At 47.4% G+C, this 57,671-nt stretch carries 48 protein-coding genes and 1 pseudogene (2 of these 49 cut by a window edge); 45 read left to right on the top strand and 4 right to left on the bottom strand.

What is annotated here, in order from left to right; all coding sequences use genetic code 11:
- The 22 genes and pseudogenes from MUG84_RS03700 to MUG84_RS03805 all read left to right on the top strand — a co-directional run.
- Positions 1-1,123 carry the 3' portion of a response regulator transcription factor gene (locus MUG84_RS03700; RefSeq protein WP_244720176.1) on the top strand. Its footprint begins 317 nt before the window's first position, so only the last 1,123 of its 1,440 coding nucleotides appear in the window; the start codon falls outside the window, past its left edge; it ends in the stop codon at positions 1,121-1,123.
- On the top strand, positions 1,120-2,760 hold the full coding sequence (locus MUG84_RS03705; RefSeq protein ID WP_244720179.1) for an extracellular solute-binding protein: 1,641 nt from the start codon (positions 1,120-1,122) through the stop codon (positions 2,758-2,760). Before MUG84_RS03700 ends, MUG84_RS03705 begins: the two co-directional genes overlap by 4 nt.
- Before the next feature lie 227 nt (positions 2,761-2,987).
- Positions 2,988-4,772: a glycoside hydrolase family 66 protein gene (locus MUG84_RS03710; RefSeq protein ID WP_244720940.1), complete on the top strand. Its 1,785-nt coding sequence runs from the start codon at positions 2,988-2,990 to the stop codon at positions 4,770-4,772.
- A gap of 186 nt (positions 4,773-4,958) precedes the next feature.
- Positions 4,959-6,542, top strand: coding sequence for an ABC transporter substrate-binding protein (locus MUG84_RS03715; protein WP_244720182.1), 1,584 nt, complete (start codon positions 4,959-4,961; stop codon positions 6,540-6,542).
- 42 nt (positions 6,543-6,584) lie between these two features.
- Entirely contained in the window at positions 6,585-9,584 is a 3,000-nt protein-coding gene (locus MUG84_RS03720; RefSeq protein WP_244720185.1) for an extracellular solute-binding protein, read from the top strand.
- Complete coding sequence (locus MUG84_RS03725) at positions 9,574-10,500, top strand: carbohydrate ABC transporter permease (RefSeq protein WP_244720189.1); 927 nt, start codon at positions 9,574-9,576, stop codon at positions 10,498-10,500. The genes MUG84_RS03720 and MUG84_RS03725 overlap by 11 nt, the downstream gene beginning before the upstream one ends.
- 23 nt (positions 10,501-10,523) lie before the next feature.
- Positions 10,524-11,393, top strand: a complete 870-nt coding sequence (locus MUG84_RS03730) for a carbohydrate ABC transporter permease (protein WP_244720942.1) — start codon at positions 10,524-10,526, stop codon at positions 11,391-11,393.
- Between the two features lies 1 nt (position 11,394).
- The gene (locus tag MUG84_RS03735) at positions 11,395-13,437 is read left to right on the top strand and encodes a YIP1 family protein (RefSeq protein ID WP_244720192.1); all 2,043 of its coding nucleotides are present in this window, start codon (positions 11,395-11,397) and stop codon (positions 13,435-13,437) included.
- A complete protein-coding gene (locus MUG84_RS03740) occupies positions 13,422-15,689 on the top strand; it encodes a DUF5696 domain-containing protein (protein ID WP_244720195.1) in 2,268 nt (755 codons plus the stop codon). Before MUG84_RS03735 ends, MUG84_RS03740 begins: the two co-directional genes overlap by 16 nt.
- A complete protein-coding gene (locus tag MUG84_RS03745) occupies positions 15,686-16,603 on the top strand; it encodes a carbohydrate ABC transporter permease (RefSeq protein WP_244720198.1) in 918 nt (305 codons plus the stop codon). Before MUG84_RS03740 ends, MUG84_RS03745 begins: the two co-directional genes overlap by 4 nt.
- Positions 16,604-16,608: 5 nt before the next feature.
- Positions 16,609-17,580, top strand: a complete 972-nt coding sequence (locus tag MUG84_RS03750; protein ID WP_244720201.1) for a carbohydrate ABC transporter permease — start codon at positions 16,609-16,611, stop codon at positions 17,578-17,580.
- A gap of 193 nt (positions 17,581-17,773) precedes the next feature.
- The gene (locus tag MUG84_RS03755; protein ID WP_244720204.1) at positions 17,774-18,895 is read left to right on the top strand and encodes a glycoside hydrolase family 88 protein; all 1,122 of its coding nucleotides are present in this window, start codon (positions 17,774-17,776) and stop codon (positions 18,893-18,895) included.
- Between the two features lie 282 nt (positions 18,896-19,177).
- Positions 19,178-19,573, top strand: a complete 396-nt coding sequence (locus MUG84_RS03760; RefSeq protein ID WP_244720222.1) for a VOC family protein — start codon at positions 19,178-19,180, stop codon at positions 19,571-19,573.
- Positions 19,574-19,601: 28 nt separating this feature from the next.
- The gene (locus tag MUG84_RS03765; protein ID WP_342346089.1) at positions 19,602-20,129 is read left to right on the top strand and encodes a GNAT family N-acetyltransferase; all 528 of its coding nucleotides are present in this window, start codon (positions 19,602-19,604) and stop codon (positions 20,127-20,129) included.
- A gap of 83 nt (positions 20,130-20,212) precedes the next feature.
- Positions 20,213-20,680 carry a DUF4830 domain-containing protein gene (locus tag MUG84_RS03770; protein ID WP_244720226.1) on the top strand — a complete coding sequence of 156 codons (468 nt, stop codon included), beginning with the start codon at positions 20,213-20,215 and terminating at the stop codon, positions 20,678-20,680.
- A gap of 75 nt (positions 20,681-20,755) precedes the next feature.
- A complete protein-coding gene (locus tag MUG84_RS03775) occupies positions 20,756-21,187 on the top strand; it encodes a GNAT family N-acetyltransferase (RefSeq protein WP_244720229.1) in 432 nt (143 codons plus the stop codon).
- 84 nt (positions 21,188-21,271) lie between these two features.
- Positions 21,272-21,892 carry a signal peptidase I gene (lepB, locus tag MUG84_RS03780; RefSeq protein WP_244720232.1) on the top strand — a complete coding sequence of 207 codons (621 nt, stop codon included), beginning with the start codon at positions 21,272-21,274 and terminating at the stop codon, positions 21,890-21,892.
- Between the two features lie 60 nt (positions 21,893-21,952).
- Positions 21,953-22,471 carry a DUF6886 family protein gene (locus MUG84_RS03785; RefSeq protein WP_244720237.1) on the top strand — a complete coding sequence of 173 codons (519 nt, stop codon included), beginning with the start codon at positions 21,953-21,955 and terminating at the stop codon, positions 22,469-22,471.
- A gap of 368 nt (positions 22,472-22,839) precedes the next feature.
- Positions 22,840-23,541, top strand: coding sequence for an ABC transporter ATP-binding protein (locus tag MUG84_RS03790; RefSeq protein ID WP_244720270.1), 702 nt, complete (start codon positions 22,840-22,842; stop codon positions 23,539-23,541).
- A gap of 14 nt (positions 23,542-23,555) precedes the next feature.
- Positions 23,556-25,073, top strand: coding sequence for an ABC transporter permease (locus MUG84_RS03795; RefSeq protein ID WP_244720273.1), 1,518 nt, complete (start codon positions 23,556-23,558; stop codon positions 25,071-25,073).
- The gene (locus MUG84_RS03800; protein ID WP_244720277.1) at positions 24,994-26,862 is read left to right on the top strand and encodes an ABC transporter permease; all 1,869 of its coding nucleotides are present in this window, start codon (positions 24,994-24,996) and stop codon (positions 26,860-26,862) included. The genes MUG84_RS03795 and MUG84_RS03800 overlap by 80 nt, the downstream gene beginning before the upstream one ends.
- A 108-nt stretch (positions 26,863-26,970) precedes the next feature.
- Positions 26,971-27,159: pseudogene (locus MUG84_RS03805) on the top strand (alanine:cation symporter family protein); the annotation flags it as partial.
- A 315-nt stretch (positions 27,160-27,474) separates the two neighbouring features.
- Here MUG84_RS03805 and MUG84_RS03810 read toward each other — a convergent pair.
- Positions 27,475-28,929, bottom strand: coding sequence for an ATP-binding protein (locus MUG84_RS03810; RefSeq protein ID WP_244720280.1), 1,455 nt, complete (start codon positions 28,927-28,929; stop codon positions 27,475-27,477).
- Between the two features lie 182 nt (positions 28,930-29,111).
- On the opposite strand from MUG84_RS03810, the gene MUG84_RS03815 reads away from it, so the two are divergent.
- The 12 genes from MUG84_RS03815 (at position 29,112) to MUG84_RS03870 (ending at position 43,338) form a co-directional block, all read left to right on the top strand.
- A complete protein-coding gene (locus MUG84_RS03815; protein ID WP_244720283.1) occupies positions 29,112-29,567 on the top strand; it encodes a RidA family protein in 456 nt (151 codons plus the stop codon).
- An 89-nt stretch (positions 29,568-29,656) separates the two neighbouring features.
- The gene (locus MUG84_RS03820; RefSeq protein ID WP_244720286.1) at positions 29,657-30,277 is read left to right on the top strand and encodes a histidine phosphatase family protein; all 621 of its coding nucleotides are present in this window, start codon (positions 29,657-29,659) and stop codon (positions 30,275-30,277) included.
- 173 nt (positions 30,278-30,450) lie between these two features.
- Entirely contained in the window at positions 30,451-32,769 is a 2,319-nt protein-coding gene (locus MUG84_RS03825) for an AraC family transcriptional regulator (RefSeq protein ID WP_244720289.1), read from the top strand.
- Positions 32,770-32,968: 199 nt separating this feature from the next.
- Entirely contained in the window at positions 32,969-33,841 is an 873-nt protein-coding gene (locus MUG84_RS03830) for an ABC transporter permease (RefSeq protein WP_342346091.1), read from the top strand.
- Positions 33,842-33,857: 16 nt separating this feature from the next.
- Entirely contained in the window at positions 33,858-34,754 is an 897-nt protein-coding gene (locus tag MUG84_RS03835) for a carbohydrate ABC transporter permease (RefSeq protein WP_244720296.1), read from the top strand.
- 51 nt (positions 34,755-34,805) lie between these two features.
- Positions 34,806-36,485: an ABC transporter substrate-binding protein gene (locus MUG84_RS03840; protein ID WP_244720299.1), complete on the top strand. Its 1,680-nt coding sequence runs from the start codon at positions 34,806-34,808 to the stop codon at positions 36,483-36,485.
- A 32-nt stretch (positions 36,486-36,517) separates the two neighbouring features.
- Complete coding sequence (locus MUG84_RS03845) at positions 36,518-37,798, top strand: alpha-L-fucosidase (protein ID WP_244720946.1); 1,281 nt, start codon at positions 36,518-36,520, stop codon at positions 37,796-37,798.
- Between the two features lie 191 nt (positions 37,799-37,989).
- Positions 37,990-39,789, top strand: a complete 1,800-nt coding sequence (locus tag MUG84_RS03850) for a pyruvate kinase (RefSeq protein ID WP_244720302.1) — start codon at positions 37,990-37,992, stop codon at positions 39,787-39,789.
- 214 nt (positions 39,790-40,003) lie between these two features.
- On the top strand, positions 40,004-40,636 hold the full coding sequence (locus MUG84_RS03855) for a sterol desaturase family protein (RefSeq protein ID WP_244720305.1): 633 nt from the start codon (positions 40,004-40,006) through the stop codon (positions 40,634-40,636).
- A 152-nt stretch (positions 40,637-40,788) separates the two neighbouring features.
- On the top strand, positions 40,789-41,520 hold the full coding sequence (locus MUG84_RS03860; protein ID WP_244720309.1) for a glycosyltransferase family 2 protein: 732 nt from the start codon (positions 40,789-40,791) through the stop codon (positions 41,518-41,520).
- A 3-nt stretch (positions 41,521-41,523) separates the two neighbouring features.
- Positions 41,524-42,252 (top strand): glycosyltransferase family 2 protein, encoded by a 729-nt coding sequence (locus tag MUG84_RS03865; RefSeq protein ID WP_280521128.1) that lies wholly within the window; start codon positions 41,524-41,526, stop codon positions 42,250-42,252.
- Between the two features lie 204 nt (positions 42,253-42,456).
- A complete protein-coding gene (locus tag MUG84_RS03870; RefSeq protein ID WP_244720331.1) occupies positions 42,457-43,338 on the top strand; it encodes a class I SAM-dependent methyltransferase in 882 nt (293 codons plus the stop codon).
- Between the two features lie 13 nt (positions 43,339-43,351).
- Here MUG84_RS03870 and MUG84_RS03875 read toward each other — a convergent pair whose 3' ends face one another.
- Positions 43,352-43,528 (bottom strand): hypothetical protein, encoded by a 177-nt coding sequence (locus MUG84_RS03875; RefSeq protein WP_244720334.1) that lies wholly within the window; start codon positions 43,526-43,528, stop codon positions 43,352-43,354.
- A gap of 223 nt (positions 43,529-43,751) precedes the next feature.
- Positions 43,752-43,988, bottom strand: a complete 237-nt coding sequence (locus MUG84_RS03880) for a hypothetical protein (protein WP_244720337.1) — start codon at positions 43,986-43,988, stop codon at positions 43,752-43,754.
- 64 nt (positions 43,989-44,052) lie between these two features.
- Here MUG84_RS03880 and MUG84_RS03885 point away from each other — a divergent pair, with 64 nt between their 5' ends.
- The 3 genes from MUG84_RS03885 to MUG84_RS03895 all read left to right on the top strand — a co-directional run bounded on the left by MUG84_RS03885 (position 44,053) and on the right by MUG84_RS03895 (position 47,111).
- On the top strand, positions 44,053-45,534 hold the full coding sequence (locus MUG84_RS03885) for an NAD(P)/FAD-dependent oxidoreductase (protein ID WP_244720340.1): 1,482 nt from the start codon (positions 44,053-44,055) through the stop codon (positions 45,532-45,534).
- 379 nt (positions 45,535-45,913) lie between these two features.
- Positions 45,914-46,246, top strand: coding sequence for a hypothetical protein (locus tag MUG84_RS03890; protein WP_244720343.1), 333 nt, complete (start codon positions 45,914-45,916; stop codon positions 46,244-46,246).
- 136 nt (positions 46,247-46,382) lie between these two features.
- Positions 46,383-47,111, top strand: coding sequence for a class I SAM-dependent methyltransferase (locus MUG84_RS03895; RefSeq protein ID WP_244720346.1), 729 nt, complete (start codon positions 46,383-46,385; stop codon positions 47,109-47,111).
- Positions 47,112-47,418: 307 nt separating this feature from the next.
- Here the strand turns inward: MUG84_RS03895 and MUG84_RS03900 are convergent, their stop codons facing one another.
- A complete protein-coding gene (locus MUG84_RS03900) occupies positions 47,419-48,690 on the bottom strand; it encodes an MFS transporter (RefSeq protein ID WP_244720350.1) in 1,272 nt (423 codons plus the stop codon).
- 276 nt (positions 48,691-48,966) lie between these two features.
- Here MUG84_RS03900 and MUG84_RS03905 point away from each other — a divergent pair, with 276 nt between their 5' ends.
- The 8 genes from MUG84_RS03905 to MUG84_RS03940 all read left to right on the top strand — a co-directional run.
- Positions 48,967-49,800: a VanW family protein gene (locus MUG84_RS03905; protein ID WP_244720355.1), complete on the top strand. Its 834-nt coding sequence runs from the start codon at positions 48,967-48,969 to the stop codon at positions 49,798-49,800.
- Between the two features lie 257 nt (positions 49,801-50,057).
- Entirely contained in the window at positions 50,058-51,098 is a 1,041-nt protein-coding gene (gene gap / locus MUG84_RS03910; protein ID WP_244720359.1) for a type I glyceraldehyde-3-phosphate dehydrogenase, read from the top strand.
- Between the two features lie 99 nt (positions 51,099-51,197).
- A complete protein-coding gene (ppdK, locus tag MUG84_RS03915; RefSeq protein WP_244720363.1) occupies positions 51,198-53,903 on the top strand; it encodes a pyruvate, phosphate dikinase in 2,706 nt (901 codons plus the stop codon).
- Between the two features lie 197 nt (positions 53,904-54,100).
- A complete protein-coding gene (locus MUG84_RS03920) occupies positions 54,101-54,718 on the top strand; it encodes a helix-turn-helix transcriptional regulator (RefSeq protein ID WP_244720366.1) in 618 nt (205 codons plus the stop codon).
- Positions 54,719-54,736: 18 nt separating this feature from the next.
- A complete protein-coding gene (locus MUG84_RS03925; protein ID WP_244720369.1) occupies positions 54,737-55,540 on the top strand; it encodes a pyruvate, water dikinase regulatory protein in 804 nt (267 codons plus the stop codon).
- Between the two features lie 67 nt (positions 55,541-55,607).
- Positions 55,608-56,582: a class II fructose-bisphosphatase gene (gene glpX / locus MUG84_RS03930; protein ID WP_244720393.1), complete on the top strand. Its 975-nt coding sequence runs from the start codon at positions 55,608-55,610 to the stop codon at positions 56,580-56,582.
- Between the two features lie 226 nt (positions 56,583-56,808).
- Positions 56,809-57,255: a GNAT family N-acetyltransferase gene (locus MUG84_RS03935; protein WP_244720948.1), complete on the top strand. Its 447-nt coding sequence runs from the start codon at positions 56,809-56,811 to the stop codon at positions 57,253-57,255.
- A gap of 10 nt (positions 57,256-57,265) precedes the next feature.
- Positions 57,266-57,671: the 5' portion of a putative glycolipid-binding domain-containing protein gene (locus MUG84_RS03940; RefSeq protein ID WP_244720396.1), read on the top strand. 140 nt of this gene lie beyond the right edge of the window; the window shows 406 of its 546 coding nt (coding positions 1-406); its start codon is at positions 57,266-57,268; the stop codon falls past the right edge of the window.

Genomic DNA, 57,671 nt, shown 5'->3' on the forward strand with positions numbered 1-57,671 from the left:
GGAGCTGGAGAAAGAACAGTTCGCGGAAGTGTTAGGCAGGATCGAAGGCCGGATTCAAGCGCAAGCGGTTCATGGAACGGCTAACCGGAGTCAAGATGATGTGCAAATCCATATCGGGGAAAAGGGCTATATTGTGGTTCGTTTTGATCATCATGCCGGCGGCGAATGGAACAAAGGATTGCATCTTTCTACAGATGTAAACGTGATTGAGGTGGACCGTAATTGCTGGCTGTTGATCTCGAGACATGACCGGGATGACGAGCTGTGCCATTCATTGTTAACCAACATGCGAAGTATGGAGAAGTGTATAGTGATTGAATTATCGGATTTGCACGGGTTCACGCTAAACGAGATACAGCGATGGGTCCGGGATTTTAAGGAACGGGAATTATTCTATAGTTATCAGCCGCATATCTCCGCGATCTCAGTATGTATCCATAAGGGGAGCGAACATCTGGCAGAGCCAGCCGAGGAAGATCTGGAGCGGCTAAAAGACCAGTGGCTATCCGCAGAGTGGTTATATCATGACGGCTTGTTCGAGAAGCTGGTCCTGGAAATAAAGCTGCTCAGAATGCCGCAGGCGAAGCTGATCGGATTGCTGTATGCTTTTGTGAATGAGTGGAACCGTTTATTCTCACAATCCACGCTTGGCAGAATCAAACTTGTCGAGCCTATTTACTCTTGGTATCAAGTGGAGCAGTGGCTAAAGAGCATTCGCGGTTTGACCCAGCATGCTGCCGACAAAACGAGTTATTCGCAGGAAATCATTCATTGCATCCTGAATGCCGAGCAGATGATGCGGTCCGAACTGGACCAGCCCTTAACAGCGGCAGACATGTCCAAAAGGATTAATATGAGTCGAAGCTATTTCAGCCAATGCTTTAAGGATATTATCGGGAATACATTTATCGAGCATATCCGGAGGCTTCGAATGGAAAAAGCCAAGCAGTACCTGCTTAGTACGAACAAAACAATCCAATGGATTGCTGAGCATACTGGCTATATGGATGAAAAATATTTTAGCCGCACTTTCCGTGACCAGACTGGAATGCTTCCAAGCGAGTACAGGTCCCGTAAACGCACGCATTCTGACAATGGCCGTGTGAAAGAGGAGAACCGATGAATAAGAAGACCGCTTTATTCATAGTTGCATTATTATGCATACTTACCGCCTGTAAGGGATCTGGTACGTTGGATACGGATTCGGCGAAGGCGTATCAAGAACTGCTGCCATTCGAGAGATATGAGCATCCGGTCATGTTAAGTGTAGGAGCGGGGGTTGACCCTAACTACAAGACATATACAGGGGAGACCCCTGCCAATAATCCTTGGATCAAGGCAATTCAAGAAACGCTAAATGTCCATGTCAACATTGCTTGGATCGTTACGAATCAAAATATGGAGCAAAAAGTGGATCTGACCATCGCCAGCAATACGCTGCCGGATGCCATGGTTGTCACGCCATCCCAACTAAGCCAAATGGTTAAGGCCGATGAGCTGGCCGATTTAACCACGGCTTATAACGACTATGCATCACCGGTCATGAAAAGCATCATGGACAGCACCAATGGGGCTGCGATGAGCCAGGTCACCTTCAATGGCCAAATCCTCGCTCTCCCATCCGTGGCTCCGGAAGACATTAGCATGCTGTGGATACGCAAGGACTGGCTGGATCAGCTCGGACTACAGCCGCCGGCCACGCTGGATGAGCTGGAAGCGACGGCGAGAGCTTTTGTAGAGAGAGATCCTGATGGCAACGGGAAGGCGGATACGATCGGAATCGCAGCAGGTGTCCCACTCTATGATGATTATCATGCCGGACCAGGCAGCTTTAATTTAAATCCCATTTTCTCAGCTTACAATGCTTACCCGGGATTTTGGCTGAAAGACGCTCAGGAAAAGCCCGTCTATGGATCGATTCAATCCGAGACGAAGGCGGCGCTTGAGAAGCTGCGCGACATGTATGCCAATGGATTGATTGATCGGGAGATGGGTATCCGTGATTCTGCTGCGGAGGTGGTGATTAACGGGAAAGCAGGGATGTTTTTCGCTCCTTTCTCCGGAGGGTATTGGCCGGTGCCGGAAGCATTGAAGAACAACCCCAGGGCTAACTGGCAGGCCTACGCCCTGCCGCTGGATGCGGACGGTAAATTTAATGCCAAGGTGTTTCAGCCGACGAAGTCATTCATTGTCGTTCGTAAAGGCTATAAACACCCCGAAGCGGTAGTAAAGGTGACCAATCTTATTTTGCGGGACGAGTACTTGTACGGGATAGACTTTCAGCCGCTAAGGAATACGCTGGCCCCGCACGATGAAATTCCGGCTACAGTTAGAGCGCTGCAAGCTGTATTGTCAGGGGAACGAAATCCCGAAGATTTCGATGACAAGGTTGAATATACGCTGCTCAATAACGACGTTTATACCATAAAGAACACGAAGCTGGCTCCTTACAGCAGCACGGATATTCAGTACTGGGATGCAAGAGATCCAAATTTCAAGCGAGCCTATTCGCTGCTTGTCGGCGGGAGAAATTTGCTGGACCCGAATCTGAACAAAGTACACAGCATCTACGAATCGCAAACTGGAACAATTGAAAACCAGTGGAGGCACTTGATCAATACGGAAATGGAGCTGTTTACCCAGATTATTATGGGAGCCGCTCCGCTTGAAGCATTTGACGAATGGGTCGAGGATTGGAAGAGACAAGGCGGCGACCTGATGACTACTAAAGTAGAATTAGAGTTAAACCGGCAAAAATAATCGATTCCTGTTAGAGGGGTCGGTTTTTTTTTATGGTAGACAAATGCCCGATGGAGAGGGTGAGAATTGACTTCGATGCCAGCGATCATTCGTCTACCGTAACATACTACTCCTGCCTATCTCGGCAGGACAATGACAGGCTGTAATATGAATGTGCAATGTAGACGTTTTAGAAGGATGAAGCTTTAACAACTACGGATAAGTTAGGGGGTTCTGACAGATTGAGAATGACATGGTCGAAATACGCTGCCATTCTTCTAACCTGCTGCATGACAGTTGTGGCATCTGGATGCAGCGAACAACCGGAGGTGAAGGCGGAACAGGTCGAACGCCAGGGGATGATGAAATGGATTACGACGGATAAGGCTGCATATCATCCAGGCGAGAAGGTGAAATTCACACTTCAGCTGAATCCATCGGAATCGGAAGCTAAGGTGTTCGTCCAGTACCGTCATCTCGGACAGAAAATAGGGCAGCAAACTGTGAAAATTAGCGGAACTGAAGCCGAATGGGAGTGGACCCCGCCGAAGGATGATTTCAGAGGCTATATGGCGGAGGTATTCGTTAAGACAAAGGACAAGGTAATGGATCACCTGAATATTGCTGTAGACGTTTCCTCGGATTGGGCCAAATTCCCGCGTTATGGGTACTTGGCTGATTTCCCGAAATTAAGCGAGTCACAGATGACCAGAGTGATTGACCGTCTCAACCGGTACCATATTAACGGCATCCAGTTCTATGATTGGCAATACAAGCACCATGATCCGATCAAGACGGCTCACGGAACGCCCGCGGCGGAATGGCCGGATATCGCGAATCGGCCTACATCCTATGATACGGTGAAGGGCTATATTGATTTGGCTCATCGTCATAACATGAAGGCGATGAATTATAATCTGATCTTCGGCGCTTACGAGGATGCGGAGAAAGACGGCGTAAAAAAGGAATGGGCATTGTATAAGGATCAAGCGCTCACCATTCAAGACAGTCATCCGCTCCCGGACAGCTGGGCCAGCGATATTATGCTGTATGATCCGAGCAATCCGGAGTGGCAGAATTACTTGATTGCCAAAGAAAAGGAAGTGTTCAAGCATCTGCCTTTTGACGGATGGCATGTCGATCAGCTGGGCGAACGGGGGACATTATGGAACGCGGCGGGAGAGAGTGTGGAGCTGCCACATGGATACTTATCATTCTTGAAGGCTGCCAAAAAACAGCTGGATGTCAGTTATGTCATGAATGCGGTTAACCAATATGGCCAAGTGTTTATGGCGTTAGCACCGCTTGATTTCTTCTACACGGAGGTATGGTCCGATTTTCCGGAATATGGCGACCTGAAGAGAGTGATCGATCAGAACAACGGCTTCAGCAGTAATAAGCGGAACACGGTACTAGCTGCCTATGTAAATTATGAGCTTTCCAATGCTCCGGGAATATTCAATGCTCCGGGCGTACTGCTGGCGAACGCGGTCATCTTCGCGTCAGGCGGCGCTCATTTGGAGCTAGGGGAGAACATGCTGTCCAAGGAGTACTTCCCGCACAAGAACCTCACTCTGACACCGAAACTGGAGGAGCAGCTTACGAATTATTACGATTTTCTCACGGCATATCAGAATATTTTGCGTGATGAACTGCAGCCGTCGGATCTAACAGTAGTAAGTACGGGCGGACCGGCTTTAACAGCAGACGCAGCCCAAGGGAAGATATGGTCTTTTGCTAAGAAGAAAGACAGCAGTGATATCGTGCATTTCATTAATTTTGCCGATGCAAACACGATGAACTGGAATGATACCGAGGGCAAGCAAGTCGAGCCGAAAGAGCTGCAGGAGCTAAGCATCTCGTTCAGCAGAGATCGGAAGGTTAGCAGCATCCTGTTTGCTTCTCCTGATTACTACAACGGATCGCCAGTTCAACTTGAATTTACACAACAGGACAATCAGGTGTCCTTGAAGCTGCCGAAGCTGAAGTATTGGGATCTCATCATGGTCAATTATGAGAATGCGTCGGGGTAGGTGATGGTGAATCAGACAGGGGGAGAAATGTCGTTAAGATCAAGATGCAAACGCTTCAATTCCTTGAACCTGCAATCATTTCTCTACGGAATGAAGCGACACGACTCTACCTTGCCGCCGGATTCTTACCCATATAATCAAGTAGTGATATGCGGTATGAACAATTACAAATCGATGGAGGGTCCAATGAAAAAGAAATTATCGATGTTTTTGATGATTACGCTGATTCTTTCTCTTGCGCTTACCGCCTGCTCGAGCGGATCGGATACGGAGGAAACCGAGAAACCCGATTCTCAGGGGACGGAGCAATCTCCACAAAATAATGAAAAGGCAGCAGGGGTCTGGGGAACGGATGAGGATGGAAACGGTGTGCCCGACTGGCAGGAGAAACCGATTGAACTCAAATTCGCGCTTCGCTTTTATGGCGAGAATGACGACACCAACCCGATCTACTTGAATATTAAGAAGTTCACACAAAAGTACCCCAATATTAAAGTTGTCCGCGATCGTCAATTTGCAATCGAGCAGCCGGATACGGATGAGCTTGAAATTCTGACCGCAAGAGCGATGGAAGGAACGATGCCGGATATCTTCTATTCACCGCTTTCGGCTGAAATGTATGATCGTGAGCTGACCTTGGACTTAACTGCGATGCTAGAATCTGATCCGGATTCGAAATGGATTTCTGAACATGCGAGAAGCTTTATGAAAACATACGACAGCAAAGAGATCTATGGTATTCCGTGGATGTCTGTAGCGCAATTTCCGGCCTTAAATCTGAAGCTGTTGAGAGAAAATGATATTAAGATTCCGCCGTATAACTGGACTTATGACGATTATGAGCATTTGCGCGCAGAAGTTGCCAAGCTCACGCCCAACAATCCGATTTTCCCGGGAATGATTGAATTCATCGATTTTGGACCTCATTACTTCGACAGTGTTCCTAATGGGTGGAAAGGATTCAATACGGAAACCCGCAAATTTGATTATGAAAGCAGCCCGAACTTTGGTAAATGGCTCAACCTTGTATCCAACGAAGGCAAAGAAGGACTGCATTTCTGGGATTTGCCTGAAGCGACGCGGAAGAAGAAAACGGGCAATTTGGGAGCGCCTTGGCAGGATGGATTGGAAGCGGTCGGCAATGTCTGGATGTATGCGCTTAGCTCGGATATGAATGAATTGATCAAAACCCGCAAGATGGATATCGACATCTACCCGATGCCAAAAGCTCCGGAAGGTGGAACGACCAGTCTGCATGGTTACTACGATACACTCAGTCTATCCAGCACATTGGCTGAGGATCAGGTCAAAGCAGAGGCGGCATTCCAGCTGGTGAAATGGTTGACTTATAGCGAAGAAGGATTGAAATCCCGCTGGGCGTTGATTGATGAGTATTCCGGACTTCCGAAGGATGCGCCGCTTCGAGCAGAGGATCGCCTAATGGACTTCATTCAAGGGTGGCCAATCACGACCAATCCAGAGGTATTGAAGCACCATCCGCTAGTCAAAGGGTTTCCGAAGGACAGTGAACTGGCCATCTTCAACTTCCCGGCTTTCCAGAACGTTGACTTCCAGCAGATGCTCTCGAATCCAGTGCCGTTCCCAAGAAACATTCCTGGTGTAGCTAAAGCTTACGAAAAGCTGAACCCATGGGAAATTAGAAACCAAATTCGGGATAAAGGCAAAAAATACAGCGATATTGCCCCTGAGTGGGATGCGATGATGAATAAGACGCTTGATGATTATTTGCGGGAATACAACAAAAAGTAACCGGATATCTGTGAAATATTGATGATGTTAGGTTGTGACCGAGTGAAAAGGAACAAGAAAATCTTACAAATTACTGCTGGTGTATGTCTCATAGCGATAGCCGTTGGTTTGTTTTTCGGCAGCAGTCAAAAGAATAAAGGTTCCGATCAACAGGTGTCCGATGCCGAGTTTGAACGTAGTAGAGCAGCCGTGGAAAAAGCTGTGAATCACGGGGAAGGGGACGGCAGCTACTATCGTGTCCTGAAGAAGTGGGAAGAAGAGAAGCTCCCTGTTCCCCGATTGTCATACACCATTCCGGCAGCCGGAACGACCGGAGGGAAGGTATACAGTAAATCACAGAGCGAAGGGTATGGGGATCATGTTGTCATTCTTGCGCCTAAGGATGAGCTGCGTTTTGATGTCGAAGTTGCCGAGCAGGGGCTGTATGAATTATGGATGGATTACCGGGTGTCCGATCAGAGCTTTTTAAATCCGGAACTTCGGATCAGCGTAAATGGTAAGAGTCAATACAACGAGATGAATGAGCTGAGGCTTCCCGTGGACTGGAAGACAGAGGTAGGTAGCCGGAAGGTTGACCGATACGGCGACGAGTTGATGCCCAAGCCGCAAATCGTGTCCGGATGGAAAAGCACAGGTCTGACGGATCCCAACTTCTTCTTTACCGAGCCGTTGAAATTCCATCTGCAGAAAGGGAAAAATTCGATCAGCATGCAGCTGGACGAAGGATACATTTTGCTTGGAAAGATAGAGCTTAAGAACTCGGATTCTTACGTTTTGCCCTATGAGAAGTACCTTACTGCCCAGAAGAACGTAGAAAACGGAATGGAATCGACGGTTACGATCGAAGCGGAGAATATGTCTCTGATGAGCAGAAAAAGTATCCGAGCCAAATATGTCAGAGACCCGCAGGTTACGCCGTATACGTACAAACATAAAGTGCTGAATGTTCTGGACGGATATTCGTTCGGGGACAGTGGTGATCGCGTTACCTATCAGTTCAGGATTGAGCATAGCGGACTGTATCAATTGACGTTGAAATATGCCCAGGACACGAATAACGGGATGCCAACCAACAGAAGAATCGAGATTGACGGGAAGGTTCCTTTCCAAGAGCTTGAGCATTACCAATTCCGTTACTCCAGCGGCTGGAAGAATGAGACGCTGCATAATGACAAGGGAGAGCCCTATTCGATTTACTTGCAGGAAGGCGAGCATACTCTTTCTTTATCTATCGATAATTCGGAAGTAAGAGAAATCTATCATGAGCTGCTTAAGATCTTGGAGGAGATTGACTTCACGGCCCGGGATGTCAACCGGTTGACAGGCGGACTAGTCGACAAGCAAAGAGATTGGCGGATTGAAAAGTATATCCCTGAGATCAGAACCTACTTGCAGGGGATTGCGGGCAACATCGAGCAGCAGAAACGAGCCTTGACTGCATATGCCCACGATGAGAATCTGTCTGTCATTGCAGAGCTTGAACATGCGGAGGATCTGATCCGCGACTTTGTGAAGGCTCCTGAAGATCTGCCCCATTATATGAGCAAGTTCAATAAAGGGGAATCTTCTGCTTACGGCAGGATCAAAACCATACTACCTATGCTGCTCTATAATCCGATGCATCTCGATAAAATGTATGTTCATAACGGGGGCGAGCTGCCGCCGCCTACGGCTGGATTTGCTACAAATGCGGTGGAAGGCGTCAAAGCGTTTCTCTATTCCTTTGCAGATTCGAGATACTCTAAGCCGAGGGCTGATGATGATGCGGTAGAGGTGTGGGTCAATCAGTCCAGACTGTATGTCGAAGTCATGCAGCGGATGATTGATGAGGAGTTTACACCGGCTACGGGAATCAAGATCAATCTGTCGATATTGCCGGATGAGAGCAAGATTGTATTATCGAATGCAGCGGGAAATACGCCGGATGCCGCTCTGGGCATCAGCTACGGAACGCCTTTCGAGCTCGCACTTCGGGGCATCATTGAAAATGTACGATCGATGGATGGATTCAATGAATTAGCGGTACAGTTCAACCCGAATGCGTTCGTGCCTTACATTTACGATCAGGGCGTTTATGCGATTCCGGAAACCCAAGACGTGAAGCTGCTGTTCTACCGTAAGGATATTTTGAGAACGATTGGTGAAAATCCGCCGCAGACATGGGACGATGTGGTCGGTCTGATTCCTCTGCTTCAGAAGTATGACATGAATTTCTATACGCCGCTCGGATCGGATAATGCGTACAAAGGGTTTGACGTGACCACACCGTTCATTTATCAATTTGGTGGGCGATTATACGATCCGACAGGAAGCAAAACGGTCATCAATCAGGACGGCGCATACCATGCATTCGAATTCATGACCAATCTATTTACGGTGTATAACATTCCGATTACGACTTCGCAGTTTTTCCAGAGCTTTAGAAACGGTAAAACACCTGTCGGTATCGGCGATGCGAATACGTACATCCAGTTGAAGTATGCGGCTCCTGAGCTTGGCGGACAATGGGGAGTTCTCCCTGTACCGGGCATTAAGAATAAGGCTGGCGTCATAGAGCGCTGGGAACCGACTTACGGAAGCTCAAGCATTATTTTCAAGCATAGCGACAAGAAAGAACAAGCTTGGAAATTTATCAAGTGGTGGGTTGACGCCGAGACGCAAAGCGCGTTTTCTTATCAAATCCAATCGACCCTGGGGGATAAATTTTTGTATATGACAGCTAACCTGAAAGGATTCGAGAAGAGCGCTTGGCCATCGGACTCCAAAGCCGTCATTATGGAGCAGTGGAAATGGATTCAATCAACCGGAAAAGTGCCGGGGGACTATGTGTTGGAACGCGAAATCAGCAATGCGTGGAACAAAGTCGTATTCGATAAGCAAAATCCACGAATTGCCATTGATAATGCGGTCAAAACCATCAATAGGGAACTGGAACGGAAATTGAAGGAGTTCGGATACTTTGAGAACGGGAAGATGGCGAAGCCTTACGTGGTTCCAACGATTGAAAATGTAGAGAGCTGGGTGAGCGCACATGGGAAATAACATGAGGGGGAAGCGTCAATTCAAGCGCAGTTTTTACAAGCTGGCGGATAGTCCATACATGTTTATTTTTCCTTATGCTGCATTGTTTTCGCTTCTCATCGTATTACCGGTAGCTGTCGCGATCGGGCTTTCATTTACTTACTTTAATACGGTGCAAGCCCCTAAATTCGTAGGATTTCAGAATTACATTGATTTGTTTACAGGAGATACCATTTTTCTGCAGCATGCGATATCCAATACGTTGTTTTACGCCGTCTTGGTAGGGCCTATCGGGTATATGCTCGCGTTCTTTCTCGCCTGGATGCTCTCGCAAGTTCCGCACAGGATCAGAACGATCTACACGGTCATTATTTACTCTCCTTCAGTGACGGGATCCATCATGGTAACGGTCGTATGGAAGGTGCTGTTCAGCGGAGACCGAACGGGATATCTGAACTATTGGCTGATGAAGATGGATATCATTCAGGAGCCGCTTCAATGGCTCAAGTCTCCTGAATTGCTTGTACCGATCATGATTTTTATTGCGCTGTGGGGAAGTATGGGCGTAGGGTTTCTTGCCATGCTGGCGGGACTACTGAATATTGACAAGACGATGTACGAAGCCGCCTATATTGACGGCATTCGAAATCGTTGGCAGGAAATCTTCTATATTACGATTCCATCGATGAAGCCGCAGATGTTGTTCGGGGCGGTGATGGCCATTATCGGCACATTCAACGCATCCGGCGTAGCGGCAACGCTTAGCGGAGGATCGCCTCCTCCGCAGTATGCCGGCTGGATGATCGTCGACCATGCCAACGATTTCGGATTTACGCGCTTTGAGATGGGATATGCATCTGCGGTAACGGTCGTGTTGTTGTATATCGTGATCCTGTTCAATAAGATCAGCTACAAATTATTTGGAGAGCACGAGTAGTCTCTATATCTTTCGTGAGTGTGGTGAGAAGCTTGATTAAGTTTAACCCTCAAAAGCTGCATAAGGATCAGTGGGGCTTTCATCTGGTGCTTTTGATTCTGTCTCTGTTTATGCTCCTGCCGATCGTATTTATAGTCAATCATGCATTTAAACCTTTTACGGAATTGTTTGCATATCCGCCGACGTTCTTCGTGAAAATGCCGACACTGGAAAATTTCCGTTTGTTGATTAATTTTTCGGCGGAATCCGGCATACCGGCCTCCAGATATGTATTCAACAGCCTATTCACGACAACCCTTGTCATTCTGCTCACTTTGCTGATAAGCTCTTTGGCGGCTTATGCGTTATCGAAGCTATCCTTCAGGGGGAAGCATGTTTTTAACAAGGTGAATACATTGGCGCTGATGTTCGTACCTATCGCGGTAGCTATTCCCCGGTTTCTCATTATAGAGAATCTGGGCATATTCAATACGTATCTGGCGCATATCGTCCCGATGCTGGCAATGCCGATCGGCATCTTTCTCTTAAAGCAGTTTATGGATCAAGTACCGGATGATCTGATCGAAGCCTCTAAAATGGACGGGGCGGGCAACTGGCGGGTCTATTGGAATGTGATGCTGCCGCTGGTCAAGCCTGCGCTTGTTACCGTGGCGATATTAACGTTTCAGGCAAGCTGGGGCAATTCCGAGAGTTCATCCATCTTTATGGATGACGAGTCGCTGCGGACCCTTCCTTTCTATATGAACACGCTAGTTGCACAGTCGGGCAATATTGTCGCTGGTGCGGGATTGGCGGCAGTAGCGGGACTCGTGATGTTTGTGCCCAATATCGTTTTATTTATTGTTTTACAAAATAAAGTCATGGATTCCATGGCTCATACGGGGATCAAGTAATATGCAGAAACGGACTATGATGCTCTCCCTTACGCTGTTTTCGTTCGTTGTGTTGTTGTATTGCTGTACGTCGCCTGTCTATGCAGCTGTAGATGCCCCCTACTTTACCTATACGAGCGACAGTAAAGGGTTCGTCATCATGACACAGGCTGCCTATACCCCGACCGTGCAGATCTCCACCATAAATGGTCAAAAATTGGAGACGCCGGAGCACGTCTTTGTCGATGATCAGGACAATGTGTATATTACGGACAGCACACTGAGCAAAGTATTTATTCTGGATCCTCAATATCGCTTCGTGAAGGAACTGACGAACGACAAATTCAAAGCGATCAAGAGCACATTTGTTACGGATCAGTTTATCTATGTAGTCGATACGTCGCTCAATGTCATTTTTGTGCTGGATAAGGCTACGCATCAATTGTTGAAAGAGATCGGAAAACCGGACTCGCCGATTTTTCAGGAAGGCTATGAGTTTAGTCCGACGCATATCGCAGTTGATGTGAGAGGCAATATTTATGTGAGAAGTACAGGTTCTGTGAACGGCCTTATCATGTTGAACGGGGATGGGGAGTTCGTGACTTTCTTCGGTGCGAATCCGATGCAGACACCCTTGCTCGACCGGCTGAGATCTTTTTTCCTGACAAAAACGCAGCAGGATAAAATCAAGAAAGTATTGCCGGATGTGCCGAGCAATATTGCGATAGACAAGACAGGTTTTATCTACACGGTTACGTCATCGGTCGAGGACAACCCGGTCAAAAAATTCAACGTTTCGGGAAAGAACTATTTTCCGGATAAGATGGTCGGTATGTTCTCGATGGAAAGCGTCTGGGTCGGACAACATCATAATGTGTTCTCCGTCAGCTCCGACGGCTGGATTTTTGAATATGACACGAACGGGAATTTGCTGTTCTTGTTCGGTGGCAAAGATTTCACCTCCAGCCGGCTCGGTCTGCTGAATAGACCTGTCGCGTTAGCGTCCAATTCTTCCGATGAGCTGATCGTTGTGGATCAGGGATTGAAGCTGCTTCAGTGCTATCGTCCGACCGAGTTCTCGAATGCGGTTCATCAGGCGATGGACGCCTACCAAGACGGGGATTATGACAAGAGTAAAAAGCTGTGGGAGTACACGCTGAAATACAACTCTTTGTTCGATAATGCCCATGTCGGACTCGGCAACGCCTATCTTCGTGAAGGCAACGCTTCGGGGGCCTTGGCTGAATTTGAATACGCGAAGCATAACAACGGCATGTCAGAGGCTTTCTGGGAAATACGCCAAGGCTGGCTGCAGAACAATCTAGGTGTCGTCTTTTCTATTCTACTCACCCTTATTCTCGGTAGTTATGCAAGCAAATGGTTAAATCGAAGGTACGGTTATGTGTCTAGAATCGGGAGTAAGCTGCAGGTCGTTCGGAGGGTTAAAATCATTGACAACCTGCTCTATATGTTTACGTTCCTGAGGCACCCGTTGGATGGGCTGTATCATATCAAATACGAAAACAGAGTATCCAGGCTATCATCAACGGTCATTTACGTGCTCGTTACGATTCTGTTGATCGTGCATTATGAATATGCCAATCCATTGTTTGTCAAGAAGCAGGATTATTTCTTGTATACATTAATGATCATGGTCGGACTCGCCGTGCTATGGATGCTGTCCAACTATCTGATCTGCTCCATCACGGACGGGGAAGGGAAATTCAGAGATGTGTATAATGCCACAGCTTACTCTATAAGTCCACTGATCGTCATCCTGCCTCCGCTTATTCTGTTCAGCAGAGGACTGACGTTGGAGCAGTCGGTCTTTTACGATCTGCCGATTCAGGCGATGATCCTTTGGATAGCATTTTTAATGTTTTTCATGATTAAGGATATCCATAACTATGAAGCCGGCGAGACGGTGGACGTTATTTTCAGAAGTCTATTCACGATGCTGGTGATTGGATTGTTCCTATTTGTCTTTTATTCGATCGGGAGTCAATTCCTTGGCTTTCTGCATGATGTAGTGACGGAGGCGGGCAGCAGATGGCAGCGAAAATGATCAAATACGGAATCATATTGATAATAGCGGTCCTACTTGGGGTAGGCTACTGGCTGAACGGTTTGCCGGATGTAAAGTATGGGATCGCAGCGCCTGTGAGCAACTATAAGGACATTACGGTGAACGACAAGCCCGCAGGATGTTCTGGCAATGACGTGAAGACGGAAATACCGGATTCTTTTGCCAAGGTAGCTGGAAATGATCAGTTGGAGCTCTATCTCGAAGAAGAAAGTGTAGCCATTGCCGTCAAAGACAAATGCAACGGGCACACCTGGTTTTCCTATGACGTGAGCAAGGATATGGAGGAGGCTGGATATAATGCGGAAATGACGGCATATATCAAATCAGGTCTTTCCATCATCACATATGATAAATTTACGCCGGGCCGAAGAACGATACTAGGGGATCAAGCGACAAAGACCTATCAGCGAAGAGATGACGGGTTTATTGCAACGATTGATTTCGAGAAGGCTAAGATTCGATTTGATGTTGTTGTAACACTGCAGCAGGGAGATGTCGTTGTACAGATTCCCCGTGAGAGCATTAAAGAATACAATGCAAATTTGTGGAAGGCCGGCAACGAAGATATTTCATTAAGCGAGATTATTGTGTATCCGTTCTTCGGGAGCGCAACTCATAAAGATAACGGATACATGGTCATACCCGACGGAGCGGGAGCGATCGTGAAACTGGATAAAACCCCGAAGCATGCAGCCGGATATTCTGCCCCCGTGTATGGTACAGATCCGGGTTATGAAGGTTCCATGGAACTCAGCGCGAAGGGAGTTGTCGTGAAGCCGGAAGAAAGGATATCCCTGCCGATCTACGGTATCATTCACGATGCGAGACATGCCGGCATGCTGGTTATCGCGGAAAGCGGCGACAGTTATGCCACTTACAATTACGTGTCCAGCGGCATGCAGACGAATTACTATCAATCTTACTTCAGCTATACCTATCGAAAAGAATACCCTCAGTTCCAGAGCAGGGTGAACAAGGATCAGCTCGTATTAGGCTTTCAGGAGAAGCCCAATTCATTTGATCTGGTTCAGCGCTATGTCTTCTTGAGGGGGGATCAAGCGAACTATGTAGGAGTAGCCAAAACATTCCGCGATTTTCTGGTCAAGAAAGATGGATGGCATCGACCAACGGCACCCAAGCATGACAAAATGCCGATGAAAATCGATTTTATTAACAATGAAGTTACTGACGGTACGCTTGGTGTCGAGAATGTGACCGCAACGAGCTACAAACAAGCGCAGGAGATTGTCAGGAAAATGGCGGACAAAGGCTTCAGCAGGTTGAATGTGACGTTTAAATCATTTATTAAAAAGGATGCTGCCTATCGGTTTGACGTGCTCCGGAATTTGGGCGGGAAAGAAGCTTTTCGGGAAGCGGCCGATTATTTTGCCTCCCAGCATATCAAGTTCAATCAATATGTGGATTATTCGAGATCTTATTTTGAGGCGACCCCATATACAGCAAGCAAATTAAACAGGCAGGCTATGGGTGTGATCAACGAAAATAAATCGGTGTACAACTACTTGAACAATCCTAAATATTTTAAGGTCCTTGCGGAAAATGATCTGAAAGCTTACCAGCAGTACGGCATTCATTCGCTGGCGTTTGACGGATTCGGTTCAAGTCTATTTACACACTATGATCATGGATCCATCGGATATTCGAACGAAGGCATGGCCTATGTGGAAGATGTATTGAAGTATCTGGGTGATAACGGCATCGAAATCGGCATGTATTTACCTGACGCTTACCTTTATAAGTACATCAGCGAATTTTATGATACGCCAATTTCTTCGTCAGAGCTTATCTTTATTGATGCGACCATACCGCTCGTGCCACTGGTTGTAAGCGGTTATGCGGATATGTATGCGCCGTATATGAATTCTTCCTCGAATGATACCGATGCGATGCTCAGGCTGATCGAGTTTGGTGTGTATCCATCCTTTGTATTAACGGGTGAGTCCACATACAGTATCAAGTACACGGCTTCTCATGATGTTTTTACTTCGGAACTCCAATATTTGGAGGATCGGATCGACTTCTATTACTCCTCGGCAAGCAAGGCGCTGAACGAAGTTATAGGTCATGAAATGATCAACCATACGATTCTGGATGCGGGGGTCGTTCTGGTCGAGTATGACAACGGCAAGAAGATATTGATTAATTATAATGATTCCGAATACCGATATGGAGATGTAAAAATGAAATCAAAAGGGTTCGTGATTCTATGATAACGGAGACGAAGAAAGGCAAGGTCGAACCGAAGATTATCAAGCCCGTGAAAACCCGCTTAAGCTTGAAGAGCAAGCAAAGCTGGACAGGGATCCTGTTCATTAGCCCTTGGATTATTGGTTTTTTGGCCTTTTTCGCATATCCGTTATATAGAACCGTCTTTATGAGTTTCCATAATGTTTCCTTCGGGCTGAAGACGGGCTGGAGATACAAATGGGTCGGGATGGAAAATTATCAGCGTATTATGTTTGAAGAAACCGACTTCGTCGTCGCAGCCCAGAATTTCTTTGTCCAGACTTTGCTGTATGTTCCGGTTATTATTGCATTGTCAATCATTATCGCTGTACTGCTGAATCAGAAAATAAAAGGGAAGATCATTTTCCGGCTTCTGTTTTTCCTCCCCGTCATTATTCTTAGCGGGAAGCTGATGGAAAATATGGATACCTACGGCGGGATGTCGCTAACTGCGAATGAGTTTATTCTCGAGTCGCTCTATATGATCATTCCTTCCAAGGACGTTGTGCTGCTCATTACCAGCTTGTTCGAGCTGATCGTTCAATTGTTGTGGTTCAGCGCGGTTCCTATTCTTATTTTTTTGGCTTCGCTTCAGAAAATCAGCAAAGAAATCTATGAGGCAGCGTCCATTGACGGAGCTTCACCCTGGTCTTCTTTCTGGAAGATCACCTTGCCGATGGTCTACCCGCTCGTTAGCGTGTGTGTGATATATGTCGTCGTATTCTTGGCCAATTTCGAGACGAATCCAATTAACTCGATCATTATGCAGTCCAAATATGACGGCTCCCGGCGGGAAGGATATGCATCGGCTCTATCCATTCTGTATTCGCTTGTCCAGCTGGCGGTTATTGCCATTCTATATTATTCGACTCACAGCAGAAGCACGAAAGGAAGGTGATCCAGATGTCCGACATCGTGATGCGGATCAAGCGGCACATCCAGGTGTATCAACCTCCGATGAAGAAGTTTTTGTTCGGAATGCAGATTAGCGACGGTATGGTTTACAAAGCGGCTACCTATCTCGTATTAACCATATTCGGGTTCATATTCCTGTATCCGCTGCTCTATATGCTTTCGACGAGCTTGATGTCTAACCTGGACTTGGTCGACAACACCGTGGAGTGGCTGCCAACCTCGCTGTATACCTTTAACTATGAAGCAACATGGAAGGCATTGAAAATGCCAGGCTCTTACGTAACGACGATTCTATTGGCGGGGGCATCCACGCTCAGTGTCATTCTCTCTTCCGCGTTGGTGGGGTATGGATTGGCGCGCTTCCACTTTCCGGGGAAAAAGCTTGTCTTTGCCTTGCTGCTGTTTACTTTCATCGTTCCGAAAGCGTTATTCTTTATCCCGAAATTTCAGATTTTCATGCAGCTCGGTCTGAAAGGGAATCTTGGAGCGCTTGTTGTCCCTGCATTAACCGGGCAAGGGGAGCAGGCAGCGCTCTTTATCCTCATCTTCTATCAGTTCTTCAGAATGATCCCGAAGGTGCTGGAGGAGGCTGCATGTATCGATGGAGCGGGAGCGATTCGGACGTTTTGGAATATCGCGATTCCCATGGTCGGTCCGGCATTTATTATCGTGGGCGTATATGGTTTTTCAATCTACTGGAATGAAACGTTCCTGACTTCCTTTTATTTAGATGGTAAAATTCAGACGGTCCCTATGCTCCTTGGAAATTTGCAGGAGTCCTTCGGCGGCGTCGTTGCAGCGAGTAAGAAAGAAGTCGGAAACAATCCGAACTGGAGTTTTTCGGAGGCCAAAGCTTTTGCAGGGACGATTCTGTCGATTGCGCCGCTAGCGATCTTGTATCTAATCGTGCAGAGATGGTTCGTTCAAAGCATTGATAAGACAGGGATTACCGGAGAATAGAAATCGAACGAAAACCTACCGAAGGCGGTGGCCTTATGCGGTGGGTTTTCGCGTGTTTATAGGTTTAAGAAAGGACCTACGGGGAATCGGCATGACGCCAAGTAAATTTACCTCTTGGAATTAGACCACGAACGGGGACATGAAGGTATAATACCTAGAACTGTAGAATATTGGATCAAGGAGGGTGATGAACATGTGGAAAAATGCTATTGAAGATGCGATGCTGAAGATCAAGCAGAATATTATCAATCATCCAGGAAAGCTGCCTCATATTACTGAGGGGCAGCGTTACAAGTGGGGCGATAATAATGATTGGATTGAGGGATTCTACACGGGGATGATGTGGCTTGCTTATGAATACGGGGAAGACCCGTTCTATAAGGAAGCTGCAGAGTCATTTCTTGCTAACTTTAAGGATCGCTTAGACCATCATATCGCATTGGATCATCATGATATCGGCTTCCTGTACTCCTTGTCAGCCGTCGCGCAGTGGCGCGTAACCGGGAGCGAGGAGGCTCGAGCGCTGGCGTTGCAAGCGGCTGAACGGCTTGCTGCGCGCTGGAGACCGCAGATGGGGATGATTCAGGCATGGGGCAAAGAAGGAGATCCGAAGAACGGGGGGCGTATCATCGTCGATTGCCTCATGAACCTCCCTCTTCTGTTCTGGGCGCATAAGCAGACAGGCGATTCCACCTATTATGATATTGCTCTGAAGCATGCTCTCAAAAGTCAGAAATTCCTTGTTCGCGGCGATGGTTCATCATATCATACGTTCTATTTCAATACTGAAAATGGAGATGCGCTGCACGGCGGAACCCATCAAGGATACCAAGATGGATCAACATGGACGCGGGGGCAAGCTTGGGGCATTTATGGCTTTGCATTAGCATATCGCTATACGAAGCTGGATACCTTCTTGGATACCTCCAAACGGTTAGCCCGGTATTTCATCGAAAGATTACCAGAGGATCATGTTGTGTATTGGGACTTCGATGTACCTGTTGAAGAGGGAACGCCTCGAGACAGTTCCGCTTCTGCCATCGTGGCATGCGGGTTGTTAGAGCTTCTCGAACTTATGGATCAGGAGGATCCGGACCGGGAGATGTTCGGAGAAGCGCTTCAAGCTAGCATGAAATCTTTGGTCAATGGATATGCAACTACTGATCTTCCAGAGGCAGAAGGATTGCTGAAGCATGGTTCGTATCACGTTAGAGGAAATTCGGGGCCTGATGATTATATGATCTGGGGAGATTATTATTATCTAGAGGCTTTGGTTCGACTAAGTAAGGGAATCAAGGGATATTGGTACGAATAAAAAAAGGTGCTAGAAGCGGTTTGGAACGCGATACTCATTTCTCCATGTTCAAACATATGGGTTTAATCAAGGACCTGGCCATCGGCCAGGTTTTTTGGCTTCCTGTTATTATGATGGTCAACATCAAGGGGAAAGGTTCCTCTGATCTGGAAATAAAGGTATAATTTATGTAGGGAAAGAGGGGTGACTGGGCCATCGATTTTTTTGCTCGGAGAAATTACCAGGCCGCATGAAGAGACGGGCTGTTGTATCTATTCATATGACTTTGAGGAGGTTGTTCAGTTGTCAAATGGACGCATTTTAGGAATTGCCTATAACGTTATTCCGGTGTCAGATGTAGAACAGGCGGCGGCCTGGTATGTGAAGCACTTTGGATTCAATGTAAGGCATCCGCGGGAAGGTTCTGTAAGCTTGTTCCGGGACAACCGTCCGATCCTCGTTCTCATTCAAAGCGAAAACGACTCAAGAGCGACCTTTGAAGTGAATAACCGAAAGAGATGGGTCACCACCTTTTTCACGAATGATATAGAGTCTTTGCATGCCGATCTGAAGTCGGAGGGAGTCCAGGTTGGAAATATAGCGGATGAAGGGAAATACGGCAAGTTTTTTGTGCTGGAAGATCCGGATGGCAATTTATTTGATGTGTGGGAGAATCATGACTGTGAACTCATCTATTAAAAAGAAAATACTATGAAGGGGCATTGGTATGAGCATGAAGATGAACATTCGCACAGAAACAGCAGCAGATTATGAACAGGTAGCCAAAGTTCTTTTTCATGCATTCGGCGACCGTGAGGATGAATCCGAATTAGTGAAAAAAATCCGGAAGTCGGCTACTTTTGTGCCTGAGCTTTCGCTGGTTGCAGAACGGGATCATGAAATCCTAGGCCATATTTTGTTAAGCAAAGCGGAAGTGGTAGACGAGGGCAGTAGTCATGAAGTCATTGCACTCGCTCCTCTAGCTGTCAGTCCTGATCATCAAAAGCAAGGCATTGGCAGGCGGTTAATCCAGGAAGGGCTGGAGCGTTGTCAGAAACTCGGGCTTGATCTGGTCTTATTGATAGGCCACCCCGAATATTACCCTAAATTTGGATTTAAGCCGGCGCGACCGTACGGACTGGAACTGAAACAATTTGATGTGCCGGATGATGTGTTCATGGTTTGCGAGCTGCAGGACGGAGCACTGAATCGGATTAAGGGTGAATTGCGGTATCCTAGGGTGTTTTTGGAGTAGATTCCTTTAGCAAGAGTATTCCCTTTGATATTCAGTAGTTTTTTCATTGATGTACACAGTTCGCAGGTAGTTCGGAGGCTATTATGAAAACAAAATGGATGGTTTTCCTGATTCTCCTGCTTTGCGTTACGGGATGCAAAGGCAGTGATACAAGCGAACAAGTGATAGTCTTCAACAAAGACCATACCCGCTATTTGGAACAATATGGCTGGAGCATCGATCGATTTGCATCTGAAACCAAGTATGCTCCGGGGACGCTTGCATCCTTTCGCGAACATCTGAAAGAGATGACGGACAAAGGCAAGCTGGACATTAGTGCTTATGTTAATCAAGAAGTTGTTGAAACAGGTTATGTCCTTCGTGAAACTACGCCCGGTTACAATCTGATTACTGCTTATATTCTTGAAAGCGACGGTAAATGGATCGGAAGCTATTTGGTTTTTAGCCATGAAACACTGGACGAGAACGGAAACTACCAAACGGATATTAGTTCTACAGATGAAATGATTAATTCAAGTGAAGTTGCCGGTTTGCATCCAAAAAAGAAATAAAAAGCGATAAGGTGATTCGACGCATCCCTGCTCGAAGAGCTATTTTCAAAAATACGTAATTAAGGAGTTCACCTTATGATCCCAGAAGGTTATACCGTAGTAGAGAAAGTACCTCAGCTTGATACGTATGTCCGGCTTTGCACCGCGGTTGGATGGGAGGTTGTCATGAATTTCAACGCGGCGGAGCAATCGTTACAAAAATCCCTTTTTGGCGTGACGGTGCTGCATGGAAATGAAGTCGTCGGCATGGGCCGAATCGTTGGAGACGGAGCGATTTACTTCTATATACAAGACATCGTCGTCACGCCCGAACATCAAAACAAGGGACTTGGAAAGGTTATTTTGGAATCGATTACCGCTTATCTACGAGAGTATGCGCCGGAAAAGGCGTTCGTCGGACTTTTTTCTTCCCAAGGGAAAGAAAGCTTTTATCGGCAGTTCGGTTTTAACCAGCATGAGGGCATGACTGGAATGTTTGGTGTGATGCATGATGGTGAGATCTGGTGAAAAATGATTCGAGGTGATCATATGAGAAAATTGCTAATGATCGCAGTACTCACAATGATTGTGTTAACAGGATGCAATTCTGGAGTGAATCAACCGATTACAGATGATTTTACCAAGCCGGAATTACAAATCATTTCAATGAAAAGCGGTTATCTGCCCTACCATCATCAATACGATAATATGGATCGAGGTCATCATGATTTTGAAAATCAAACCACAGTCATTGATCCTAATTACTATGAAAATCATCCATTCAAGCGCGGTGACATTGTTTTTTTTATGAATCCGGACTTCGACCACGATAAATATCCATCGGTCCGTCTCGAAGAGATGAGTATTTCAAGAATTGTGGCGCTGCCGGGAGAGACTATTGCAATCAAAGCAGGCCAAATTTATATCAATGACCGCAAGCTGGATTCATTTTATGGCATAGCCCGTCGGTTAGGATCGGATGCAGATGCCCTGAAAAAAAGTCTTGAGGACCAGAATGATCGTTTAGATGATGTAATGAAACAGAACATCCAAAATATGATCCGCATGCTGGAGTCAGAGCAATTGGAGCCCACCAAGATTCAGGAAGGGCAGGTATTCGTGGTAGGAGACGATTGGTTCAGGAGCTTTGACAGCAGGAATTTCGGTCCCTTGCCAGTGAAGGCGATTCATGGAAAAGTACTTGGATATTTAGAAAATCCTTCTTCACACTAAAAGTTCATGTTCATAATACGAGTGTTGATCGGTTGTGAAGGAAAGTCTTAGGGAGGACGCATGAAGTTATACCATTTTAGCGAGGAAGAAAATATCGAGGTATTTCATCCACGGGTCAAGGCCAACCGGACGGATATGCCGCCTGTGGTGTGGGCCATCGACGAAGCGCATCAATTCACGTTTTTCGTTCCGAGGAACTGTCCCCGCATTGTGTATACAAGACATGAAGGGATCACTGAGGAAGACGAAATCCGTTTTTTTGGAAATACGTCGGCCCAGATCGTGTTGACGCTGGAAAATCGCTGGTACATAAAAATCATTGAAACCACGCTTTACAGGTATGAGCTACCGCCGGAATCCTTTGAGCTTTTCGATGAGACAGCCGGTTATTTTATTTCCAGGGAAATGGTAAAACCAGTCGAAAAAACGGTTATCCGAGGCGGCCTTGAGCGATTGCTCGATATGGGAATCGACGTACGGTTTACTCCGGATCTTTATCCGTTAAGAGAGGCGCTTCTAAACTCATCGGTTAAGGATTTTGGCATTCACCGATTCGAGCATGCAATTCCATTGTTTTAACCTGACCACCTGAGAAGAAAACGTGAAGACCCATAACCTATGTTTGAAGAGAGTGCATGTTTAAAAGAAAACCTAATGTTGGAGCCATCGGAAATAGCCCCTGACTGAGCCAGGGGTTATTTTTTTATTAGTGGCTTTAGCCAGTTGAGCACGCGAAGCGTGGGAAACAAAAAAACCACCAACTATGCGGGTAATTTTTATTTGCTCCTTCCCCATTTATTTCTGCGGTGAATTCGAATATTCTGTGTCATTTCTCCTTGCGGCGACAGTGTATTTTTATTCACTGATTTGTTTATGCTACACTGGTTTAATACACATAGGAACAAAAGGTACCATGGGATAACATGACAGACGGGGAGTTGACGAACATGGCATTTGTGACGATTAAAGACGAATATAAACGATATCAGATGGGTGAGACGATCATCGTGGCAAATGACGGGATCAATCTTGAGATTGAGAAAGGGGAGTTCGCGATCATTGTCGGACCGAGCGGCGCCGGGAAGTCAACGGTGTTAAATATACTCGGCGGCATGGATACGGCCGATGAAGGCCAGGTGCTGGTAGACGATACGGATATTGCCCGGTTTAACAGCAAGGAATTGACGGGATACCGCCGCAATGATGTCGGATTCGTATTTCAATTCTATAATCTTGTGCCTAACTTGACTACGAAAGAGAATGTCGAGCTGGCGTCGCAGATCTCACCGAGGGCACTGGACGCGGAACAGGTGTTAAGGGACGTAGGGTTAGGCGAACGGCTGAACAACTTCCCGGCACAGCTGTCTGGCGGTGAGCAGCAGCGCGTAGCGATTGCAAGAGCCCTTGCCAAACAGCCTAAATTACTGCTATGCGACGAACCGACAGGAGCTCTGGACTATAATACGGGAAAACAAGTGTTGAAGCTGCTCCAGGATACCTGCCGAAATACAGGGACAACAGTCATTGTCATTACGCATAATTCTGCGTTGGCGCCGATGGCAGACCGAGTGATCGAGATCAACAATGCCAAGGTTCGTAAAATGACGAAAAATCCGAATCCGATCTCGGTCGATGACATCGAGTGGTAAGGAGCTAGAACATCATGAAGAAAAAAGCGCTATGGAGCGATATCTTCCGGGAAATCTGGCGCACGAAAGCAAGGTTCCTGTCCATTTTTGCGATTATTATGCTGGGTGTCGGATTCTTCGCCGGGATTAAGGCGACAGGACCTGATATGCTGGATACGGCAGATCATTATTTCAAAGACCAGAATCTGATGGATATCAAGGTCCAATCAACGTATGGTCTGAATGAACGGGATATTGCAATGTTGAAGCAGGTTCCAGATGTGTTGAACGTACAGCCTGCATACAGCGGGGATACCTTCCTGGGTGATAGTGGGCTGATTGCCAAGGTATTCTCGTATCATGCAGAAGATCCGTTGAACCATTATGTGGTTGTTGAAGGCCGAATGCCTGAAAAATCGGGCGAAATCGCGATCGATGCGAGTGAGCGGGGCAGCCGGTTTAAGGTAGGCGACACGATTACGTTTACGAACCCGGACGCCAAGACCGACCTTGAAGATACGTTCCGTACCTTGGAATACAAAGTAGTGGGTATCGTCAAAAGCCCGCAGTTCATCAGCAGCATGGGTCGGGGGGCGAGCAGCATCGGCAAAGGAACGGCTGATGTATTCGCCGTCATACCGGACCAAGATTTTAAGCTGTCGGTCTACACAGAAGCCTATATGAGTTTCAAGGACACAGCCGAGCTGGCGCCTTACACGGCTGCGTACGATGCGAAGATTGATGAGCATACCAAAGCTGTAGAACAAGCCTTGGCCTCACGGCCGGAAGAACGTCTCGCGGAGGTTCGTGTCGAGGGACAAGCGAAGCTGGATGAAGCACAGCAGAAGATAGACGATGCCAATCAGAAATTAGCTGATGCGAACCAAAAATTGACCGATGCTAGACAAAAGCTGGATCAAGGCGAACGAGGCTACAAAGCGGGCGTAGACAAGCTTCAATCTGAGACCGCTAAAGGTCAGGCAAAGCTGGATGCAGCGGCTCGGGACATCGCGAAGGGTAAGGCAGAAATCCAGCGTAACCAGCAGACGTTAGCGGATGGGCAAGATCAGCTTCAAGCTGGTCAAGCCCAATTGGATGAGCAGAAGAAAACGTTGGAGCCAAAGCTTGCCCAAGGTCATGAGCTGGTGAAGTCGCTGCTCCAAGTCTCCACGATGCAGCCCGCAGCGATTCCTGAGGCTCAGCAAAGCCAGCTTCAGGCGGCAGCTCAATCGGCTGATCCGGAGCTCGGCAAAGCTGTAGCCGGATTCATGCAAGGTGCGGTTGATGGAGAGACTTTGCAGCATGCTGCTACTTCCTTCGAACAAGGCTTGAACCAAGCTTCTCAGCAGTTGACGAATGCGCAGCAGGAGTTAGATGCAAAGAAGAAGCAGCTAGAAGCCGGTACTCAGCAGCTGAAAGCGGCGGAGAAGAAGCTCATGCAAGGCGAAGCGGAGTGGGCGCGGAACAGCCGATTTGGCAGCTGCCAAGCAGGAAGGAGAAGCACGGTTAGCCAAGGCGAAAACAGAGCTTGCGCAGGGACAAGCCGAGTATGAAAAAGGGCTGAATAAGTACCAGAAAGAGAAGAAAGATGCAGACCAGAAGATTGCGAATGGCGAGAAGCAGCTGGCTGAAGGGAAGGATGAACTGAACAACCTCAAGCTGCCTAAATTCTATGTCATGGATCGGAGCGTCAACCCGGGCTACACCGAATATAGCGATAACGCGGATCGTCTGGCAGCGATTGCGACGGTTTTCCCAGCATTCTTCTTCCTGATTGCAGCGCTGGTCAGTCTGACGACGATGACTCGGATGGTTGAAGAGCAGCGATTGCAGATCGGAACGCTCAAGGCATTAGGCTACAGCAACATGGATGTGATGAAGAAATTTCTGGTCTACTCTACGCTAGCTAGTATTACGGCATCGGCGGCGGGTCTCGCGATAGGATTTACGTTATTTCCAGAGATTATTTATAACGCCTACAGTACGTTGTATAACTTGCCTGACGTACGGACCAGCTTCTATATGAGTTATAGTATCATCTCGGTGCTCGTGGCCGTGCTCTGTACAACGCTGACCGCTTCGATTGCTGTCCGGTTTGAGCTGAAGAGTAACGCATCCGTGCTTATGCGCCCGAGAGCACCGAAGAGCGGATCGCGTATTCTGCTGGAGCGCATAGATGTCATCTGGCGGCGTCTCAGCTTTATTGGGAAAGTCACGGCGCGCAACCTGTTCCGCTACAAGCAGCGGATGTTCATGACGGTATGCGGTGTTGCCGGTTGTACAGCATTAATTCTAACCGGGTTCGGGCTGAAGGATTCCATCGCAGATATTGCGCCGCTCCAGTACGGCAAGATTATGAAATATAACGCGGCGGTCGTCTTCCAAGACGATAGCAGCAAGAAGGCGTTTGAGGAATACAACAAACTTATCGCCGATACCCCTGAGATCACAGGTCAATTGAATGTTACGCAGGAGGTTATGTTGGCAAAAAAGAAAGGAGTTAACAATCAGGACGTGAACCTGTTCATCCCAGAACAGGCAGATGCACTGAATGACTTCGTTGCATTGAAGGAACGTGGGCAGGAGAAGGTTATTCCATTGCCGAGCGATGGGGTGATTGTATCGGAGAAGTTAGCTAAGTTATTCGATCTGCATGCGGGCAGTACACTAACAGTTCAGAATAAGAACAATGAGTCGTTTGATCTGAAAGTCGAGGGGATCACCGAGAACTACACGATGCACTATGTATATATGACTCCGCAATACTATGAGCAAGTCTTCGGGAAACCGGCCGTGGTGAATATGCAGCTTCTCACATTCAATAAGGTAGATCCTGCATGGGAAGATCAGTTCAGCGAACGGCTAACCGCAAATCCGCGTGTCGCGATGGTCAGCTTCACGAGCGGTGTAAGCGATGCGTTCAACGATACGATGGACAGCATGAATGTCGTTGTGGTGGTGCTGATCATTTCTGCTGCGGCACTGGCTTTCGTCGTCTTGTACAACTTGACCAATATCAATGTATCGGAGCGAATTCGGGAGCTGTCAACGATCAAGGTGCTCGGGTTCTATGATAAGGAAGTCACCATGTACATTTACCGTGAGAATATGATTCTAACGGTGCTGGGCATTATCGTGGGCAATTTGCTCGGTGTGCTGTTGCATCGATTCGTGCTTCAGACGGCAGAAATGGACGAGATGATGTTCAGTCGAACCATTCATGCGATTAGTTATGGATATGCGGCAGCATTAACCTTGTTATTCTCAGGGATTGTCATGGTGTCGATGCACTACAAGCTGAAGCATATCGATATGATTGAAGCGTTAAAATCGGTAGAATAGCACTGACCTAGTTGTTGGAAATTATAACTAAATGATCAAACTCCCTTGTATTTAAGATCTGCAATGTTGTCCCCAGAGTCAAATCCTCGGATTTGGCTCTTTTTCATGTTATGTCTGATGTTATTTGCTTTTACTATTCTAGGTTGGAATTATTTCGGTGAGCGCTATATAACTTATTTGTTTGGCGTGAAATCCATTTTGCCGTACCGGATTGTATTTATTCTCTCGATTGCTTTCGGGGCGTTCGAGACACGGCGTTATTTGCGGCATGTGAAGAGTCAAAAGTTATATAAATAGCGCAAGGTTGACGTAGACACGTTTGAATTGTTTTCTTAGCAGGAAAACAAGATATAGCTCTGGATAAGCTATATGTGAAAGAATATGAAAACCCCTTTAGGGGTAGCAAAAGAGGTAAAGGCATAGTGGCTTGAACAACTGAAAGCCAGCGCCTTTAGACGCTAGCCAGAGACAAAGGTTTATAACCGCAGAGAAAACACCCGTTAGACGGATGGTTTTGATTATTTAAATCATTAAGTGTGAAAATATGGAGCATGAAGTGAACTTGGTATATCATTGGAATATGTAAAAAAATGACAGAGACTAGTATGTTCCTCAATCCTCAGGTTTGCTGATTTTGGGCAGTTTCACTGTAAACGTGGTTCCTTGTTCCGGGACGCTTTCAATCTGGATGGAGCCGCTGTGGTTATGAATTATATTTTGCGTAATCATGTAGCCAAGTCCGGTTCCGGTCTCTTTGGTTGTAAAAAACGGTTGACCCAGCTTCTGAATTTGTTCCGATGTCATCCCGATGCCCTCATCCTCTACACTGATTAGCACTTCTTGATCATTGGAATCGACGCTTACATATATCGTTCCGGTGGAACTCATGGCATCTATGCCATTTCTAAGCAAGTTGATAAATACCTGTTTCAGCTGATTAATTTCCCCCATAATCCACAGGGGAGCGTCTGGACCGTTAAATATGATTTCGATATTTTTTAATGCCGACTGCACTTTCATTAAGGTAATCACCTGGTCCAAAATAGGAAGAACGTTTAAAGGCTTGCTTGTGTGATTACGTTGAGGCTTGGATAAGACAAGCAGTTCGTTCACAATAAGCTCTATTCGTTTAAGCTCGGATTCGATAATATCGAAATAGGTTTCGCTGCTTTGCTTGGAGGATCTCATCAGCTTCATGAACCCATTGATGGAGGTAAGCGGATTGCGGATTTCGTGGGCAATGCCCGCAGCCAACTGTCCGGCCATGGTCAGCCTTTCAGACTGCATCATATATTCCTCTTTTTCCCGCTGTTCCGTAACATCCATGAATACTCCAATGGCTGCCGTTTCCCCTTCATAACTTAAGATAAGTGTAAAACCATCCACAAGCTTTTGCTGTCCATCCAGGCAGTTGATCAGATACGTGATAGGGTGGAGCAATTGGTGTTCCGCAAAGCTTCTTCTTCGTTCCTTTAATGCTTCGTGATAGGAGATGTCCACCACCGTATCTGTGGAGATCCCGAGAACTTCACTTTTTTCCTTGGCGTTAACCAGCCTAAGTGCTGCTGGATTAACGTATTGCACAACTCCTTTTTTGGTGATCAGGACTGCGAGCGGCATTTTCTCCAAAAGCTGTTGGTATGAATTCTGTATGTCACGTAAAATATTTTCAGTCATATGCAGCTTCGACTCCAATTCGGACCTCCGGGTGTGATCTTCGAATTGCGCCAGATAATGCACGGGCATTGAATCATCATTATGTATGATTGTCAGATGGATGGTCACCTGAAGCTGTCGTCCATCTCTACACTGTATTGACTGCTCTATGGAAACGTATGCAAGATGCTCTGATTGAAGAGATTCGCCGTATTTTACTATCACAGACAGCATATGCTGATAAAAAATATCCAGTTGAGCGGTGGAACCTTGTTCGTGCTGCGAGTGTCCCAAAAGATCACATAGTGCGGAATTGATCTTTATAAAAGTACCGTGAAGTGAGATGTAAGCCATTCCAAGAACGGCATGCTGAAAAATAGGATCATAATTTTGGACATAATCACGTAGCACCGAAAATCTCCTTTCTTTTTCTAGTTTATCTGTCGGATTAACCATATTATAATCATGTTGAGTAATGGTCTTCAAGCTTTTCCATGAAAGGTTTTTATTGGGATTCAGTCGAATATATCAATTTTATGATGACATACTAGAAATTTCATTTCTATTCCATTTGAGAGAAAGGAGCATCTGACATGTCAGATAGCATTGAAGAGAGGCTGAAATCACTTGGTATCGTTCTTCCGGAGGTTAGCTTGCCAGCGGCGAAATATGTTAACGATGTCATCGTGAACGGGCTGATGTTTGTTTCAGGCAAAGGCCCGGCAGGACATCCGAGAGGGAAGCTTGGAAGCGACTTTTCTACGGAGGAAGGGTATCAGTTCGCCCGCAGCACCGGACTTGAAATTTTGGCGGTTGTTAAATCGGCACTCGGAACGCTGGATAAGGTGAAACGAGTCGTGAAAATACAAGGCTTCGTGAACGCGCAGCCCTTTTATGAGGAGCATCACAAAGTGCTGAACGGCTGCTCGGATCTGTTCATAGAAGTCTTTGAAGAAAAGGGGAGCCATGCCCGTTCCGTGTTTGGAGCAGGCTCACTCAGGGATAATCTGCCGATCATCATTGATTCGATTTTTGAAGTGGAAGAGTAGGCATAAGCAAGCGCAGACGTTGACTTGGATGGAACCACTAAACGGCGGGATGATCCGGTTTGTGGTTTTTTCTTTAGAGCGGAAAAATAATGAAGGTGGCGAAGAAGCTGCAAACCGTGGTTTATATGGTCAGGCATGCGGAATCTCAGTATGTACCGGGCCTGGAACGAGAAAGAGGATTATCCGATAGGGGCTGTGAGGATGCGTTAAAAGTAAAGGATATCTTTCGTTCCGAAATAATTGATGTCTTCTTTTCAAGTGCCTATCGAAGAGCCCTTCAAACGCTGGAAGCCGTGGCCCGTGAAGCCGGCAGAGGGATCACCCTTATTGAGGATTTACGTGAAAGAACACTGGCTTCAGATGATTTTCATGTACCCAGCGAGGATTTTTTCAGCTGTAAAAAACGGCTCTACGAGGATTTTGAATATGCTCTTCCGGGAGGAGAATCAAGCTCGGAAGCACAGAGCAGAGGTGTTCAGGCGTTTCTGCGGCTGCTTGACGCGCATCAGAACAATACAATCGTAGTCGGCACCCATGGAGATATCATGACGCTCATCATGAACTATTTTGACCCAGCTTATGATTTTGAATTTTGGAGATCGACGTCCATGCCTGATATTTATAAACTGACATTTGAAACCAATAGATTAATCGAAGTTGCGAGATGCTGGGCGGTTCCTGGGCAGGATGAGGGGACATTGGAGATGTAGTAAAGATGCTGCGCCGGATGCTGTGATCCGGGCAGCTTTTTTTGCATATGGGAAGTATAGCGCCGCCGTTCACAAGGGAGTTTTCGTATGAGTCTATCGGATGAAGACGTTGGTTCGCATCTCTGATATAATTTGGATTTATGTTGTAAACAATGCCAAAGGGTGGGATTTGTTTGAGGAAAGCATCTGGGGAACGTGCAACGCTGATTTTTCGCTTTTTTGTGCCTTATGCGCTGATTTTGCTGGGCTCTTTGCTTGTGGGATGGTTCGCTTATCATAAAACCTCGACTCTGGTGGAGACGGAAACGATGAAAAGCAATGCTGCGGCACTCGGGCAGATCCGGGAAGCACTGGACCGGCGTTTTGCCGAAGTGGAGACGATTGCCGAGCAAATGTCCAGCGAATCCAAAGTCCAGTCTTTTCAATTCGTGAAAGACCCGTTTCAGAATACGAATACTTACCGATTGTGGTCTCTGGAAAAAAGCCTGTTTGATTACCGTATGTCGAACCATTTTATCGTTGATTATTATATTGCTTATAAAAGCAGCGGCATGTTTATATCCCCCCGCAAGGTATACAATGCACGTCAATTTTACAGTCTGCAACTTCATTATGACGACATGTCCTATGACGAATGGTACGCGCAGTTGTTCAAGCAATATTATTATAAAACCTACAAGCCCGGGTTGCCTGTTACATATGAAGGTAAACCGTATTCGGTGGTCAGTTATATGCAGTCCTTCGGTACGAGAGACAGCGGCGGTGTGATTACTGTATTGATCAACAACAAGCAGATTCAAGAGATGCTGCAGCGCATCGACTCGGAGCAGGGCGGCTTTGCCTACGTGGCCGACCAGAACGGAATCCTGATCAGTCATGTTGGGCTGGAACCAGAGTCTATTGATTTGAAAGCGCTTCACGTTGGGGAAGGATTCTCCCGAATCGATTGGCAAGGAAAAAGAATGCTGATTACGCAAACAACCTCTAGCTATAACGGATGGACTTACGTGTCTGCCAAGCCGGAAGCCGTTGTACTGGAAAAAGCCAATTATATCAAAGAACTCACGTTAACGGTGTTCATTTTGGCTTTAATCGCCGGACTTTTCGTTGCAGCCTTTCTGGCTTACCGGAGCAGCCGGCCGGTGTTTAAGATGCTCCAGCTCCTACCGCTTGGCGCTGGCGACCGAGGGAAGCGTCCGCTAGGCAATCTGATGGATGATATCCGCAGTTCCGTATCCGCTCTTGTGGAGAGTCATGATGCCCTGAACAGCCGACTGGAAGCCCAGATGCCGCTGCTGCGGAACGTTTTCTTTGACCGCTTGCTCCAAGGGGGATTCACATCGGTGGAGGAAGTAGAAGCAGCGATGGAGCATTCCCGGGTTGAGCTGCGTGGAAGTTTTCTGAGCGTCGCAGTCATTCAGCTGCGAGGTTATCTTGCGCCATACAACGAGGAAATGCTGATGGAGCTGGACATCGTGAAGCTGCAAATTCAGGATGTCGTTTCCAGGATCAGCACGGAGGAAGAGATTGAGGCGCAGGTGCATGATTTAGGAGAAAACAAACTGGCTCTGCTCCTTCATGGCGGAGGAGAGCAGCCCGCAGATTTCATGGAGAAAATGAAACCGCTGCTGATCAAGCTGTATGGCGTATTGAAGGAAACCAGCAACGCCGGACTTTTACTAGCCATCGGCACCTGCCAGACGAGACTGACAGAGGTGTACCGTTCGTACGGGGAGGCTGAGTTTCTCCTGCTGCATGCAGCTTGGAGTGACCAGCAGCCTGTTTTATTTTACGACGATGCCGAAGTGCCTGTTCCTGCTTATTTTTATCCGTCAGATGTAGAGCAACGGTTGATTCAGCTGGTAAAGTCAGGCAACAAACCGGAAACGTTGCGCCTGATGGAGCAGATCAGAGAGAAGAACGGAGGGAATCTTCAGGTACCTGCCGTTGCCCAGAGACTGCTTGCCCAGGAACTATGCGGGACACTAATGAAATGCTGCGAGCCATCGGGCTCAGGGGAGGACCCATTAACCGAGGAAGTGGAAGTGGTACTGAAGGCTTCCGACCCGGCGCTGCCACCTTCTGAAGCTATTCATTTGCTGTTTCAAACGCTGCTGCGGTTATGTCGGAAGTATGAGGAAAGCAAACGAAGCCACAATAATTCGCTTGCGGGTAAACTGATCGAATATATTGACCGTCATTTCTCGGATCCGGATTTGAGTCTTTCCGTATTGGCCGGAGAAGCACGGACATCCGAGGCGTATGTGTCGTTTTTTTTCAAAGAACAGACCGGCATGAACTTTTCAGACTATCTGGAGAATGTCCGCATGGAGGAGGCGAGGCGTTTGCTCATTCACAGCGGTAAGCCCGTCAGCGAGATTGCGGCCTTGACCGGATATCTGTCACTCAACACGTTCAGCCGGGCGTTTAAGCGCGCGAATAGCATCAGCGCAACGGAGTTCCGGAAGGAAAACCAGGTGCGTGAAGCTTGATTTTATGTCTATTTCTAAAGAAAAGAATAATGACTGAAATCGGAATAAAGCGCTTTCTAAAGCAGGGAATAATGTTTAAAACATGCAGATTTACCGTACGAAGGACTTTCCCCTATACTTCAGTCAACGGCCGGAATACAAAACGATATAGGGGGTGACTGGGCTGAATCTTTGGAAGGATATCAGACGCAGTTGGCAGTTGTACGCACTGTTTGCTTTGCCGCTGCTGTACATCATCATATTTAAATACATGCCGATGTACGGGGCACAGATCGCATTCAAAGAGTTTAACGTTATTAAAGGCATTGGGGGCAGCCCGTGGGTTGGATTTGCGCAGTTTGAACGTTTTTTTCATTCGCATGAATTCTGGAGATTGCTGCGGAATACGCTTGTCATCAGTTTTTATACCCTACTGGCGAGCTTTCCGTTTCCGATTATCCTGGCACTCGGGCTGAACTATGTGAAGAACCGGCGCTTTAAAAATACGGTCCAAATGATCACCTACGCGCCGTATTTCATTTCCCTGGTTGTCCTGGTGGGCCTTCTGCTGCAGTTCCTTGATCCGCGGACAGGGATGATTAATACGATGCTGGGCTGGTTTGGTCTCGGACCGTATCATTTCATGGCGCAGGCCTCCTGGTTCAAATCGATTTATGTATGGTCTCATATTTGGCAGAATACGGGGTTTGCCTGCATCATCTATCTGGCTGCGCTATCCGGCATTGATCCTGCGCTGCATGAGGCGGCTGTTATGGATGGTGCGACCAAAGTTCAGCGGATGCGGCATATCGACATACCGGGCATTCTGCCCATCGCGGTCATTCTGCTGATCCTAAATACCGGGCAAATGCTGGAAACTGGCTTCGAGAAAATTTTGCTGATGCAGAATGCGCTGAATTTGCGTTCATCGGAAGTCATCGATACTTACGTTTACAAAGTGGGGATCGTGTCGCAGGCTATGAATTTCTCCTATGCGACAGCGATCGGCTTGTTCAAATCGGTGATCGGCTTTATACTGCTGATTATCGTGAACCAGACAGCCAAGCAATTAAAGCAGGAAAGCTTATGGTAGAAAGGCGGCGGAAACCTTGCGCAAACCGAAAATGAAAGAGGCCGGCTCTGACCGTCTGTTTACAATCGTAAATTACTCGGTGCTGACACTCATCATGATTATCGTGCTGTATCCTCTTGTGTATGTTGTAAGCGCTTCATTCAGTTCGAGCAGCGCCGTCCTGTCTGGACGGGTGTGGCTCTGGCCGATTGAACCGACGCTGGATGGATACCGGGCCGTTTTCAAGAACGGCATGGTGGTCCGGGGTTTTATGAACACCTTGTTCTATACCGTGGCAGGTACGGGAATCAATCTGCTGTTTACGATTATGGCGGCATATCCGCTGTCCAGAAAAGATTTCCGTGGTCGCAATGTGTTTATGCTTCTGTTCGTATTCACCATGATGTTTAACGGGGGGCTTATCCCATCATATTTGCTCGTTAAAAATCTCGGCATGATCGACACCGTATGGTCCATGCTAATACCTGCCGCCCTATCGGTATGGAATGTCATTATTATGCGCACTTATTTTCAAACGACGATACCGGGGGAGCTGCTTGAAGCGTCCCAACTGGACGGATGTACGGATTTCCGTTTTCTGCTCCGGATCGTATTGCCCTTGTCCGGGCCGATCCTGGCGGTTATTGCATTGTTTTATGCCGTGGGGCATTGGAATCAATATTTCAACGCCATGATATTCCTGAAACGGGCGGACTTGTATCCGCTGCAGTTGATCCTTCGGGATATTCTCGTTCAGAACGAGATCAACATCGATATGCTGGGTGATGCTAAAACGGCCGCTGCGCGGCAGGGGCTTCGAGAGCTCCTTAAATATTCGCTGATTGTAGTGACTTCGGTTCCGCTTTTAGTGGTGTACCCATTCGTTCAGAAGTTTTTTGTAAAAGGCGTGATGATCGGTTCGCTGAAGGGCTGATAGCTGATCAGTCAATCTTTTTATTAATTTGAAAAATCATGGAGGGTTGTTATGTACAAGAAAGCCAGAAAGATCGCAGGTCTGGTTATGGCTGTCAGCTTGCTGCTTGCAGGCTGCTCCGGCGGAACGAAAGAAGGCAGCGGGGACAAAAAAGAGAAGAAGGAACCCGCAGCGACAACAGTCGAACTATCGGCACCAGGGACGTATCCGCTCGTTAAAGAAAAAACGACGCTTAAGATCATGGTGCGCGGCAATCCGCTAGTAGAAAATTTCGAAACGAACGAGTTTACCAAATGGTATGAGGAAAAGACCAATGTCCATATCGAATGGGAGGTCGTTCCGGAACAAAGCATGCAGGAGAAACTGAATCTGGTACTGGCCAGCGAAGATTATCCCGATGTTATCATGGGTCTGAATGTAACTCCTACCCAGCAGATGATTTACGGCTCCCAGGGCGCGTTCCTACCGCTGAATGATTTAATCGAGAAGCAGGGCACGCAAACGAAGAAAATGTTTCAGGATAATCCCGAAATCAAAGACATGGTCACTGCGATCGATGGAAACATCTACGCATTACCTGAAGTCAATGACTGCTATCACTGCTCTATGAGCCAGAAAATGTGGATCTACGAGCCATGGCTGAAGAAGCTGGGCCTCGAAATGCCGAAGACAACGGATGATTTTTACAATGTTTTGAAAGCATTCAAGGAGAAAGATCCGAATGGAAACGGGAAAAAGGATGAAATCCCGCTGTCTCTTTCTCCGAAGTCCTGGCGTTCTTCCATCGACGCATTCCTGATGAACTCTTTCATATATAATCCGATTTACGGATCCAGCAACAAGCATATGTATATTAAGGATGGCAAGCTCGATGTGGCTTACAATAAACCGGAGTGGCGCGAAGGTCTCCGTTATCTTAATAAGCTGTACAAAGAAGGGCTGATTTCTCCTGAATCCTTTACCCAGGACGATAACCAGTTGATCCAGCAGGGGGAGAACCCGGATACGGTGATTTTGGGAGCCTCCACAGGTGGACACGAAGGGGTATTTACACAGTTAATGGGTGATAGCGGCCGTTGGAAGGAATATAAAGCGGTGCCCCCATTAAAAGGACCGGAAGGCGTGCAATATGCCGCTGTGGATACGACGGCTTTGACGCCAGGATCTTTTATCATCACCAAAAAAGCTAAAAATCCAGAGCTTGCGCTTCGTTGGGCCGACGGATTGTACGAAAAGGAAATGTCGCTCCGCAGCGTGTACGGACGACCGGATCAGGAATGGCGCGACGCTAAGGAAGGCGAAATTGGCATCAATGGCAAGCCTGCCGTATGGTCGGAGCTGAAATCTTACGGTACGGTACAGAACGTAAACTGGGCACAAACCGGTCCGGCACTGCGTACGAACGATTTCAGATTATCCGCCGTCGCAAAAGGTGACGACGATTTAGAGGTAATTCTATATAACGAGACGAAGAATAACTATGAGCCGTATAAGCCGAAGGATGTCAGCACGGTGCCGCCGCTGTTCCTGACGAATGAACAGGCGTCCGAAGTGGCCGATCTGGCCAAGACGATCAATGACTATGTGGATGAAATGATTGCCCGTTTTGTCATTGGCGATGCGAGTCTGGATACGGAATGGGACAGCTACGTCAGTCAGTTGGACAATATGAACCTGGAGCGTTACCTGGAAATCTACCAGACGGCTTATGATGCGAAAAACAAAAAATAACCAGCGAAACGGAGGTTTTGCCAGCCATGAAGATGAATCCACGTTTTGAAAGAACACTTCCTCTGATGAACGACCGCTTTGGCTTGTTCATTCATTGGGGCTTGTACGCCATTCCTGCCAGAGGCGAATGGGTACGGAGCGGGGAGCGGATCACCAATGAAGAATACCAGACTTATTTCGATGAATTTAATCCGGTGCTGTATGATCCGCGCAGTTGGGCAAAAGCCGCTAAGGCAGCAGGACAGCGCTATGCAGTGTTGACTACTAAGCATCATGATGGCTTTTGCCTCTTCGACAGCCAGCTGACGGATTACAAGGCAACCAACACGCCAGCAGGCCGGGATTTGATCCGCGAGTATGTGGATGCTTTCCGTGAAGAGGGTATCAAAGTTGGATTTTATTATTCCTTGATCGATTGGTATCATGACGATTATCCGGCATACGGCGACCGCCAACATCCGATGCGTGCGAACGAATCTTTTAAGAATAAAGAGATGGATTTCGACCGTTATCTGGACTATATGCACGGTCAAGTGCGGGAGCTGCTGACTAATTACGGTAAAATCGATATCATGTGGTTCGACTTTTCGTATGATGACATGACCGGCGAGAAATGGCGGGCAACCGAGCTGATCCAGATGATCCGCTCCCTGCAGCCGGACATCGTGATTGACAACCGTCTTGGCGGCAACATTATGGCGGAGGAGCCGGAAGTCTACGCAGGAGATTTCTTCTCTCCGGAGCAAATTATTCCGCCTGAAGGCATCGTGAACTCGGCCGGCGAAGCCATTCCGTGGGAGGCCTGCATTACGCTCAACGATCACTGGGGATACCATTCCACCGACCGGAATTATAAATCGCCCCGTCAGGTTGTCCGTGCGATGGTGGAATGCGTCAGCAAAAACGGCAATCTGCTCTTGAATGTGGGACCGGATGCCAAAGGCGAAATTCCGGAAGAGTCGCTGGATATTCTGGCAGCCGTCGGGAAGTGGCTTCACCGCAATGGAGACAGTATATACGGCTGCGGTATCGCTGAGCTGCCTAAACCGGAGTGGGGGCGCTACACTCAGCGCGGCAACAAGCTCTATGCCCATGTGTTCGACCGGGGCATCGGGCCGATCTACTTCCAAGGCTTGAAAGGCAGAATCAAAAAAGCCCGTTTGCTGTCAGACGGCAGCGAGCTTCATGTGCAGACACCTTGGATGGCGGATCAGTACTCCGATACCGAGAGCGGGGCATTTATCCATATCGCCGGCGGGGATCTGCCGGATGAGCTCGATACGGTCATTGAGCTGGAGCTCGTGGAAGACTAAGACTTGAACATAGAATGCGGCTTTCAAGGTGAAACCTGAAAGCCGCATTTTTGTAAGCGGTATATTTCGTGTCACTCCCTTCGTCAGGATTTCAGCGCAATATGTAACTTTCGTTCTAGGGGCACGGGCCATTATATAAAATGATTAGAGGCCGACAATTTTGCCTAGTATCCCAAAGGAGTGAATTGCTCGTGCAGCCAAGTTCTGATACTCACATAGCACAAGAAGTCTGGACACTTTACCAACAAGTACTTAAAGAAGCTTCGGCTCTTGTTTTGAATAAAGATTACCCTTCCCCATATCATCGATTTAGCGCGTATAATTTAGCGGCATATCTTGCCTATAAAAAGAATACAAGTCGTGAATTTCTACAAGCTCTTCGTTCGCAAGGGCTTTGTTTAAGTTCCAGGGAACATGTCATACAAAGCCTTCAGATCATTTGTTCCAATATGGGACTAATCTCTGCTGTTAATCGCATCGAAAATCCCCACGCTTTGACCCAAAAAAGGAAAGAAGATGTTTTCGGAACGAGGACGCATCCAGAAACGCCTCACATTATGCTAACCCTCGACGCCAAAATGATTTCATCCACCATAATTGAACAATTATTATTAAACGGTATGACCATTGCCCGAATTAATTGTGCCTATGATGATCCATCCACTTGGGACAAAATGATCGAATCGATCCGCCATGCCGAAGCTCGGCTGCAAGCTCAAGGACTGTATGAGAGTCAGCATTGTCGAATTTATATGGATCTGGCTGGTCCCAAAATCCGGATAAACATCTTGAACCAAGTCGCACAGCCGCTCGTAATACAGATCCCCCAAAAAGGTATCGACCCATCTACTCAAGCCAAAAAGGGCCTAATCCGTACAAATGCACAAGCATCTCAGTTACTACAAAATAATTCATATGATTTTGTTATTGACGTCCAGTCTCATGAAAGAATGCACCTCTTAACGGCCGGGGATAAACTGATATGTTTGGATTCACGCCATGTAAAAAGAGAGTTTCTCATTACGAAGGTGATCCATTCCGGATTTGAAGTCATCCTTGAGAAGACTGCCTATATTGACGATAGTACAATTCTACAAAGCATCAAGCATAAAGTATGGCTTCAAGTCACCAACATGGAAACGATTGCTGCTCCATTGCAGGTGCGAAAATCCGACCGAATCAAGCTGCTGTTAAAAGAAAATTCAGAGGGTGGATTTTCTATAGACCATAAGATACCCTGCATTACCGTGAATCTGCCGGAGGCTTTTGCGAATGTGAAGAAAGGGCACACCGTGTTTATCGATGATGGGAAGATCCAGGGTGTTGTTACAGCTTGCCATGATGATGAAGTTGAGATCGAAATCACTTCCCCTGAAACAGAGATCATAATTAGAGACAGCAAAGGAATAAATCTACCAGATACCCCGGTTGGATTAACCGTACCCTCGTTGACCGCAAAAGATGAGAAGGACTTGGAATTTATTGCTCAGCGGGCTGATATGGTTGGAATCTCTTTCGTCCATAGCCCGAATGATTTACAAAGACTAAAGAGGCTTTTGCATATTTACCATCGTGAGAACTTTCCAGTCATCGCCAAGATCGAAACCAAAGAAGCGGTAAGCCATTTTTCCAGCATCCTGCAGGAGGGACTAACCTTTCCCTACTTTGGAGTCATGGTGGCCCGTGGGGACCTCGCGATCAATGCAGGCTTTTCACAAATGCCGATTATTCAGGAAGAAATTTTGTCCCTATGCCGCGCCGCGCATACACCTGTTATTTTGGCAACACAAGTGCTGGATACTCTAGCGAAGAAAGGAGTGCCTTCAAGATCGGAGTTAGCAGACCTATCGCTGGGAAGCGAGTTTGATTGCGTTATGCTAAACAAAGGCCCATTTATTACGGAAGCGGTAAAATTTTTGCAGGATACCTTGTTATTAATATCTGAAGTGAAGGCTTATAACGCATCGATTACACGTGTTATGCGTACATAAATACCTGCAATCGAATACACTCAGCTGTACCCAAAAGAACAGGAGTCTAAGTATAGATAGATTTCTGTTCTTATGTTTGCGGCCCCCCTCTTACATATCTGGAATATTCCGTTGTATAATTATGGTAATACCACAGCTCGAATATTATAAAGAGCGAAGAGTTTGATTTTGTGGAGAAATCGTCAGGAATAATAAAGAAGGAGGCCTTTAACACATGAAAGCCAAATATTTAAAAGAGTATTTCTTCTTTCCGGATATCCTCATCATGAGCGTTCTCTTTCTTGTTAGTTTTGGTTTTATGATTCCTCACCTCACTTCGATATCCATTTGGATCGCATTCGTTGTCGGGATGATTGCTTATTCCATCGTTGAATATCTTACCCATCGATTCCTTTTTCACATTAAGACGCCGAAGAGTCCTTTTTTACTCAACATTGTTAAGCGCTTACACTATGATCATCATGCCAATCCGAATGACCTCAGCCTATTGTTTCTCCCGGTTTGGTACTCATTACCTAACATGGCGATCGCTGCTGTCGTTGCTTACTTGATTACTTCAAGTCTCGTGATTACGAATGCTTTTATCGCTGGGATCATGATATTCTTATTATTCTACGAATGGACGCACTATATAGCGCATCGTCCTATTAACCCCATCTCTTCTTGGGGACGTTGGATGAAGAAGGTTCACTTATGGCATCACTTTAAAAATGAAAATTACTGGTACGGTGTGACCAACCCGGTGTATGATCTGGCCTTAGGAACCTTTAAGGACAAAAACAAAGTTGAACTTAGTCCAACCGCCAGGGATCTTGAAAAACGGGGTAAACAGAATATTCAATTGTGATCAGCCATTAAACAATCCATATGACAAGCAAGCCTTGAGCGTTTCAAGGGTTGCTTGTTTTTCATACCATTTAGTAATATGCCGTTCCTCTTATCTTCCATTTACATATTGTGAGATAGAATCTATCGACACGAATAAAAAGGGGTGATCCTATGGGGTCCGGCACAAAAAGCTCTATGAAGATGTCAGGCGTGTCTATTATTACCTGTACGAATCGGCGAGGTTTCCTAAAAAACTTGATTCAAAATTACATCATACAAAACCATCCCAAGAAAGAACTCATCATTATTGTCAACAACGACAAGATACCCTTAGCGCCCTACGAGCGATTAGCTAGTGACCTTCCCAATGTAAGAGTTTTCCGCAAACCTGAAAAGAACTCGCTCGGTGCCTGTTTAAACTTTGCCGTCAAGCAAACAAAATACGACTACATCGCCAAGTTCGATGATGATGATTATTACGCCCCCGATTATTTGCAGGAATGCCTGCTAACCTTTCAAAAAACAAATGCCGATGTGATAGGCAAGCGGGCCCATTATATGTATTTGGAGGGCTCAAAGACGATGATCCTTCGCTTCTCGCAAGCTGAGAATAAACCCGCTGCGAAACTTCCAGGTGCGACGCTTGTGATGAAACGGCATGTATTCAATAAGGTTCAGTTTCCGAATAAAAACGTAGGGGAAGATGATCTTTTTTGCATACGATGCAAGAAGAAGGGGTTCCACGTTTATTCCGGAGGAAAATTCAATTTTGTCGCCATACGCCGCAAAAATTCATCTGGCCATACATGGATTATCAGTGATAAAGAGCTGATTAAGTACCATAAGGTAATTCCAAACGTTAATAATTACAGAGAATTTGTAATGAAAACCTCGAGGTATTAAGTGATGGTAAAGCCTAAGCCCTCTCCTGTTCAGCATGGTGTTTCTATTATTACTTGTACGAAAAGACGATACTGCATGGACAATCTTTTTCATAGTTACAGCAGACAGAATTATAGGAATAAAGAGCTGATCGTCATTCTGAATAACAACGAGCTTAAGGAAAGCGAATATATACGAGCTGCTAAACGATATAAAAACGTCAGAATCATCAGCTTACCGGAACGCGTATCACTCGGCAGCTGCCTTAATTATGGAGTTCAATTATCAAAATATAATCACATTGCCAAATTCGATGATGACGATTATTATGCTCCGGGCTATTTAACCGACAGTATGCGAATCATGTCAAAGACAAGTGCCGATATCGTAGGAAAACGTGCGCACTTTATGTACCTAAACGGTAGAAAGCAGCTCCTGTATCGTTACTCTAAGAAGGTTAATCAATATGTCCCCCTTGTTCAAGGAGCTACCTTGCTCGTAAAAAAGCGCGTATTCAACAAGGTGCAGTTTCCGAGCCGAAATCGAAGCGAATGCGTCATATTTTGTTCCAAAAGTCTGGCTAAAGGCTATAAGATTTATGCAGGAAATCCATTTCACTTTGCTGCCATTCGCAGAAGTCATTCCAAGGATCATACCTGGATCGTAAGCGATCAGAAGTTATTGCAAAATGCTAGAGTGCTAAAAGTGGACAACTTTAGGCGATTTGTAAGTAAGGATAAGGATTCGTCTTAGCGAAGATACCATCAATGCCAGGACTCGATTCAAAGTTGTTTGCCGCAACCTTTCGGGTCCTATTTCTTTTTAGGGCCGCCGCTGTACCAAAGGATTTTACAAAAATCTCAGCTTTAAAATGAAGGAAATCTTCCTATATTCCGCCAAATTTAGTATAGAGTATATAAGTTTGAAATCGATATATAAATAGGAGGCTGATCGAAGATGGCGGAGACCATGTGGGATGAGCAGTTCGGATACTTAGCTTCGACCCGCGGGCTATATTACAATGACGATTACCTGGAATTTTTGGTAAGAACGGTGTGGAAAATGGACAAGCCGCTGCGGATTGTGGACTACGGCTGCGGTTTCGGCTACTTGGGGCTTAAGCTGCTGCCTCTTCTTCCCGAAGGCTCCACGTATACCGGTATGGACAGCTCGCCAGAGCTTATCAAGCAGGCGGAAGAGATATTTGCCAAGCTGCCCTATGAAGTGAACTTCATTCTTACGGATATTACCCGAAATACAGTAGAACAACAATATGATGTCGCTGTTTGTCATGCCTTTTTGCTGCATATGGAGGAGCCTGTCGCCATGCTGCAAAAGATGGTTGCAAGCGTAGTGAACGGCGGCAGAATCATATGCTTTGAACCGCACTGGATTATGAATATGGCAGGTTATAGTTATGAGGCTCATGGGATGGCTGAACTGGTCCCTCTAGGATCGCTGCAGAAGCTGTACGAGTGGAAGAGGGAGCGTGAGGGGAAGGACGGCAACATTGGGATTAGGCTTCCCTTTTATTTCAGTCAGCTTGGACTGAAGCAGATTGAGTGCAGAGTCAGTGATAAGGTCAATTTTCTGAATCCCGCAGAAGAGATGACCGAGAGCGAGGATCTGTATGCAAAACTAAAGGCGGAGGGCATAGGCCATCCGCCAAACAATAATCAGGATGAGTGGGCTCAGTCATTAATCAAACGCGGACTTACATCAGATGAAGCTCATCGGCAATATGAAGCGGAGCATCGGATGTCACAGCTGTTTCGTCCTGAATCGTGTTTTGCTTACGCGCCTGGAATGAAGATTACATTTGGTACCGTAAGCCGATGATCCATAGTAGTTGTTATACGGATGCCGCAGCTGTTGAAGCTGCGGTTTTCCGTTCCTTGAACATGAAATAATAGATAGCCGAGGCGCTGATATAAAGCACGCCAGTCATGCTGCGGAGCTGCAGGGAGGGATCTCGTCCGGATCGGAGAGAGTCACTCCGTGCCAGACACCCGGCTTCAGCTCGTGCCATAGAAGAAATCCTCTAACAGATCCGGATAACGGTCGGGCTATACCAGCTTTTTTCAGCGAATGGCTATATTCGGCAAAGTCCCCATTAATCATTTTTTTTAAAACACTGCATTCAAAAATAGTGTTGCATATTAATTGTATATACAATACACTGTTTATTAATTAAACAGTTTATATAATACACAAAAATAATTCAGCGAAAATGAGGAGGAACTTAGATGAGCTCATTTGCCATTGAAATCACGGGTAAGCATCCCCCAAGCTGCGAACGGGTTTGCGCCGCTGTACGGCAAGATGCATGAAAATGGCGGCAAAAAAAAGAGCTTCATCGTCCTCCGGCCGTTGTATTGGCGGCGGTATCGCAGACGTAACGAATCCGGTTGAGCTGTGCGGTCACGGTGCTGTTGTCCGACGATCCGGTGGGATGTGTCCCAGGATTTTATTTTTTTGAGTTGCATCATTAGCAGAGACCATTCCGATGAAAGTAATCATGATAGGCAGTGACAATACAAGGAGGGATATGACATGACTAATACGAATGCAGCTGCGCAAGAAAAAACAGAACAGGCCATTATTATCGGGGGAGGCATCGGCGGTTTACTGGCTGCCAGGGTGCTGTCCGATTATTACCGGGAAGTGCTGATCGTGGATAAAGACGACTTTCCAGCGAAGCCCGGCAATCGTTCAGGAACTCCGCAAGCGTATCATCCGCACCGGTTAACTCCGCGGGGGAGAATGATTCTGGACCGCCTTTTTCCAGGATTCAACGAGGATTTATTGGCAGAGGGGGCGCCGTCTTCACAGAACAAAACCGTTCACATGACTAACCCGTACGGTACCTTCAATATGCCGAACCAGGAGAATGAAGCTACGTTCAGCAGGGCCTTGCTGGAATGGGTATTTCGCAAGCGGGTGACAAAAATCCCGAATGTGCGGATACGATCCAAACTGGACGTCGTTGGCCTGCACGCCGATCCGGACCGAACCATCGTCACGGGTATTCGCATCGGAGCAAGTGGACAGTCACAGCAGAGTATCTTGAAAGCCGATCTGGTACTGGACGCCAGCGGCCGCTCTTCCAAGCTGACAGCCTGGCTTCAGGATCTTGGTTATAACGTGCCCGAGCCTGACATTCTTAAAGTGTCTCTCCGGTACAGCACATGCCATTATCAGCTTCCTCCTGAACTCGCGGCTAAATGGGATGTTATCCGTGTGGAAGGAAGCCCTGCCAGGAAGGGACACACGGGAGTCTTTTCCATTATCGAAAATCATGTCGCTGAAATGCTGCTTTGGAGCGTAGGCGGACTCGATCTGATCAAAACGAATGAGGAATTTGACCAGGCGGTGCGTCAGCTGGCAGACCCTGTCATTGCGAAAATTCTGCAGGGGCTTGAACCTTTGGCATCGCCGAGGGGCTACCGGATGAATGAGTTGTATCGCCAACACTTTGAGAAAATGAAAGAGTGGCCGTCCGGATTGTTGGTGCTTGGAGATGCGCTGTGCAACTTTGATCCGATTTATGGGCTGGGGATGACGATGGCTGCGGTCGAAGCGGATATGCTGGAGCAATGTCTGCAAGAGCAGCAGAGCCGTCTCGAAACCGGTTTTGAACAGCGGTTGCTGCAAAGACTGCAGGATGTGATAGAGCCTGCCTGGTGGCTCAACTGCGTGGCCGACCTGCAATGGCCAGGCGTGGAGTATGAGGGACAGCCGCTCCAGGGAATCGATTTTGCCCAAAGATATTTTAATTTGTTCCTCCAGCAAGCCACGACGAAACAAAACGTTGAGCACTTTTTATTGCATTGGGGCGTGAATGCATTATTATTCTCGCCGCGTGTCATCCTCAATCAACCCATGGTGAGTTCCATTATTGCAGATGCGTCTGCCGCAGACCGACAATGGTTCAATGATTTCATGCAAAAGGGCGGAAGCTCCTTGGAAGAGCAACTGGATCAAATCCCTTCCTTCTCCCAAGGTTCCTTCGTTCCGTTCCAACCGGAAAGTTAAGAAGTAGGGTGAAGGGGCAGGGCAGGACATGTCCTGGCCGATCAACGTAAGGGCTGGTCGCCCGAAATGACTGTGGGTAAATCGAACATTTGCAATGAATTAGACCCTGTACATGCAGTACGGGGTCTTTTTGCAATGGAAGCCACTGGCTAAACCAGTGGTTATGACTTTCACGGTTATTGTATACATGCCGGAGAATTCTGAGGCAGAGTGCCTATGAATTCTTGCGCAGGGATGCAAAATAGACAGCTCGTACCTGTATATAGAGGCTGCAATATTCTCTAATGGGACTTTTTCATAAATGGTTATCCCTCTATTCCTTCCTACACTTCGAATGAATAGGATAAAGAGATAACTTTGGAAGGAGGAATAGGCATAAATGCAGATCTACTCACCTTCGGTTGAAACGTGCAGACCCCACGTCGGTAGACATGTTTGCGCAGTTCTCCATGACGGTACACGGTTGTACGGTACCATCACTGGTGTTTCCGAAAACGGGCTGGAATTAGACTGTGCCGGCCCACGTGCAAACATCCTTTCGACTAAAGCTGGTAAGGATGGTAAGCAGAAAGCAAAAACATCCGCTTATGGATATGGTTATCGCCCATATGGTTATGGTTATCGCCCATATGGATATGGCTTCGGTGCTTACAATGCTTTAGCATGGACCTCCATTGCCCTACTCTTCTTAATACCGTTCCTCTTTATTTAATGCTAGTACCTCCGCAGTCCCTGCCCACACAGGCAGGGATCTGCCATTTCATTCAACATGATTCCGGGTTTGATTCCAGGACTACCATGACGACGAATAATTTATAGGAAGAGCATTCCGAAGGAGGGGACAAAGCTTGAACTACTTCGATATTCTTGCAGCTCTTGGAGAAGGAGCTGCACATCCAGGAGGTTTTGAAAGTACAATGCAATTATTGCAGGACCATGCCATTCCGAGGGATGCTCATATATTGGAAGTAGGTTGTGGAACGGGAAGGACGGCGTGTTGCATGGCTCAAATGGGATACAGCATGACCGCGGTTGACCTCAATCCGGTCATGATTAATAAAGCGATCAAGCGGGCTGAGCTTCAGAATGTCGCAGTTGACTTTAAAATAGCGGATGCGACGTCTTTATTATTTGATGCTGGACAGTTCGATGTCGTATTTGTTGAGTCTGTAACGCTATTCGTGGAGATTCCGGCAGCGCTTCAGGAATATTATCGTGTGTTAGCCGGTGGAGGACGTCTGTATGACAGGGAAATGGTCCAGAAAAAGTCCCATCCTGAATTGCTCCATATTATGAAGGGGCTTTACGGCAATCTATGCATTCCTTCCATACTGGAGTGGAGGCCTTTAATGGAAGAAGCGGGCTTTGAGAATCTGGAAATATGGAACAGGTTCGAAGATAAAACACCCTTGGCCCTGAAGGATCAACATTTCCACCCGGATCCGCTGCAAATGATAGATATGGACATCCTGTATAATTGTGCCGCCATGGATTTCTTGGAGAGGAACCAGGCTTTTTTCGACCAATTCGGTGACTATTTATCCTACTCGGTTTTTATAGGTGAGAAGAGAGGCTAAGATCGCTGCAGAAGCTAGAAGCTGTACGAGTAGAAGAGGGAACGTGAGGGGAAGGACGGTAACATCGGGATCAGGCTGCCATATTATTTCAGTCAGCTTGGACTAAAGCACTTTGAGTGCAGAGTCAGTGATAAGGTCAATTTTCTGAATCCTGCAGAAGAAATGACCGAGCGTGAGGATATGTATGCAAAATTAAAGGCGGAGGGCATAGGCCAACCGCCGAGCAATAATTATGATGAGAAGGTTCAGTCATTAATCAAACGAGGACTTACATCAGGTACCATAAGCCGCTGATCCATAGTAATTGTTACAAGGATGCCGCAGCTGTTGAAGCTGCGGTTTTCCGTTCCTTGAACATGAAATAATAGATGGCCGAGGCGCTGATATAAAGCACGCCAGTCATGCTGAAGGTAATGGCATAACCCCAATACGTTCCGTAAGTGGTCAGAAGATATGACTGCAGCGGTCCCATCGTGGCCCAGCCGAGCATAAATGCAGTCTGTGTCATGGAGTTCGCGATTCCTCTGCGTGCATCGGACACCCGGTCCACCATGATGGAGGATTGAATCGGGTTCGCAGCATTCATCAAGGCCTGCCGGAACAGGAAGCTGATCGAAGCGACCACAAGTATATTCGTAAAGCCGGTAAGCAGCAGGAACGGCAGCGACATCATTTGGAAGAGCACGACGGCTTTCACGGGCCCTACGCGTCTCGCAAGCGTAGGACCGATCAGCATGGATACGATCGTCATGACCTGGCCGAGCGATATCAATATGCCGACGGCGGTCAAAGATACTGCGAACCGGTTGGTGAAGTACAGGTTCAAGTAAGGAACAACAAGCCCGGAGCCCGTTCCGACGATCAGCTGGGCGAGCGTGAATTTCAGGATGGCTTTCCAGTCATCCTTGGCTTGAACAGGCAAGTTTGCAGGTTCTTCGGGAACCGCAGCCTCGATCAAGTCTTTCTTCTTTATTGTTTTCTTCACGAACAGAAGCGGGATAAATGCCAGTACACTTGCTATGCCGCCGGCAAAAAGTACGGCCTGCAGACTGTTGATTTTGCTCAAGCCTGCCTTTTGCAGCAGATCTGCCAGGAATCCGCCACCGCTACTTCCAAGCACCTGTGCTGCCAGGACCAGGGAGAAATGATAGCTGAACATTTTGAGCCGCTGCTGCTTTGTGGTGTTTTCCGCAAGAAAGGGAACGGCAATGACCTGAAAAAAGGCGGCGAATAGGCCAGCTGCAACCGAGAGCAGAATGAGCCCCGATTCTTGGCTGACAAAGGCTCTTCCCATGAAGCTGAGTCCGGTCAATAGAGCCCCGAGCAGGAGCAGCAGCCGGTGGCTAACGCGGTCGGCGATGAGGCCGATCGGAATGAAGATGAGGGCTGTCGCCAGCGACTGCACACTGACGATCCTTCCGTTCATCGTGTCCTGGTAACCCAAAGCCTGAATGTATATGTTGTATAGTACCGAAAACATGCCTGTTCCGATTTGATACAGTAGGTTGGCAAGAAAAAAGAGCTGGATGTTACGGCCCAGTTGCTTCCATCCTGATGTTACCGCATGCAGTACATGCATTGTGTCAAATCCTCCGTCATTGTCATAGTTTGTCTTTCCATTGTAGCAAGGGGATCTTCTGGAGGGAAGCAAAAAATGGAAGTTGTCTTTCGGGGTGAGACATGAGAAAGACTTTTACTGGCAAGTGAAACAAAATGGTAGCGGTATACGTAACATAAGAAGAATAAACAGGAGAGAGCTGATGTATATTGAACGAAGCATTCAGTAGCTGGGAAATATCATTTGAAGCGTCATGGAAATATTAATTTTCCTTTAAATAGGATAGGTGAATATGACATGCTCAAAAAAATCCTCGTTAAATTACCCTACGCATACACCATGCGGATTCATCAGCTGAGATTGATGCGAAGCCTGCAGAATCAGTTTAAGGCCTTTGCGGTTAGACGTACGGAGGAACCACTCCCATTCACCATGAAACGCCATCAATCCCTGCTCCGAAGAAAGCTGGGTTCATCCGATCCAAGGCTTCAGGAAAATAAAATTGTAAACTTAAATATTGCCATCAACCGGATGAACGGCGTGCTGGTCCAGCCGGGTGAAACATTTTCGTACTGGAAGCTAGTCGGCAAGCCGTCAAAGAGAAAAGGCTACATCGAAGGGCTCCAGCTTTCTCGTGGCGAGGTGAGGACCGGAGTCGGCGGCGGGTTATGCCAGTTGGCCAATTTGCTGTATTGGCTTGCACTCCATTCTCCACTGGAGGTGGTCGAACGCCATCATCACAGCTTCGATCCTTTTCCGGATGATCAGCGTGTCCTGCCTTTTGGCAGCGGAGCGAGCGTATTTTACAACTATGTTGATCTTCGGTTCTATAATCCGAGCACAACTCCGTTTCAATTCAACATTTGGCTAACGGAGGAGCATCTCAAGGGTACGCTTCAATGCGGACAGGAATGGCCTTTAGCGTACCACATCGAGGAAAGAAACCATCAATTTCATGCGAAGGAAGGCAAGAACTTCAGGGAAAATGAAATCTGGCGAAGAGTCGTAGACAAAAGAACAGGGCTGACGGTAAAGGAAGAACTGCTGGTACATAACTACTCCGAGGTAAAATACGACATTCCGGTAGAGAAGCCTCACATTATTGGTATGAATAATAGATTTGGGTTTTGAACATAGGCTGTCTCAGGGTTAAATCCCTGAGGCAGCTTTTTTGTGAGAATCTTCTTCTAGCCACAAGCGGTAGGAAATAAATACAAGGAAACATCATGTTCTTGAATGAATATGACGTGTTATTTATCTGTATACATATCTAATGCAATGATTTTGTTTAGTAAAACACAATAATTTAATATATAGTGCGTATTAAATATTGATAAATCTTTAAATATGACGTAATATATAAGCAAGAAAAGGAGGGTCTGGGATATATGCAGAAAAGAATCGGTATTAGCGGAACCGGAAGAATTGGAAGGTTGGTTATCCGCAGTATGGTTATGTGTGGAGAGGAATCATCGCTCGCTCTTATTAATTCTTCGTGTGCACCAAACCAATTAGCGCATTTGTTGAAGTATGATTCAATCCACGGCCGGTGGGCGGAGGATATTAAGACAGGCGAACGATGCCTGATTATTCGCGGACATCGCATTCCGTTAGTGGATGAGCGCGTTCCGGAACTTTTGCCGTGGCGGGACTACGGCATCGATGTCGTCGTGGATGCCACGGGCAAGTTCAAGAGCCGTCCTGAAGCTTCCAAGCATTTGCAAGCAGGCGCAAAGCGGGTGATCGTGACGGCCCCGGGCAAGGATCTGGATTGTACCATCGTCATGGGAGTAAACGAACATGATTATAACTCAGAGAAACATTCGCTTATATCGATTGGATCCTGTACGACGAATTGTCTGGCCCCGATTCTACATGTTCTTGATCAAGAATTCGGCGTTCATTCTGGATGGATGACTACTGTTCATGCTTATACGAACGACCAGAAGCATTTGGATAATGCCCATTCCGACTGGAGGAGAGCACGCGCATGCGGAAGTTCCATCATTCCGACTTCGACGGGCGTCGGTAAAGCATTAAAGGATATACTCCCGCATTTGGCGGAGCGGGTTCGGGGGCTCTCCTTGCGTGTGCCTGTGCAAAATGTTTCATTGGTTGACTTGACCGCCGAGCTTCATCGCGATGTGACTAAGGCCGATATTGCCAGCGCCTTTAAGAACGCAATCAAGGAACGCATGGAGCCGTATGTGGAATATAACGAGGAACCGCTTGTCTCCAGCGATTACATTGGGAATAGCAAATCTGCCATTATAGACGGGTTATCAATTCAAACGTCGGGACCGCAAGTGAAGCTGCTGGCATGGTATGACAATGAATGGGCGTATGCATGCCGCGTGAAGGATTTTGTTAAGTATATGTTCACTCATTCCGAAAAAGAGAAGCCACAGTGCTTAATCCAATCCGTGTAGTTTTTGAAATCATTGATGTATTGCCTACCAAAAGCGATAAAACGAATGATACGGTCTCAGGGCAAATCAGAGTGCCAAAAACAGGAGGGGAGCTTAAGGATGACGATACGAAGAGTGAATTCGTTCTGGAATGGCGGCAAGGAGGATGTTGAGCTTCTAGGCGGCAAGGGTGCCAACCTTGCAGAAATGACCAAAGCGGGGCTGCCCGTCCCGCTAGGCTTCACGATTACGACGGAGGTGTGCCGGGAGTTTTACCGCACCGGACGCCAGCTTCCGGCAGGCTTAATGGAAGAAGTGTTCCGTGCTTTGGTCGAGCTGGAAAGAGAGCAGGATCGAGGGTTCGGCAACGCAGAGCATCCGCTACTTGTGTCCGTACGTTCTGGTGGGGTGACGTCGATGCCCGGGATGATGGATACGATTCTGAACCTTGGTTTGAATGATGAGACGGTAGAGGGTGTGGCAAAGCTGACGGATAATCGCCGATTTGCCTATGATTGTTACCGCCGATTTGTCCAAATGTACGGTTCAGTCGTTTATAACATCGAAGGGGTTCATTTTGAACGCCTCATTCAGAAGGAGAAGCAGTTCGCTGGCTGCATGGAGGATCAGCAGCTTTCCGTAGAGTCGTTGATTTCGCTTGTAGAGCAATTTAAGAAATTAATCGACGTACGAACCGGTCGATCCTTTCCGCAAGATGTGAAGCGGCAGCTTCAAGGGGCTATCGAAGCGGTATTCTTATCCTGGTCCAGTCCAAGAGCGAAGGTATATCGCAAAGTCCACCACATCCCGGACGATCAAGGGACGGCAGTTAACGTGCAATCCATGGTATTCGGCAACATGGGCGAACGAAGCGGAACCGGCGTTTTGTTCACTCGTAACCCTTCTACGGGCGAACACGTGATGTTTGGCGAATTTCTCATGAATGCGCAAGGGGAGGACGTGGTCGGCGGTACAAGGACGCCGTGTCCGATAGCGGAACTGCAAGAGACGATGCCCGATGCATACAAGGAGCTTTCCATATGCGCAAGACAGCTTGAACTACATTACCGCGACATGCAGGATATCGAGTTTACGATTGAGAACGGGAAGCTGTATCTGCTTCAAACCCGCAATGCAAAGCGCAATGCAAGAGCGGCGCTGAAGGTAGCCGCGGATCTAGCCCGAGAAGGACTTATTTCAAAGGAAGAGGCTTTGATGCGCATAGATGTGCAGCATTTGAATCATCTGCTGCACCGTTCTCTCAATACAGATTCCGGGCATGCCGTCATGACGACCGGGCTTCCAGCTTCGCCGGGTGCGGCCTGCGGTCAGGTCGTATTCGAAGCCGATACGGCAGATGAATGGAAACGGGCAGGTAAGGAAGTCATCCTTGTACGCATGGAGACGACGCCTGAAGATATACACGGCGTCATTGCTGCGGAAGGAATCATTACGCTGCGTGGGGGCATGACCAGCCATGCTGCGGTTGTGGCCCGTGGAATGGGTAAACCTTGCGTTTGCGGCTGTGAATCGATGCGGCTCGATGAAGAGCAGCATCAATTGATAGGGAATGGGATCATGATCCGCGAAGGGGACTGGATCACCATTGACGGCGGCAGCGGGCAAGTCATTCCAGGGCAGTTGGAACTTCGGGAAGCGGACCTATCTCCGGAACTGATAAATATCTTGGATTGGGCCGATGAAGTTCGCTCCATGAAGGTAATTGCTAATGCCGATTCTCCGGTTGATGCACGCAAGGCTAGAGAATTCGGTGCGGAAGGTATCGGATTATGTAGAACGGAGCACATGTTTCTTTCGCCGGCGCGCTTGCCAATTGTTCAGCAAATGATCATGGCCGAAAAGGAAATGGATAGACAGGCGGCACTGAATCGATTGCTGCCAATGCAAAGATCGGACTTCGAGGAGATATTCCGGGAGATGGACGGATGTCCGGTTACGATTCGGCTGCTTGATCCGCCGCTGCACGAATTCCTTCCGAATATCGAGGAGCTAGCAGAGCAGTTAACGGCACTGCGCTCCAAAGAAGGCGAAACAGGGGGCGAACTCCTGGAGCTTGAGCGGATGATTCGCAGGGTCCGTGATCTGCAGGAGTCTAACCCAATGCTCGGACAACGAGGTTGCAGACTGGGCATCATGTTCCCGGAAATCTACGAAATGCAGGTTGAAGCCATATTTCAAGCGGTTCTGCGCTGTATTCGGGATGGCATTGCGGTACTGCCGCAGGTCATGATTCCTCTCGTCGGGCACGTCAATGAGCTGCACTTGCTGCGAAACTTGGTGGATCTGATCGCAGAGCAGGTGCTGGGAGAGGAAAGACGCTATTGTCCCTACAAAGTTGGTACGATGATCGAGGTACCGCGAGCGGCACTTACAGCAGGAGAAATTGCCCGTTCCGCCGACTTCTTCTCCTTCGGTACGAATGACTTGACGCAGATGACATTCGGTTATAGCCGGGATGATGCTGAAGGCAAATTTCTGGCACATTACGTCGAGAATAAGCTGCTGCCTCACAATCCGTTTCAAGTTTTGGATACAGAAGGGGTCGGCAAGCTGATCGAAATGGCGGTTGCACAAGGGAGAGCTCGGAATCCATTGCTTACTACCAGCATTTGCGGGGAACATGGGGGCGATTATGAATCGATCATGTTCTGCCAACGAATCGGACTGGACTATATCAGCTGTTCGCCGTATCGTTTGCCCGTAAGCCGGATTGCGGCAGCGCAGGTTCATATCCGTATGCAAGCGGAGCTAATGCTCCAAGAGGAGGATATTCAAACAAATGAAGCCGAAGAAAAGGCGGTTTGACTCGTGAATTCATATTCGATATAAATAGGGCGGGTGGAATCTTCAAGCTCTTGCATGAATGGTAGCTACGAACATTCCGCCCGGAATGCTATAATTTTGTCATATCGGATACTGAAGCTGCCGAGCAATAATATTGATGAAGCAAGCTATGCAGGCAGAAGCGGGAGGGTTGCGCTATCGAACTAACAGCAAGACAAATGGAGATTATCAAAATCGTAAAAAAACATGCGCCCATTACGGGAGAACAAATCGCGGAAATGCTAACGGTGAGCCGTCCAACCATACGTTCGGATCTGTCCTTGCTTGTCATGCTGGACTATATTGCGGCGAAGCCCAAGGTAGGCTATTTTCTCGGGGAGAAGGCGGAAAAGAAGGAGCATGGTTCGTACGTCCTGCGTGAAATGAAGGTCGGGCAGGTGCAAGGCATGCCTATCGTCGTGGATGTCAAGACGACGGTGCAGGATGCGGTTGTAACGTTGTTCCTGGAGAATATCGGCAGTCTTATTGTTACAGATGAAGCAGGTAAGCTTGCGGGAGTCATTTCGCGTAAGGATTTGCTTAAAGTGACGTTAGGGAACCCGAATGCTTCGGCTATTCCTGTCAGCATGGTGATGACCAGACAACCGAATATCGTAACCATTACTCCAGAGGAATCCGTGTTGGAGGCGGCGCGGAAGATGATCCATCATCAGGTAGACAGCCTGCCGGTAGTGTCTTGCCCGGATCATTCGTCTGACCAGGAGCTTAATGTCGTTGGTCGGATCACGAAGACAACAATCATCAAGCTGCTGCTCGATAAAATGGGACAGGAATAACCAGGAGGACTAATGCGTATGGGGAAAACGTCATATACGATTACGGTGTGTTCGGACTCCGTAGGGGAGACAGCGGAAGCAGTGGTCCGTGCGGCCATCCGGCAATTTGAAGCACCGCAGGTTAAGATAAAGCGGCACATGAATGTGCGAAATGAAGAGGAGCTTCGTCAGGTAATGGAAGAAGCCGCCGAGTCTGGGGGTTTTGTCGCATACACGCTCGTGCAGCCTGAATTACGAGCGGCCATTAAGGAGCAAGCCATTCACTTGAATGTGCGAATAGTAGATGTAATGGGACCGATGATTCAGGCTTTTGTTGATACGTTCGCGGATGAGCCGAAGCGTTTGCCAGGCCTTCTTCATCGCCTGGATGCGGATTATTTTCAGCGCGTCGAAGCTGTGGAGTTCGCGGTAAAATGCGACGATGGCAAGGATTTGAATGCGATTTTGAAGGCGGATATCGTATTACTTGGCGTGTCCCGCACATCCAAGACGCCACTCAGCGTTTTTTTGGCTCATAAGGGTAAGAAGGTGGTCAACTATCCGGTTGTGCCTGAGATTCAGCCGCCGGAGCATCTATATGGCATTTCCCCAGGCAAAATCATCGGTCTGACGATGAATGCCGAACATCTATTAAAAATTCGTTCGGAAAGATTGAAGGCGATGGGACTACCCTTGTTAGCAAGGTATGCTTCTTTGGATCGCATTGTCGAGGAATTAGAATATGCCCGCACGTTGTTCGATCGTTTAGGCTGCCCGGTCATTGATGTCACAGACAAGGCAATCGAAGAAACGGCCGGCATCGTGATGGATCTTATACCTTAAATAATTCGGTTCGAATAATTATTGTTTGAATCACTAAATAGAAAAGGAAAAGGGAGGGGAGCTGGATATGGATCGTCAGCTTGCTCTGGAAATTGCGCGTGTTACGGAGGCGGGAGCCTTGGCTTCGGCCTCTTGGATAGGCAGAGGTGACAAGAACGGTGCAGATTATGCAGCTACCTCTGCCATACGGGAAATGTTTGATTCGGTTCCGATCAATGGAACGGTGGTCATCGGTGAAGGTGAAATGGATGAGGCGCCCATGTTATACATCGGAGAGAAGGTTGGGAGCCTGATTGGACCGGAAGTGGATGTAGCCGTTGATCCGCTGGAAGGAACGGAAGTTGTCGCAAACGGATTAAACAACGGCATGTCGGTTATAGCCATAGCGGAGAAAGGGAACTTATTGCACGCTCCGGATATGTATATGCAGAAGATGGCCGTTGGCCCGGCACTCGCCGGCCACCTCAACCTTGATGATCCGATTGAACTGACGCTGAAGAAGGCGGCACATAGACTCGGCAAGTCCGTGCAGGATCTAACTGTCATGATTCTTAAGCGTGATCGCCATAGCGAACAGATACAAACGTTAAGAAGCAGCGGAGTTCGGATTAAGCTGCTGGATCATGGCGACGTAGCCGGCGCCATTGTCACCGCTATCCCTGAATGCGGTGTCGATCTATATGTAGGTTCCGGCGGCGCTCCGGAAGGAGTGCTTGCAGCGGCGGCATTACGCTGTTTAGGAGGAGAGATGCAAGGCCGCTTGATGGTGCAGAATCATGCTCAATATGTTCGTTGCACGAAAATGGGAATCCAGAATCCGGAGAGACTGCTAAGCATGCCGGAGCTTGTTGGCAACAGTGATATCATTTTTGCGGCGACGGGCATCACGAACAGCGACTTGCTCAATGGAGTTCGGCATCTGCCTGGTAACCGTGTCGAGACCCATTCAGTCATCATGCGCGCCAACACCGGAACCGTGCGATATATCCGCAGCGTGCACAACATCCCCGCAAAATTGAAATACGCGGCCGGAATGAATTAAAGCCCGCAGTTTACAAAATTTAAACAAAACTCATGTTTGAGTTCGCGTGATGCTGGATCGATTGCTGCGCATCCTACGCGAATCATCATGAGTTTTTTGTGTTTGGGTGCAAAAATCCGTGGAAGCAAGCTGCAGCTCGAATCTCTCTTTTGCTTTTGAGGATGAAGCCGCGTTCCTGTAAAATAGTGTATATGCCCAATACATAATGAAGGGATGATCGCACATGATTGACGTCTATCGAGCCACTGCCAATGATCTGGATGATATCGCCGTATTGTTTAACGATTACCGGATATTTTACATGCAGGAGTCTGATCTGGAAGGAGCCAGAAGCTTTTTGACGGAACGGTTTACCAAAAAGGAATCGGTGCTGTTTGTAGCAAGAGAAAGGGACACCAACCAGGCAGTTGGCTTTACGCAGCTGTATCCGTCTTTCTCCTCGGTCTCTATGCAGCGGCTGTTTATATTAAATGATCTGTTCGTGGCACAGGAATTCCGCCAGCAGGGTACGGCCCGGAGGCTTCTCGAGGCTGCACGAGATTATGCTTCTGGTCTAAAGGTCAAGGGACTCGAGCTGTCCACCGCCAAAGACAATTTCACAGCTCAGCGTTTGTATGAACAGTTTGGTTTTGAAAAAGATCTGGAGTTTGTGCATTATTTTCTACGCTTATAGGAGAGATCAGATGGAACATACGTTAATATGGAAACGCCTTGACAGTACGGGAATGGAGTATTGCACCCATACGCTGGGAGAGCGGATAGGAATCATAGGCAAAGTGATACGTTCGCTGCCGGACGAAACCTCCTTTGTGGATTACAGCGTCACATGCGACGAGCAGGGAAATACCGAAATTGTAACGATCGAATACTTGCAGCAAAATAAAAAACAATCCATGCGGCTTGAGAAGGATTCGTATCATCGCTGGAAGCGTGATGGGATACATCTACCGGAGTTGGATGGGTTCAAAGACATCGACATCGGCGCGACCCCTTCCACGAACTGGCTCCCAATCCGAAGATTACAGCTTCAGAACGGAGAATCGGCGGAATTGACGGCAGCCTGGGTCCGTTTTCCCGAATTTGATGTAC

The sequence above is a fragment of the Paenibacillus mangrovi genome (assembly GCF_022898935.1).
GTDB classification, from domain to species: Bacteria; Bacillota; Bacilli; order Paenibacillales; family Paenibacillaceae; genus Paenibacillus_AQ; species Paenibacillus_AQ mangrovi.

What these genes read in the sequence shown, in the direction of transcription:
- MUG84_RS03705 (WP_244720179.1), top strand. Translation starts at nt 1,120, where the DNA reads ATGAATAAGAAGACCGCTTTATTCATAGTTGCATTATTATGCATACTT.
- MUG84_RS03710 (WP_244720940.1), top strand. Translation starts at nt 2,988, where the DNA reads ATGACATGGTCGAAATACGCTGCCATTCTTCTAACCTGCTGCATGACA.
- MUG84_RS03715 (WP_244720182.1), top strand. Translation starts at nt 4,959, where the DNA reads ATGAAAAAGAAATTATCGATGTTTTTGATGATTACGCTGATTCTTTCT.
- MUG84_RS03725 (WP_244720189.1), top strand. Translation starts at nt 9,574, where the DNA reads ATGGGAAATAACATGAGGGGGAAGCGTCAATTCAAGCGCAGTTTTTAC.
- MUG84_RS03735 (WP_244720192.1), top strand. Translation starts at nt 11,395, where the DNA reads ATGCAGAAACGGACTATGATGCTCTCCCTTACGCTGTTTTCGTTCGTT.
- MUG84_RS03740 (WP_244720195.1), top strand. Translation starts at nt 13,422, where the DNA reads ATGGCAGCGAAAATGATCAAATACGGAATCATATTGATAATAGCGGTC.
- MUG84_RS03745 (WP_244720198.1), top strand. Translation starts at nt 15,686, where the DNA reads ATGATAACGGAGACGAAGAAAGGCAAGGTCGAACCGAAGATTATCAAG.
- MUG84_RS03750 (WP_244720201.1), top strand. Translation starts at nt 16,609, where the DNA reads ATGTCCGACATCGTGATGCGGATCAAGCGGCACATCCAGGTGTATCAA.
- MUG84_RS03755 (WP_244720204.1), top strand. Translation starts at nt 17,774, where the DNA reads ATGTGGAAAAATGCTATTGAAGATGCGATGCTGAAGATCAAGCAGAAT.
- MUG84_RS03765 (WP_342346089.1), top strand. Translation starts at nt 19,602, where the DNA reads ATGAGCATGAAGATGAACATTCGCACAGAAACAGCAGCAGATTATGAA.
- MUG84_RS03770 (WP_244720226.1), top strand. Translation starts at nt 20,213, where the DNA reads ATGAAAACAAAATGGATGGTTTTCCTGATTCTCCTGCTTTGCGTTACG.
- MUG84_RS03775 (WP_244720229.1), top strand. Translation starts at nt 20,756, where the DNA reads ATGATCCCAGAAGGTTATACCGTAGTAGAGAAAGTACCTCAGCTTGAT.
- MUG84_RS03785 (WP_244720237.1), top strand. Translation starts at nt 21,953, where the DNA reads ATGAAGTTATACCATTTTAGCGAGGAAGAAAATATCGAGGTATTTCAT.
- MUG84_RS03790 (WP_244720270.1), top strand. Translation starts at nt 22,840, where the DNA reads ATGGCATTTGTGACGATTAAAGACGAATATAAACGATATCAGATGGGT.
- MUG84_RS03795 (WP_244720273.1), top strand. Translation starts at nt 23,556, where the DNA reads ATGAAGAAAAAAGCGCTATGGAGCGATATCTTCCGGGAAATCTGGCGC.
- MUG84_RS03815 (WP_244720283.1), top strand. Translation starts at nt 29,112, where the DNA reads ATGTCAGATAGCATTGAAGAGAGGCTGAAATCACTTGGTATCGTTCTT.
- MUG84_RS03820 (WP_244720286.1), top strand. Translation starts at nt 29,657, where the DNA reads ATGAAGGTGGCGAAGAAGCTGCAAACCGTGGTTTATATGGTCAGGCAT.
- MUG84_RS03840 (WP_244720299.1), top strand. Translation starts at nt 34,806, where the DNA reads ATGTACAAGAAAGCCAGAAAGATCGCAGGTCTGGTTATGGCTGTCAGC.
- MUG84_RS03845 (WP_244720946.1), top strand. Translation starts at nt 36,518, where the DNA reads ATGAATCCACGTTTTGAAAGAACACTTCCTCTGATGAACGACCGCTTT.
- MUG84_RS03855 (WP_244720305.1), top strand. Translation starts at nt 40,004, where the DNA reads ATGAAAGCCAAATATTTAAAAGAGTATTTCTTCTTTCCGGATATCCTC.
- MUG84_RS03860 (WP_244720309.1), top strand. Translation starts at nt 40,789, where the DNA reads ATGGGGTCCGGCACAAAAAGCTCTATGAAGATGTCAGGCGTGTCTATT.
- MUG84_RS03865 (WP_280521128.1), top strand. Translation starts at nt 41,524, where the DNA reads ATGGTAAAGCCTAAGCCCTCTCCTGTTCAGCATGGTGTTTCTATTATT.
- MUG84_RS03870 (WP_244720331.1), top strand. Translation starts at nt 42,457, where the DNA reads ATGGCGGAGACCATGTGGGATGAGCAGTTCGGATACTTAGCTTCGACC.
- MUG84_RS03875 (WP_244720334.1), bottom strand. Translation starts at nt 43,528, where the DNA reads ATGGCACGAGCTGAAGCCGGGTGTCTGGCACGGAGTGACTCTCTCCGA.
- MUG84_RS03880 (WP_244720337.1), bottom strand. Translation starts at nt 43,988, where the DNA reads ATGATGCAACTCAAAAAAATAAAATCCTGGGACACATCCCACCGGATC.
- MUG84_RS03885 (WP_244720340.1), top strand. Translation starts at nt 44,053, where the DNA reads ATGACTAATACGAATGCAGCTGCGCAAGAAAAAACAGAACAGGCCATT.
- MUG84_RS03890 (WP_244720343.1), top strand. Translation starts at nt 45,914, where the DNA reads ATGCAGATCTACTCACCTTCGGTTGAAACGTGCAGACCCCACGTCGGT.
- MUG84_RS03900 (WP_244720350.1), bottom strand. Translation starts at nt 48,690, where the DNA reads ATGCATGTACTGCATGCGGTAACATCAGGATGGAAGCAACTGGGCCGT.
- MUG84_RS03905 (WP_244720355.1), top strand. Translation starts at nt 48,967, where the DNA reads ATGCTCAAAAAAATCCTCGTTAAATTACCCTACGCATACACCATGCGG.
- gap (WP_244720359.1), top strand. Translation starts at nt 50,058, where the DNA reads ATGCAGAAAAGAATCGGTATTAGCGGAACCGGAAGAATTGGAAGGTTG.
- ppdK (WP_244720363.1), top strand. Translation starts at nt 51,198, where the DNA reads ATGACGATACGAAGAGTGAATTCGTTCTGGAATGGCGGCAAGGAGGAT.
- MUG84_RS03920 (WP_244720366.1), top strand. Translation starts at nt 54,101, where the DNA reads ATGGAGATTATCAAAATCGTAAAAAAACATGCGCCCATTACGGGAGAA.
- MUG84_RS03925 (WP_244720369.1), top strand. Translation starts at nt 54,737, where the DNA reads ATGGGGAAAACGTCATATACGATTACGGTGTGTTCGGACTCCGTAGGG.
- glpX (WP_244720393.1), top strand. Translation starts at nt 55,608, where the DNA reads ATGGATCGTCAGCTTGCTCTGGAAATTGCGCGTGTTACGGAGGCGGGA.